General features: G+C 47.3%; 43 protein-coding genes (2 of these 43 running past the window's edge). 14 read left to right on the top strand and 29 right to left on the bottom strand.

From position 1 onward, the window contains the following. Positions 1-198, bottom strand: partial view of a LysM peptidoglycan-binding domain-containing protein gene (locus DFQ00_RS13705; RefSeq protein ID WP_110897041.1) — the 5' portion only. It extends 177 nt beyond the left edge of the window; only the first 198 of its 375 coding nucleotides appear in the window; it begins with the start codon at positions 196-198; the stop codon falls past the left edge of the window. 312 nt (positions 199-510) lie between these two features. Between DFQ00_RS13705 and DFQ00_RS13700 the strand changes: the two genes are divergently transcribed. The 3 genes from DFQ00_RS13700 (at position 511) to DFQ00_RS13690 (ending at position 3,061) form a co-directional block, all read left to right on the top strand. Then, positions 511-1,560, top strand: a complete 1,050-nt coding sequence (locus tag DFQ00_RS13700) for a bifunctional transcriptional activator/DNA repair enzyme AdaA (protein WP_110897040.1) — start codon at positions 511-513, stop codon at positions 1,558-1,560. Between the two features lie 63 nt (positions 1,561-1,623). Next, positions 1,624-2,409 (top strand): isocitrate lyase/PEP mutase family protein, encoded by a 786-nt coding sequence (locus DFQ00_RS13695; protein ID WP_110897039.1) that lies wholly within the window; start codon positions 1,624-1,626, stop codon positions 2,407-2,409. Between the two features lie 109 nt (positions 2,410-2,518). Then, positions 2,519-3,061 (top strand): hypothetical protein, encoded by a 543-nt coding sequence (locus DFQ00_RS13690; RefSeq protein WP_110897038.1) that lies wholly within the window; start codon positions 2,519-2,521, stop codon positions 3,059-3,061. A gap of 174 nt (positions 3,062-3,235) precedes the next feature. On the opposite strand, the gene DFQ00_RS13685 is transcribed toward DFQ00_RS13690, so the two are convergent. The 6 genes from DFQ00_RS13685 to DFQ00_RS13660 all read right to left on the bottom strand — a co-directional run bounded on the left by DFQ00_RS13685 (position 3,236) and on the right by DFQ00_RS13660 (position 8,359). Next, complete coding sequence (locus tag DFQ00_RS13685; protein ID WP_110897037.1) at positions 3,236-3,934, bottom strand: hypothetical protein; 699 nt, start codon at positions 3,932-3,934, stop codon at positions 3,236-3,238. Continuing rightward, on the bottom strand, positions 3,931-4,812 hold the full coding sequence (locus DFQ00_RS13680) for an ATP-binding cassette domain-containing protein (RefSeq protein WP_110897036.1): 882 nt from the start codon (positions 4,810-4,812) through the stop codon (positions 3,931-3,933). The genes DFQ00_RS13685 and DFQ00_RS13680 overlap by 4 nt, the downstream gene beginning before the upstream one ends. Next, entirely contained in the window at positions 4,809-5,189 is a 381-nt protein-coding gene (locus tag DFQ00_RS13675) for a GntR family transcriptional regulator (protein ID WP_110897094.1), read from the bottom strand. The genes DFQ00_RS13680 and DFQ00_RS13675 overlap by 4 nt, the downstream gene beginning before the upstream one ends. Before the next feature lie 157 nt (positions 5,190-5,346). Continuing rightward, entirely contained in the window at positions 5,347-5,517 is a 171-nt protein-coding gene (locus DFQ00_RS13670) for an aspartyl-phosphate phosphatase Spo0E family protein (RefSeq protein WP_110897035.1), read from the bottom strand. Between the two features lie 301 nt (positions 5,518-5,818). Further along, positions 5,819-7,201, bottom strand: coding sequence for a transcriptional regulator (locus DFQ00_RS13665; protein WP_110897034.1), 1,383 nt, complete (start codon positions 7,199-7,201; stop codon positions 5,819-5,821). 240 nt (positions 7,202-7,441) lie between these two features. Beyond that, on the bottom strand, positions 7,442-8,359 hold the full coding sequence (locus tag DFQ00_RS13660; RefSeq protein WP_110897033.1) for an aldo/keto reductase: 918 nt from the start codon (positions 8,357-8,359) through the stop codon (positions 7,442-7,444). Positions 8,360-8,922: 563 nt separating this feature from the next. Between DFQ00_RS13660 and DFQ00_RS13655 the strand changes: the two genes are divergently transcribed. Further along, positions 8,923-10,452: a leucine-rich repeat domain-containing protein gene (locus DFQ00_RS13655; protein ID WP_110897032.1), complete on the top strand. Its 1,530-nt coding sequence runs from the start codon at positions 8,923-8,925 to the stop codon at positions 10,450-10,452. A 280-nt stretch (positions 10,453-10,732) separates the two neighbouring features. Here the strand turns inward: DFQ00_RS13655 and DFQ00_RS13650 are convergent, their stop codons facing one another. Beyond that, positions 10,733-11,695 (bottom strand): endo-1,4-beta-xylanase, encoded by a 963-nt coding sequence (locus DFQ00_RS13650; RefSeq protein ID WP_110897031.1) that lies wholly within the window; start codon positions 11,693-11,695, stop codon positions 10,733-10,735. Between the two features lie 251 nt (positions 11,696-11,946). Here DFQ00_RS13650 and DFQ00_RS13645 point away from each other — a divergent pair, with 251 nt between their 5' ends. The 3 genes from DFQ00_RS13645 (at position 11,947) to DFQ00_RS13635 (ending at position 18,368) form a co-directional block, all read left to right on the top strand. Continuing rightward, complete coding sequence (locus DFQ00_RS13645) at positions 11,947-14,289, top strand: 5'-nucleotidase C-terminal domain-containing protein (RefSeq protein WP_110897030.1); 2,343 nt, start codon at positions 11,947-11,949, stop codon at positions 14,287-14,289. Positions 14,290-14,749: 460 nt separating this feature from the next. After that, positions 14,750-16,195 carry a DEAD/DEAH box helicase gene (locus DFQ00_RS13640; protein ID WP_110897029.1) on the top strand — a complete coding sequence of 482 codons (1,446 nt, stop codon included), beginning with the start codon at positions 14,750-14,752 and terminating at the stop codon, positions 16,193-16,195. A gap of 190 nt (positions 16,196-16,385) precedes the next feature. After that, positions 16,386-18,368 carry an AraC family transcriptional regulator gene (locus tag DFQ00_RS13635; protein ID WP_167433709.1) on the top strand — a complete coding sequence of 661 codons (1,983 nt, stop codon included), beginning with the start codon at positions 16,386-16,388 and terminating at the stop codon, positions 18,366-18,368. Positions 18,369-18,550: 182 nt separating this feature from the next. Here DFQ00_RS13635 and DFQ00_RS13630 read toward each other — a convergent pair whose 3' ends face one another. Beyond that, the gene (locus tag DFQ00_RS13630; protein WP_110897027.1) at positions 18,551-19,327 is read right to left on the bottom strand and encodes an SDR family NAD(P)-dependent oxidoreductase; all 777 of its coding nucleotides are present in this window, start codon (positions 19,325-19,327) and stop codon (positions 18,551-18,553) included. Between the two features lie 354 nt (positions 19,328-19,681). Between DFQ00_RS13630 and DFQ00_RS13625 the strand changes: the two genes are divergently transcribed. Then, positions 19,682-21,550: an AbfB domain-containing protein gene (locus DFQ00_RS13625; RefSeq protein WP_110897026.1), complete on the top strand. Its 1,869-nt coding sequence runs from the start codon at positions 19,682-19,684 to the stop codon at positions 21,548-21,550. A 143-nt stretch (positions 21,551-21,693) separates the two neighbouring features. Then, the gene (locus DFQ00_RS13620; protein ID WP_110897025.1) at positions 21,694-23,808 is read left to right on the top strand and encodes a CAP domain-containing protein; all 2,115 of its coding nucleotides are present in this window, start codon (positions 21,694-21,696) and stop codon (positions 23,806-23,808) included. A 123-nt stretch (positions 23,809-23,931) separates the two neighbouring features. On the opposite strand, the gene DFQ00_RS13615 is transcribed toward DFQ00_RS13620, so the two are convergent. The 7 genes from DFQ00_RS13615 to DFQ00_RS13585 form a co-directional block, all read right to left on the bottom strand. Beyond that, positions 23,932-24,495: a hypothetical protein gene (locus DFQ00_RS13615; protein ID WP_110897093.1), complete on the bottom strand. Its 564-nt coding sequence runs from the start codon at positions 24,493-24,495 to the stop codon at positions 23,932-23,934. 268 nt (positions 24,496-24,763) lie between these two features. Next, positions 24,764-31,690, bottom strand: a complete 6,927-nt coding sequence (locus DFQ00_RS13610) for an InlB B-repeat-containing protein (protein WP_208643783.1) — start codon at positions 31,688-31,690, stop codon at positions 24,764-24,766. Positions 31,691-32,145: 455 nt separating this feature from the next. Then, on the bottom strand, positions 32,146-32,934 hold the full coding sequence (gene minD / locus DFQ00_RS13605; protein ID WP_110897023.1) for a septum site-determining protein MinD: 789 nt from the start codon (positions 32,932-32,934) through the stop codon (positions 32,146-32,148). 405 nt (positions 32,935-33,339) lie between these two features. Further along, positions 33,340-34,041, bottom strand: a complete 702-nt coding sequence (locus DFQ00_RS13600; protein WP_110897092.1) for a response regulator transcription factor — start codon at positions 34,039-34,041, stop codon at positions 33,340-33,342. A 4-nt stretch (positions 34,042-34,045) separates the two neighbouring features. After that, entirely contained in the window at positions 34,046-36,196 is a 2,151-nt protein-coding gene (locus tag DFQ00_RS13595) for a sensor histidine kinase (RefSeq protein WP_110897022.1), read from the bottom strand. 166 nt (positions 36,197-36,362) lie between these two features. Next, complete coding sequence (locus tag DFQ00_RS13590; RefSeq protein WP_110897021.1) at positions 36,363-36,644, bottom strand: CD3324 family protein; 282 nt, start codon at positions 36,642-36,644, stop codon at positions 36,363-36,365. A 234-nt stretch (positions 36,645-36,878) separates the two neighbouring features. Then, a complete protein-coding gene (locus DFQ00_RS13585) occupies positions 36,879-37,787 on the bottom strand; it encodes a helix-turn-helix transcriptional regulator (RefSeq protein ID WP_110897020.1) in 909 nt (302 codons plus the stop codon). Between the two features lie 475 nt (positions 37,788-38,262). Between DFQ00_RS13585 and DFQ00_RS29515 the strand changes: the two genes are divergently transcribed. From DFQ00_RS29515 to DFQ00_RS13570, 3 genes are all read left to right on the top strand, one after another. Next, on the top strand, positions 38,263-38,508 hold the full coding sequence (locus tag DFQ00_RS29515; RefSeq protein ID WP_174812192.1) for a hypothetical protein: 246 nt from the start codon (positions 38,263-38,265) through the stop codon (positions 38,506-38,508). After that, positions 38,505-39,527 carry a phosphotransferase gene (locus tag DFQ00_RS13575; protein ID WP_110897019.1) on the top strand — a complete coding sequence of 341 codons (1,023 nt, stop codon included), beginning with the start codon at positions 38,505-38,507 and terminating at the stop codon, positions 39,525-39,527. The genes DFQ00_RS29515 and DFQ00_RS13575 overlap by 4 nt, the downstream gene beginning before the upstream one ends. 189 nt (positions 39,528-39,716) lie before the next feature. Beyond that, on the top strand, positions 39,717-40,286 hold the full coding sequence (locus DFQ00_RS13570; protein ID WP_110897018.1) for a dihydrofolate reductase family protein: 570 nt from the start codon (positions 39,717-39,719) through the stop codon (positions 40,284-40,286). 210 nt (positions 40,287-40,496) lie between these two features. Here the strand turns inward: DFQ00_RS13570 and DFQ00_RS13565 are convergent, their stop codons facing one another. The 9 genes from DFQ00_RS13565 to DFQ00_RS13525 all read right to left on the bottom strand — a co-directional run bounded on the left by DFQ00_RS13565 (position 40,497) and on the right by DFQ00_RS13525 (position 51,388). Continuing rightward, positions 40,497-41,627, bottom strand: a complete 1,131-nt coding sequence (locus DFQ00_RS13565; protein ID WP_110897017.1) for an SGNH/GDSL hydrolase family protein — start codon at positions 41,625-41,627, stop codon at positions 40,497-40,499. Further along, entirely contained in the window at positions 41,624-41,794 is a 171-nt protein-coding gene (locus tag DFQ00_RS13560; RefSeq protein ID WP_174812194.1) for a hypothetical protein, read from the bottom strand. The genes DFQ00_RS13565 and DFQ00_RS13560 overlap by 4 nt, the downstream gene beginning before the upstream one ends. Before the next feature lie 347 nt (positions 41,795-42,141). Further along, positions 42,142-42,864: an amino acid ABC transporter ATP-binding protein gene (locus DFQ00_RS13555; protein WP_110897015.1), complete on the bottom strand. Its 723-nt coding sequence runs from the start codon at positions 42,862-42,864 to the stop codon at positions 42,142-42,144. Beyond that, positions 42,861-43,517 (bottom strand): amino acid ABC transporter permease, encoded by a 657-nt coding sequence (locus tag DFQ00_RS13550; protein ID WP_110897091.1) that lies wholly within the window; start codon positions 43,515-43,517, stop codon positions 42,861-42,863. The genes DFQ00_RS13555 and DFQ00_RS13550 overlap by 4 nt, the downstream gene beginning before the upstream one ends. A gap of 17 nt (positions 43,518-43,534) precedes the next feature. Then, entirely contained in the window at positions 43,535-44,332 is a 798-nt protein-coding gene (locus tag DFQ00_RS13545) for a transporter substrate-binding domain-containing protein (protein WP_110897014.1), read from the bottom strand. Between the two features lie 312 nt (positions 44,333-44,644). Next, positions 44,645-45,538 carry a response regulator gene (locus DFQ00_RS13540; protein ID WP_110897013.1) on the bottom strand — a complete coding sequence of 298 codons (894 nt, stop codon included), beginning with the start codon at positions 45,536-45,538 and terminating at the stop codon, positions 44,645-44,647. Further along, positions 45,510-46,826, bottom strand: coding sequence for an ATP-binding protein (locus DFQ00_RS13535; RefSeq protein ID WP_110897012.1), 1,317 nt, complete (start codon positions 46,824-46,826; stop codon positions 45,510-45,512). Before DFQ00_RS13535 ends, DFQ00_RS13540 begins: the two co-directional genes overlap by 29 nt. Before the next feature lie 237 nt (positions 46,827-47,063). Further along, positions 47,064-50,177, bottom strand: coding sequence for a hybrid sensor histidine kinase/response regulator (locus DFQ00_RS13530; RefSeq protein ID WP_244213833.1), 3,114 nt, complete (start codon positions 50,175-50,177; stop codon positions 47,064-47,066). Positions 50,178-50,224: 47 nt separating this feature from the next. Then, positions 50,225-51,388: a response regulator gene (locus DFQ00_RS13525; RefSeq protein ID WP_110897010.1), complete on the bottom strand. Its 1,164-nt coding sequence runs from the start codon at positions 51,386-51,388 to the stop codon at positions 50,225-50,227. 167 nt (positions 51,389-51,555) lie between these two features. Between DFQ00_RS13525 and DFQ00_RS13520 the strand changes: the two genes are divergently transcribed. Then, the gene (locus tag DFQ00_RS13520) at positions 51,556-52,053 is read left to right on the top strand and encodes a DinB family protein (RefSeq protein WP_110897009.1); all 498 of its coding nucleotides are present in this window, start codon (positions 51,556-51,558) and stop codon (positions 52,051-52,053) included. A 179-nt stretch (positions 52,054-52,232) separates the two neighbouring features. Here DFQ00_RS13520 and DFQ00_RS13515 read toward each other — a convergent pair whose 3' ends face one another. From DFQ00_RS13515 to DFQ00_RS13500, 4 genes are all read right to left on the bottom strand, one after another. Then, entirely contained in the window at positions 52,233-53,201 is a 969-nt protein-coding gene (locus tag DFQ00_RS13515) for an SMI1/KNR4 family protein (RefSeq protein ID WP_110897008.1), read from the bottom strand. A 218-nt stretch (positions 53,202-53,419) separates the two neighbouring features. Beyond that, positions 53,420-53,977 (bottom strand): hypothetical protein, encoded by a 558-nt coding sequence (locus DFQ00_RS13510; protein WP_208643782.1) that lies wholly within the window; start codon positions 53,975-53,977, stop codon positions 53,420-53,422. A 52-nt stretch (positions 53,978-54,029) separates the two neighbouring features. Then, positions 54,030-54,572 carry a hypothetical protein gene (locus DFQ00_RS13505; RefSeq protein WP_110897006.1) on the bottom strand — a complete coding sequence of 181 codons (543 nt, stop codon included), beginning with the start codon at positions 54,570-54,572 and terminating at the stop codon, positions 54,030-54,032. A 251-nt stretch (positions 54,573-54,823) separates the two neighbouring features. Next, positions 54,824-57,214 (bottom strand): S-layer homology domain-containing protein, encoded by a 2,391-nt coding sequence (locus DFQ00_RS13500; protein WP_425271024.1) that lies wholly within the window; start codon positions 57,212-57,214, stop codon positions 54,824-54,826. A 285-nt stretch (positions 57,215-57,499) separates the two neighbouring features. Here DFQ00_RS13500 and DFQ00_RS13495 point away from each other — a divergent pair, with 285 nt between their 5' ends. Next, on the top strand, positions 57,500-57,671 hold the 5' portion of the coding sequence (locus tag DFQ00_RS13495; RefSeq protein WP_110897004.1) for an AraC family transcriptional regulator. 2,165 nt of this gene lie beyond the right edge of the window; the window shows 172 of its 2,337 coding nt (coding positions 1-172); its start codon is at positions 57,500-57,502; its stop codon lies beyond the right edge, outside the window.

Genomic DNA, 57,671 nt, shown 5'->3' with positions numbered 1-57,671 from the left:
CAGAACGGGCTCATCCCCAGCCGACACAGTAAACACAACACCGCAACCCGCGATAAACACACTAATGGTAATCAGCATCTTGATTAAGGCTCCATGCGTCATCTGGTGCAAAGAATGGGACTTCACATAAGAAATACTTGATTTGGCAGGTAAGGACTGCCCGTGTTCGTGAATGCTTTTGTACGTGGAATATCTCATCTTTCATCGACCCCCGATCTTCATCTTCCTTGATTCGCTAATCCTAAGCTTGATTACCTATATCCATTTCGTTTAACAACGCGAATTTTTTCTCTATTTCTACATGAACTAGGCAATTAATACTATCTTTTAATTCGTTTTATAGGTCTATATTATCACTTGATTCTAAACAAATTCTGAACAATCTCTTAATTCCAAAATATTCAGTGATATATATCAGAATAAATGCCTGATTTTCGGCGATGGTATCGGTTAACCTGGCCTATAATAAGGGAAAGATTGCGATTCTATTGAAGTAAGGACGTGCAGTATATGATCTCTGCTGAGCTGAAGGAACGATATTATCTGGCACTATTAACCAAGGATTCAGAATATGAAGGTTTATTTTATGTCGGGGTCACCACAACAGGGGTATTCTGTCGTCCTACCTGTCCCGCCCGGAAGCCGAAGTTTGAGAACTGTGAATTCTACGAGACTGCGGAGCAGGCCCTGCTTGCATCCTTTCGCCCCTGCCAGCGTTGCCGCCCCTTGTCTCACCCCAACCACGTATCGGATGTAGTGCGTATGCTGGTCGAGGCTGTGGAGAAGGAGCCCGAGAAACGCTGGAAGGCTCAGGATTTCAGAGCGTTGTCCATTGATGAATCAACAGCCCGCCGACAGTTCAAAAAAAGATTTGGCATGACCTTTGTCGCATATGCGCGTGCCCGGCGAATGGGGCTGGCTCTCAAGCATATTCGCTCAGGACGCACGGTCATTGATAGTCAGCTCTCCACCGGATATGAATCCAGCAGCGGATTCAGGGATGCCTTCTCACGAATTATGGGCGCCGCCCCGACCCAAGTTGATGAAGAACGAGTGCTGAAGGCAGCCTGGATTGATACAAGACTTGGTCCGATGATGGCTGTCGCGGACGAGCAGGCACTGTATCTGCTTGAGTTCGTTGACCGCAGAGGCCTGGAGCGTGAGGTAGAACGTCTGCGCAAGCGGACCCACTCTGCCATCGTGCCTGGCACAACGGAGCCCATTCAATCCATTGCACGAGAATTAACGGAGTATTTCGACGGCAAAAGAACAGCATTCGACACAGCGTTGTTCTGTTTAGGAACACCATTTCAGAAAGAGGTCTGGGATGCGTTATTATCAATTCCAGCCGGGGAAACGAGATCCTATCAGGAGATTGCCAATGCAGTGGGAAAACCCGGAGCATACCGGGCTGTAGCACAGGCCAATGGAGCCAATCAGCTGGCTATCGTTATTCCCTGCCATCGTGTCATTAATTCGAGCGGTGAGCTGGGCGGTTACGGTGGAGGACTGACACGCAAGGACTGGCTACTCAAGCATGAGAAACAAAACAGAAAATAGTCCGTCATCAAGGATAGCCCACAACATCACGAGACGTTAAAAAGGATTAGGGAGTGTACACAGATGAGCGTTGTAAAGAAAACTTTGAGAGAGAAGACAGAGCAATTTCATAGGTATCATGTAAAAGGAACCCCTCTCATTCTGGTTAATGTATGGGATGCGGGAAGTGCACAGACCATTCAATCCACCGGAGCCACGGCTATCGCTACGGGAAGCTGGTCGGTTGCTGCAGCACACGGGGAACAGGACGGAGAGGCTTTGCCCTTCTCATCGGTGCTGGCTAACCTGGCACGTATTACAAGCAGCGTTGATCTGCCTGTAACGGTCGATATAGAGGGAGGGTATGGCAGGTCTGTGTCAGAAATACGTCGAAATGTGTTGCTCGTTATCGAACACGGAGCCGTCGGCATCAATATTGAAGATCAGCTGCCTTCTGGTGATGGGATATACAATATAGAAGAGCAAGTTATGAGATTAGGGGCTGCCCGGGAAGCTGCTGAGCAGGCCGGCATTCCGCTTTTCATTAATGCACGTACAGATTTGTTTCTGCAGCATGCTGCAGAGCAGCATAATGATACGTTGATCAATAATGCACTCACACGGTGCAAAGCTTATGCAGAAGCCGGTGCAAGCGGCATCTTCGTTCCAGGACTACAGGATCAGCGCTTGATTCAAGAGCTGTGCGAGCATTCGCCGCTTCCGGTCAACGTGATGGTGACCGCTCAGAAACCTTCCCCGCAACAGCTCGCCGCTCTGGGCGTAGCACGAATAAGCTATGGACCTTATCCTTATCTACAAGTGATGGAACACTTGAGAATGCTTGGACGTAGTATTTTAACAGCTCTATAGGAGGATAAGTCAATCAACCTTCATCTCGCACACTCGCCCATGAGCAGAAGATGTTTCCCGTCTCCACCTGTGGTATAATCCCACTACCTAACAGTAACAGGAGGCAACTATGCTTAACGTTGAACAAAAGCTCGAAATTTTGGGATCTTATCCCCAATTGCAGCGCAAAGAGGTTTCCCTGGGACGTGTGAACTTCCATTACGAAGACAGCGCCTATGAGAAAAAGATTGTAGCACTCCATATTCACCCGAACGGTAACGGTTATATTTATGCAGGGCTGCTGCCAGAATACGAGACCGACGCCAAAGGCTTCGTGAATATTCGTGATTACTCCGAAGAGGACATGCGCACTTTACTGGATGCAACCCTCCAGGCGATGTCTTACAATCCAGATGCACCTGCACCTGCACCAGCATCAGGTACCTCAGAATTACCAGAAGAAACAAACGACAGACAAGCATCAGCAGCCCCCAAACTCTCGACTGGCGGCGGAATTTGGGTCGATGAGGAAGGGCACATCCTTACGCTGAAATACGATAATGACATGTGGTGTGTGTATGCCGGTCACGATCTGGAGATGGCCTTCGAGTCCCGCAGTGAAGCTGGCGAATATCTTCAGGAGGAGGGCTTCAAACCTCAAGCTCAGGCTTAGCTAAAATAAAGCAAACACGAGGTGAGCAGGAGCTCCCTCGTGTTTTTCTTGTTATATGTGTCTGGTGGCGATAAGCACACGAATGACGTATGTCTATTTTTTGCCTACATCAGACAAATGATGTTTATCATCACATTATGCAGCCGCGCCTTAGCACCCAGGTTCATGCCTAATTTAATCCTTGCTGCCTTTGCGTAGCAACGGAGCATGCTTCATCATGGGATAGGTGGACAGAAGCAAGGCTGCTCCGATCAAACCCAACACCGTAAATACGAGCATTCGATTCTGATAGGCAACCCAGAGTGTGAACTGTCTCATATCCCCAAAGGCAACCACAAGCGACATCACCAGGCCGAAGCCAAACAACAGAAACAGGAAGTTACGCAGCCCCAGCCTGATCCAGCACACCGTCAGGAAAACGGATAGGCCAAGTACCAGAAATCCAACCATCAGGTCTATCCATAAATATGGAAGCAACAGATAACGTGATGAGTACAGCATTCCCGGCTGAAGTAATGTGACTTGCAGCCAGCCTGTCGTATTCAGAAGATGAACAGTCCAATAAATGACATGCTGAATGACCATCGTGCATGCAACCATACACGCCCCCATCATATAAAAGGATTTCATAAATTGAATCCTTGTACTTCCCATGCCAATGGCAACCGGATAAAGCGTGAGCAGACCTGCGATTGCAAAGGTACAGATTCCTCCGTACATCGGCCCGAACAACTGTGAGGAATAGCTTATTTCAAACAGCAAACCAATAGCTACATAGATGGCTGTCAGCCCAAGCGCAATAGAACTAAAGATGGTCAGATACAAGCGCATATCATCCCAGATCATTCGGCTGGTTCCCTTGATTGCATTCATACCTTCATCCCCTCCTGTTGCCGGGTCACATTAACCAGATATTGCTGAAGTGATGCTTTTTCAATAGAAAGTCCGTACTGCTGAGCCTTCGCCTTCCAATCCTTCGAATACAAGTCATCAATCATCACTTTGCTCGTCGTACCTAATCGGGCAGATTCAATAACCGCAGCACCTTGAGTCGCCTCCTCAACATCCCGAATCAACCCTGTTAGAAGAACACCTCGTTCGCGTACTTGCTCCATAGGCTGATGAATTGATATGCTTCCTTGATTTACCACGATCAGACTCTCGCATAATGGCTGCACCTCTTCGATATGATGAGTCGATATCAGGATGAGCCTTGGATTCTCTTCATAAGTTTCCAGCAACGCCTCATAGAACCATTTCCGTTTCTCGGCATCCAGCCCGTTGGTTGGCTCATCCATAATCGTCACACTCGCATGACTGCACAGTCCGAGCATGATCTGGGCGGCAGTCTTCATTCCCTTTGAAAACTTGCTGATCTTCTGTTTGGAAGGCAGCTCGAATGCCTCAATTAACCGCAGGGCAAGCTGTTGATCCCATGCTGCATGAAAATGCGATCCCATGGTGAGCAGATCATGTATCGTCCAGTTTTTTCCGAGTGGGTGGTTCTCCTGGATATAACAGAGATGACTTTGTGCGGACAAATTATTGTATGGATTCTGACCCATCACCTGGATGGTTCCACGATCAGGGCGATTGTGTCCGGCGAGCAGACTCATCAATGTTGTTTTACCGGCCCCGTTTCTTCCCCAGATCGCCCCAATCACGGGTTCATGCTCATGCAGGGTGACGTTGTTCAGAATAGGCGGATTATTCTTTTGATAGCTGTAACATACCTGCTCCATATCAATCATAGTTCACGCTCCTTATCCTTCTTGCCGCGAATCAGATCAATGATCATATCCTCATCTATCCGTATGCGTCTTGCTTCCTCAAGTAACGGTTTAATATATTCTTCGTAAAAATGCTGTTTCCGTTCAACCAGGAGCGCTTCTCTGGCTCCCTTGGCAACAAACATGCCTACACCTCGCTGCTTATATATGATGCCTTTATCCACCAACTCCTGCAGCCCCTTTCGCGCCGTAGCCGGATTAATATTGTAAAAGCGAGATAACTCATTCGTCGAGGGTACCTGCTCTTCCACCTTCAATCTGCCTTCCACAATATCATCCATGATCATCATGGCAATTTGATGGAAAATAGGCAGGGATTCATCCAAAGTCGATTTCATCTGTTTCCAACTTTCATTCATTTTAATGATGGGCCCGCCCTCGATCTGTCATCAAAGGTATCACCCGTATTAGTTTTACTATGCCTCTTAGTTAGTTGGTTAGTTACTCATGTAACTAACTATAGTATACAAAAACGATATTGTAAATAGGCCCATATTAATTCATCCATTTCTCCACACACATTCGGTTATATTGATTCAGCAGGGCATCAAGCACTACGGATTGTCTAATCACTTCAGGATGAAGCAAACTCCCGTATTGCAAATGTACCTGATGCAGCAGTTGTCTCGCTTCTTCAATCTGTGATTTTAATTCCATACGCTCCATAGTCCCCCTCCTTTTGTCATATTTTAGATTATTATGCCAATCAATAGATTAGTGGGGGTACGACAGATACGCTCGCATGGTTACTTAGCAGCTTGTAACATTTATTGCACACAAAAAAGAGCGCATCTGAACGATGTCAGATACACTCTGGTGGCTTAGACTTATGTCCCTAAACCGTGATTATCATATGTTAAGATTTCAAGTGCCGAACCCATGGTCAGTAGGTCTCATAACCTCAGGATTGGGGTTCTTCGTGTCTGGGACAGGTTGCGCAGGTGGAATTGAGATGAATACAACGATGCTACATGTAGCTATCAGCAAAGCCAACTTTCTCTTCATTGAGTTTCTGCACCTCACTAATAATCAATTTGTATTCCTGTTTCGCCGTCTCAGATGCGAATTCCCTGTATTGCTCAAACAGTCCGACTCCTCTAAGCATACCTCGTCCACTGCTAATTTCAATAGCAAATTTCAAACTATTTAGAACAAATTGTATTCCTGTATAATAATTGTCTTTCCTTAAATAGTATGCACCCAAGTCTGATAAAAGTCGTAAATATCGATCATCCGTTACCTGGCTGCTGACTTTACCGATTCGGTTGTGCTGCTCTTGATATATGAAGTAGGATTCGTAGTCCCGCAAGACATGATCAATATCCTGATTGTATTGTAAAGCCGCTTTCACAATATCACAGAGTGCTGGAAAAATTTCATTCTCTTTGGTTGAAATGTATGCCAGATAATCCGGCAGAACTTCGAATCTTCCAGCCATTAACTTATAAATATATCGGTTAGCCTCAGCCCATTCCTGAAACTGATTGATCACGAGTTGCTCTTCTTCATTCGGAATTTTAATCCAACTGGTATCGGCGTATGAATCAACATACTCCAGTGCTGTACAATAATCCTTCTGGTGATAATAAGCACTTCCTGAGGCAAGAGAGGAATAAAGTATATAAAAAACAATCGGCCTTTTGGTCTCCTCCTGCCTCCTTCTGCCGTTCAGCTCATAATGAACCGTTGCCTTCACCTTTAATTTATCGGACAGCTCTTGAACTTTATTCCATCTATGCAAGGCTCCAAAAGCATTAATTAATTCATTCAATGCATCCAACTGATAGCGTTCATCCAGCCGATCCACGTAATACTCAAACTGGGCGGCAATAATGACATTCCGCTGCTGGTCATTGGTCAGCCCCAGCTTGAACAGGCGGTACTGACAAAGCGCAAGCCGCTCGGAATGCTGCATCTTCTCACTTTCGGCAATCGTTTCATATAAAAGAGTTGCTGGCTTCCATTTTCCATCATGATAGAATTCCTCTGCCAATTCGAATAACAACGGGATGTATGACAAATTATCCATCATCAGTCGCACAACCTCTTCAATACACTCCAGCTTATCCAGCTCGGCACAACGATGCAGGAAAGGCCCTAGTCTTCGCCAATCGGGTGTAGCATGCACAAAGCATTCATCAATGTACAGCTCATAGAAATGGCCTGCCTCAAGCTTCATAGCCATCGTCATACGATCCAGCTGCTGCATGGAGATCGGTCGGTTTTTATTCAAAATATTGCTAAGTGTGCCGGAATTAATCCCGGACAGCTCTGAAAAAAGACTGATCGACATCTGTTCACGCTTCAGATAACGTTCTAAATGATCGCGTATCGTGGTTGTCGGCTCCAATGGAACACCACCCTCCAAAATAAAAACACCAAAAACGAGATTGTCGGTATGCAACAGTAATTATATGTAATATGTGTGTGCTTTTCAACAAAATAATTTCAACTAATTTGTATTAATTACAATTTAATCCTTTTAAAACGAAAAAGTATGTATATATATTTTATATCAAAAAGGGGGAATCTTCCAAGTCCTAAAGCGGCATAAAAAACACGAGCCACCAGGGCTCGTGTCTGTCGTAGCCTAAGGCAGCACATTTCCTGCTGCACGATAGATTTCATACCATTCTGGACGAGTAAGATGAATTTCACTTGCTTTCACACAATCCTGCAGTCGTCCAATGTTCATGGTGCCTGTCACCGGCTGCATCTTTGCCGGATGACGAAGCAGCCAGGCAATCGCAATCGTTGTGTTGCTGACATCGTACTTCGCAGCAATCTCATCAATCTTGGCATTCAGCTCCGGGAATTTCTCATTGCCGAGGAATACCCCCTCAAAGAAACCATACTGGAATGGCGACCACGGCTGGATCGTGATGTCGTGCAGACGGCAGTAATCAAGAATGCTGCCATCGCGATTCACTGCTGCATCATTCTCCATATTTACGTTGATGCCACTGTCGATCATCGTTGTATTGGTAATGCTCAACTGCAGCTGATTGGCTACCAGCGGCTGCTTCACGTATTTTTTCAACAGTGCAATCTGGTTCGGGTTCTGGTTGGATACGCCGAAGTGACGCACTTTCCCTTCCCGCTCCAACTGGTCAAAGGCTTCAGCTACTTCCTCTGGCTCAACGAGTGCATCCGGGCGGTGCAATAATAGCACATCCAGATATTCCGTTCTAAGACGCTGTAGAATACCATCAACGGAATTCAGGATATGCTCTTTGGAGAAATCAAACATGCCTTTGCGAATGCCGCATTTGGATTGAAGAATCAAATTTTCACGAACTTGGGGACTCATCTGCACAGCATCGGCAAAAATCTCCTCACATGTTCCCGTGCCGTAAATATCGGCGTGATCAAAGAAATTCGCACCTGCCTCCATCGCAGAACGTACGAAATGCTCCGCGTCCTTGCTATCCAATGAATTGATTCGCATACAACCTACAGCAACTACAGGCACATCGAGCGGGCTGCTGCCCAGCTTCATGGTTCTCAAGATGTTTCCCCTCCATATTCATAAATAGTTGGTTTGCATGTGACACGAATACAAGTATGCATGTCCATTCTCCATATCAGTCTTCCGTCTATGATTGTGACACATATATGCAATCGGTTTCAATAGATTTTCCCCACATTTATATGGAGAAATGCTATGTATTGCATCTGATCTACGATTCTTCCGGCACATCTCCCTCTGCATATGGTATCTGTACATGTATACCCGCTTCCCTGGGAGGTTGAATAGGCCGCTGATGAACAATGGGTTGGATTTCTACAAATTTATGCTGAAAAAGTGCAGGGCTAGAGCCTGCTCATATCGAATAAAGGTATACAGAGATACACGTTGGTAAATGAATTGTTCCTTTTTCCTCAAGGTAGGTTAATAACTAGATAAGTTGAACGATCCATGAAGATTTACACTGAACACTCCGATGCAGAATAACCTGTCTGTTTTCAATGAGCTGCTAAGGCAGTTTTAGATATCTTTCGAATATTACGCATTTAAAAATAGGACATGGTCTCCACTACTATATACATGATCTGGAGGGAAGGCATGTAATGAGAAGATTCACGCTGTTATTGCTCATCTGTATTCTAAGCATCAGCTCTGCAGGACAAGCGCTGGCCTATACCGTCTCTGATACGGAGCAGCATCTCGTCAAAGACCCGGCACTGGAGGACGGACTGAAGCTGATATTAAATATTCCTGTAGGAGAGCCGCTGACTTCTGCTGATCTGAGACAGCTACGTGTAGTCGATCTGAGTAACTCAGGCATTCGGAGCCTGTCCGGGCTGGAACACGCTGTGAACTTGACTCATCTGCGCCTGTATGGCAATGAAATTACAAGCCTTGCACCACTGGAGCACCTGACCCAGCTAAGGGAGATCGACATCCGTAACAATTACATTACATCCATCCAGCCGCTGGAGGCCTTACAGCAGCTCGGGCGGTTGTATATCAGCAACAACTCGATCAGCTCAATTGACGTTGTGCGTTCATTCCCAAGATTACATACACTGCATGCCAGCGGCAACAAGATTGCAAGTCTCGATGCTTTGACAGGGCTGCGTTCGCTGCAATGGCTGGAAATCTCCAACAATGTCATTACAGACCTTACGCCACTAGCGGCTCAAACCAGGCTGAAACAGTTAAATCTAGCCAACAACCACATCTCTTCACTTGATGTTTTCACAGATATGCCCGATTCGTTGCGAGAGCTGAATGTGTCCAATAATCATATATCCAGCCTTAAACCGCTAAGCCATATGCTTCATCTGCGGACATTGGATATTTCGGGCAATCAGATCCAGCACTTGAACGATATTGCAGCATTGACGGGCCTAACGGAGCTGAATGCAGAATCCAATCAGATTTACGATCTGGAACCTCTGCGTTCATTCACGAGCCTGAGTGTACTGAAGCTGTCCAACAACCGGATCTGGGACCTGACGCCAATCTCAGACTTATCATTCACGCAAGAGAGTGCAGAACCACAGAGCATAGACAATATCTCTGCTTCCACATCAATGTCCTCCTTGGCGCAGCAAGCGACCGTATGGCCCGAATCCGCCGGACTCACCGTTCAGCATAATTATCTGGATGTGAGCAGCGGAAGCTATACGATGAGTTTGCTTAATCAGATGAATGTACGGGAGCAGAAGCGGACACCGCAGGGGCATTTTCAGCGCCTGATCGAAGGCTCCACCACGGCATATGTGGGTGATCGTGCTTATTCACTAGACACGGCGCCTTTTATTAGCGAGGGACGAACCTACGTGCCTCTCCGCTTTGTATCGGAGCAGCTGAATGCGCGTGTGAATTGGAACAACAGCACACGTGAGGCTACAATCACCCATGAAGATGAGATCATCCGCTGGAGTGTAGGCAGTAAGCAGGTTACCGTCGGCGATGAGCTTGTCATGAATGATGCACCGCTGCTGATGAAGGATGGCCATACCTATGTTCCGGTTCGATTTATTTCAGAGCAGCTTCATACCACGGTTGGATATATAGCCCGCAGCAAAACGATTCTGATCTTTGAAAATAAACCGCAGCCTGAGGATATGATTCCTCAGACGACACCGTAGCAAAGCAGCAGAAGCAGAAAGCAGCTGCTGATACATAGGAATGTAATACCGCTGCGGCCTCCCCTCTCTCCCTGCCCCGCCTGAACCATTGGCGGGGTTTTCGAATCTTTTATGAATCTATGTCATTTTGTTCTTGTTGATTCACATGCGAAACAATAACGAAGCCTGTCCCATAGTGCAGTGGGACAGGCTTCGTTTGGGGATAAGGCAGGGTATCTCGACTCAGATCGAGATCAAGCGGTAGAGTTTCTTGAAGTCATGGCTGACGTTACACTCCTGTTTAAGGATTATTCGCCATGTAGGTTTTCAGCCATTGCATCGCAGGACGCTCTGTGCCGTTGCTGTTCACCAGGTGGGAGCCGTTAACCCATGTTTGGTTCTGGTTGTAGCCCCACAGAGTGATGCCTTTAACAGACGGGTGCTTCCACAGAATAGGGAACTTCTGCTGATAACGCTGCAATTGAGTGTTGTCATCGCCAGTGATATCCAGCTCAGACACATAGATTGGCAGACCTGTTGCAGCCAGTTTGTTCAGTACCGTATTCATCGTGCTGACAGATACGTTGTCCATATTGAAATAGTGCGCTTGAATACCGATGCCATCGACCAGGCCTCTATTTTTGAGAAGGTTGATGATCTGGATATATTGATCTGCTTTCGGAGGATCACCGATAATGCCATATTCATTGATCAGCAATTTGGAATTCGGGAAGGCTTGTCTTGCTTGCTCGAATGACCAGATTACCCAATCCCAGCCTGTCTGCCCGTCTCCACCAATTGCATTGCGGAAGGAAGGCTTCGCATGTAATGGCTCATTGACCACATCGACAAACTCTGATTGAGAGTAGCGCTGTCCGGCTGCTCTGATCCATTGGAGGACTTCTGCCCTCTGATCGGCGGCAGAAAGATTATTAATCCAGTTAGGCGCCTGACTACCCCATACAAGCGTATGGAATTTGAAAGGGAAACCGTTCTGTTTGGCATAGTTATAAGCCATATCCGCCTGGCCCCAGTTCATCACGTTACGTGTGCCTTCTACAGCCCCCCACTTGGTGGAGTTCTCTGGCGTCACCTGATTCCAGTATGGACTGAAATTGGATGGAACCTGACCAGCGATAATATTCCCCAGGAACTTGCTGCCCTTAGCCAGTCCGGCACTGACACTGCCCACCGCAACTGACGCAGCCAGTACACCCACCAGTGCGAGCGTACCTACCGTCTTAAACCATCTGGACTTCAACATAATATTCCTCCTTGGCTTTGTTTATTTTTAAAGCGCTTACAAAGACATCATAATGGATAATTTTGGTTTTATACACATATAAATCATACCATTTACTTTGAAAAGTATACTTATTTTTCCATAGTTGTGCTGCGCACCATTTTTTTCGCTCCAAACATAAACGTTACATGAGCGTTTACATTCCTCTAATGTTTATCTAGTATGGAAGGATACATACAACTACACACACTCAAACACAAGGGAGATTACACATGAGTACACATGCCTTGAAACGTTTCGCAAGCTGGTCTTTATCTGTTCTTTTAGGCACATCCCTGCTGTTCACACCGCTCGCTTCGGAAAGCGCTCAAGCGGCTGAGAGCGATCAGGAAACCACCGTCACCTTGCTTGGTACATCTGACATTCACGGTCGATTCATGCCTTGGGACTATGCATTGGATGGGCCAAACCCTTCCGGCAGCATGACTCAGCTCTATACGATGGTGAAAAAAGTCCGCTCCGAGAATCCGAACACGATTCTGCTGGATGCCGGTGATATGATTCAGGATAACTCTGCGGAGCTGTTCAATGATCAGCCCAAGTCTCCAATGATGGTTGCAATGAATGAAATGAATTATGATGCCTGGGTGATGGGCAATCATGAGTTTAACTTTGGTCTGGACGTGCTGGAGAAAATCTCTTCCCAGTTCAAGGGCCAGGCGCTTGTCGGTAACATTTTTAAAGAAAACGGCGACCGCTACATGCCTGCATATACGATTATTGAGCGGGACGGCATCAAAGTAGGTGTCATTGGCATGAACACGCCGATGATTACCGAGTTTGAGAAAGGAACCGATCATCTGCATGGTGTCATTGTCAAAGACCCGGTCGAAGAGACTCGCAAAGCGATTGCCGAGCTGAAAGGCAAAGTAGACGTGATGGTTGGTCTTATGCATATGGGGCTCGATAACGAGAACGGTAAACCGGGAACCGGGGTGACGGATATCGCAAATGCCAACCCGGAGCTGGCTGCTATTTTTGCCGGACACATGCATCAGCTAATTGAATCACAGACGGTGAACGGGGTGCTGATCTCCGAGCCGAACAAATATGGTACGCATATGTCACGTATTGATCTAACGTTTGCCAAAAAGGACGGCAAGGTTGTGCTCAAGAGCAAGGAAGCCAAGGCACTCGCCGTCAAAAAAGCCGATGGCACATATGAAGTATCCGATCCTTCCTTGGAAAAAACATTACATCCATTCCACGAGTTCGCTCGTGCGGATGCCAACATTGTGGTAGCTCAGTTGAAGGGAATGAACCTGGTTCCCGCAGACGAGGTTAAGGGGATTCCAGCGGTACAGATTCAGGAGACACCCCTTTCCGACTTTTTCACCGAGGTCATGCTGCATTACAGTAACGCCGATGTGGTCGCACATCAGATTGATAACGACAAGGCCAAGCTCGATGTTGGCCCGATCAAGAAAAAGGATATTGCGTTCAACTATCAGTACACGTTTGGTGAAGTGACGGTATATGAAGTAACCGGGCGTGATCTGAAGGATTATATGGAGTGGTCGGCGGGGTACTTTAATGCTTCACGCCCTGGGGATGTCACCATCAGCTTTGATGCGAAGCGCCGTGCTTCCAAATACAGTACCGATGATTTCTTCGGTGGCGTAACCTATGAGATTGATCTGACCAAGCCTTATGGCAGCCGAATTACGAACTTGAAATACAGCAATGGCAAAGCTGTTCAGGCAGCGGACAACCTGAAGCTCGGTATGAATGCGTACCGTATGGAAGCCCTGATTGCCAAAGGAGGAGCACTCGAAGGACGTAAGTTCAAGCAGCTATGGTCCTCCAAGGATGCTTCAGCGTTCGGCGAAATTCAAGGTACGATTCGTAACCTGTCGATTGCCTATCTAAAGGAGGTTATGAAGGGCGTCTACGAGCCGAAGATTCAGCACAATTGGAAAATTACCGGCGTAGACCTGACTGCACCAGAACGTGCAGATGTTGTTGAGCTGATTAACGATGGTGTGATGTCCGTGCCGACAACGGAAGACGGCAAATATACGAACATCGCCTCCATTAATATTCTGGACGCTGTAACTGCCGATGAGATCCAAGCCCTGTCTTCCAAAGCTGGAGTCGATGCAGCGCTGTTCAAAGGTGTGAAAACGAAAGGTGCATTCTATCAGCAGCTAAACAAAGCTCGCAAGGCCGAAGCTGGCAAGCCCGGTGAAGGCAGCGATGGCGGCAAAAACGAAGCAGCAGCTCCTTCACCGGAGAAACCGGTGACTCCAGCGGAGCCGAAGCCAGTGCCAACACCAGGAGCATCGAAGCCGGATGGAGGCAAACCTAGCAAACCATCAACGTCCACGGGGCAAAATCAGCCTGCTCCAACGACTTTAGCCAAACAAGCACGGGTTACAGCAGCTTATCTGAACGTACGCGCTGACGCATCCTCCAAAGCCACAGTCATTACTTCCGTACCGCAGGGTACAATGCTTGAAGTGATCAGCACAGACGCTGGATACGGCTGGGTTAAAGTAAAGCTGGGCGGACGGGTAGCATATGTATATGGCAAGTATGTAACTATTTTAAAATAATCACTACTGAAATACTCCGGGCGGTGCCTCCATGTCATTATGGTGTCATCGCCCCTTTTTGATATGAAATGCATATTGCTGCACACCTCCTACTATAAAGCAGCTATACTTGCACCTGAATGCTACAAATCGTTTCACGTGGAACGTTAAGCATTATTCACTCATGTGCTTCTGAATCCTCTGGAGGTCTCTACAGCATACTGGCTCAGCCCATTGGTAGACGTTAAATCGAACCGATATAGAGGGGCAGCGATACACAGATAAAGAGGTAGGATATGGCCCTATGATGTTAAGCCTCTTTATTTACCACCCTGCATCACTTGCACATAGGGTATAATAAGACGAGTATACGGTACATGTACGGTGCAATGCTTGTAATAAGATCATGGGTATGTGGCATAGGCCCACGTCACGTGAGTACACTGTCCGCATCCCAAACTAAACGCAAAAGAGGTAAATGATGATTAAAACGCAGTTTAAAGATTATGGCTTGAGTGATGAAATTGTGAGAGCACTGGACAATCTGGGCTATGAGCAGCCTACCGAGGTTCAAACACAAGTTATTCCTGTCGCACTGGAGAAGCAGGATCTGGTCGTTAAATCCCAGACAGGCAGCGGCAAAACAGCCGCATACGGCATCCCGCTCTGTGAATTGGTGGACTGGAATGAAAATAAACCTCAGGCCTTGATTCTGACGCCTACACGAGAGCTGGCCTTGCAAGTCAATGAAGATATCACGAACATTGGACGCTTTAAACGTATTAAAGCAACCGCTCTGTATGGACAATCCCCTTTTCACATTCAAAAAGCCGAGTTGAAACAACGAACCCATGTTGCCGTAGGTACACCGGGCCGGGTTCTGGATCATATTGAACGAGGCACGCTGCCGCTGGACCGTATCGCCTATCTGGTTATTGATGAAGCAGACGAAATGCTGAACATGGGCTTTATCGAGACGGTACAGGCTATTATTCAGGCGTTGCCGCAGGAACGCACAACGATGCTGTTCTCCGCAACGTTCCCGGAAGATGTGGCCAAGCTGTCCCGGCAGTACATGGACACCCCTGTAGAGATCGAGATCAAAGCCAGTGGACTCACCACAGCCACGATCGAGCATGCTGTAATTCGCACATCGGAAGTAAATAAAACCGCTCTGCTGCAGGACTTGTTTATTATGGAAAACCCCGATAGCTGCATCGTATTCTGCCGTACACAGGAAAATGTTGATAAGCTGTTTCGCGTCATGGCTGACCTGGACTATCCGGCTGACCGCATTCATGGTGGCATGGAGCAGGATGAACGGATTGAAGTCATGAATGCCTTTCGGCGCGGACAATTCCGCTATCTGGTGGCAACCGATGTAGCCGCGCGGGGGATTGATATTACCAACATCACTCACGTGATCAACTTCGACATCCCGCTGGAAAAAGAAAGCTATGTGCACCGCACAGGCCGTACGGGACGTGCAGGGCAAACCGGCAGAGCCTTCACGCTAGTCACACCGAAGGATGGCAGACGTCTCGCCGAGATTGAAGCGTACATCGGATTTCAGATTCCTGTTGTCGAGGCTGCTTCTGAAGAAGAGGTGGATCGCCACAGGGAAGCCTTTGAGCAGCGGCTCCGCATCGTACCTGAACGCAAGAAGGACAAGCGTGAGCAGCTGAACCAGCAGATTATGAAGCTGAACTTCAACGGTGGCAAGAAGAAGAAGCTTCGGGCTGTTGATTTTGTAGGCACGATTGCCAAGATTGAAGGCGTCAGCGCAGATGATATCGGGATTATTACAATTCTCGATAATGTAACCGATGTTGAGATTCTAAATGGCAAAGGTCCGCTCGTGCTGGAAGTTATGCAACATACGACGATCAAACGCATGCAGCTCAAGGTTCGCAAAGGCCGAAAATAAACAGATTCATTCGCAAGTCCAATACAACGATCGACCGATCATACCAAGCAAAGGATGTATCTTATCATCCAGTTACAAAACAAGGGGTAGCTGACCTGAAAAGGTCCGTTATCCCTTATTCTCTCTTTACGTTGAGAATCATTATCAATATAATATAAGAAATGCCCTGCACGGTAGGAGGATGGTACAGATGACCCTTACACTAGACGATCATATCCATTGGTGGAATTATTCTTCGATCCAGGTCATGGATATTCGGCTTGCCGTGCTGGAGCCCGGAGAGAACACACAACGTTATCAGCTCCCTTCGCATGCATTCGTATATGTGCTGGATGGACATGCTTCATTGCAGCTAGATCACAAGGTGTATAACCTGAGACGATTCCATGTCCTTCAAGGTGGCCGGGGAGCCTTTCTGAATATTATCGCAGAGGAACGGTTTGAATATTATTTAATCCTGTACAAGGCCAGCCTGATGCTGCCCGCTTCCCATCCCCTGATGAAGCGACCGCTGACCGATAGTCCCTTCCAGCATCAGTGTGTATTCCTCCCCGAATATCCTATTTCACTGCTTCGCAAGCTGGAGGATATGTACGAGCATTGGGCAAACCCGGATAAGCTCCATCAGCTTCAGGCAAGAACACTGTTCTATCAGTTCGTTCACGCCCTTCTCTCACAAATGAAGCAACAAGGCATTGCCCCCGTCCCTCCTGACCTGTCCGCTCAAGTGATACATTATATGGAGCAGCATTACATGGAACCCATCACACTGCAATCTCTGGCGGACCTATTCGATTGCAGTGTCAGTTATCTGACCAAACAGTTCAAATCGCGTGTACAACAAAGTCCAATTCGACTGTTAGTGACGATTCGCGCACAGCAGGCTGCCCGTATGCTCAAGCACGCAGATACCCCTCTTCAGGAAATCGCTGAACTGGTTGGATATCCAGATGCCCATACGTTAAGCCGCAGTTTCAAAAAAATATATGGTGTAACGCCAACTCAGTACCGGGCGGCTAATTCACCCAAAGGAAGCTTCATACCGGATATGCCCAAGGCACGTACCCGATCTGCCCTTGTTGCTACTGGAAGCGAATGCTATAGTTTCATTGATTACGATTCTCATTTACATTCAAGCGGAGGTTTAACCATGGTTAAAACAAAACGATCATCATCCATTGCCACAGCGGCATTGCTCTTGTGTTTCACCTTGATTCTCTCGGCATGTGGCGGCGGAGCAACAGCCACGAACAACACAGGCACAGGTAAAACAGTCGAATCGGGTGTATCTCAACAAAAACCAGCTACAGCATCCGAAACGTCTACTGCGGCAACCCAGACTTATACTGATAGTAGAGGAACCATCACGATTCCCGCTCACCCGCAACGAATTGTCGATCTGACAGGTAGTGCCATCGGTAATTTGCTGGTGCTTGGAGTCAAGCCGGTAGCAGCGACATATGATGCGATGCGCAACCCATACCATAAAGGCATGCTGGAAGGCATCGTTGATCTGGGCGAAGGGAGCAACGCTGAAGCAATACTGAATCTGGAACCGGATCTGATCATCACGTACGACTATCTGGTGGAAAATCAATATGAAGCCTTGTCTCAGATTGCCCCTGTGGTGAGTCTGAAATATGGTGCAGCCAATCCCCAGGAGCTATTGCTGGAATTCGGCAAGCTAACAGGCAAGGAGCAAGAAGCTCAGGCATGGATTGATAAGTGGAATGCCAAAATTGCCGAGGTTAAACCACAGATTCAGGCGGTCGTAGGGGATCACACGGTATCCATCCTTCAACCTTATTCCAAAGGAATATATGCGTGGGGGAACAAAGCTGCACGAGGCGGGGAGATTCTGTACGGAGAATTCGGTCTGAAAGCCCCTCCTCTGATCGAAAAGGAACTGATTGACGGAAAAGGCACGGGTGCAAGCCTATCGTTGGAGCAACTGCATGAGTATGCAGGCGATTATGTCTTCACAAGCAACTGGGGCTGGGATGACGGTAATCCGGATGTCGTATACAAAAGCAACGTATGGAAGGCATTACCCGCTGTTAAAAACAAACACGTTTATTTCATTGATGCAGATGGTTCATTTTTTAATGACCCCATTTCTCTTGAGGCACAACTTCAATTTATTGTAGACAGCCTCTTGAACAAATCAAAATAGCTGCTCGCTACCAGCACACTCATAATCAAGCACATTCATTGTGCTGACAATGCTGGAACAATCCCCTCCTCCGTCACTATGGAGTCGAGGGGATTGCTCTATATCCTGCATACCCTTCGGATGCAGGATATATCTTTTATTTTCACACACTGCTCCACCAATCCGTGTGTACATTTCACAGGTTACAGATGTGATCCACCGCTGGCATCGAGACATTGCCCAGTAATCCAGCGGCTGTCTGCTGACGCAAGAAATGCCGCTACATCTGCCACATCCTCCGGCTCTCCCCAGCGGTTCAGGACAGACAGGCCTGCTGCATACGCCTGCCCTTGCGGATTCGTGAGTGTTCCTGCATTCATCTCGGTATTAATGATGCCTGGCTGGATTGCATTGACTGTAATCTGGCGGCTTCCCAGCTCTTTCGCCAGCAGCTTGGTGAAGGTATCCACTGCGCCCTTCGTCATGCTATAGGCAAACACCCCAGGGGAAGCTACTCGTGTAACAAAAGAAGAAATATTAATGATTCGCCCTCCATCCCGCAGGCGCGGGACTGCCTGCTGTGTTACAAACAAAGGCGCTTTTACATTGATGTTCATCACTTCGTCGAAGGAAGCCTCTGTCGTCTGCTCCAGACCAAGAATTTGCCCGATCCCCGCGTTATTTACCAGAATGTCCAGCTTGGCATCTCGTCCATGCTTCTGAACAACCTCATCGACCTTTGCAAATAATGTATGAATGCCACCCAGCGTGCGTAAATCTGCTCCAATGGCTTGGGCCTGTCCACCATGATCTGCAATATGCCGTACAACCTGCTCCGCATCGTCTTGCCGTGTACCGAAGTGCACAAGCACATACGCGCCCTCCTGTGCCAGACGGATTGCAATACTGCTTCCAATGCCTCTGCTCGCTCCTGTTACCAAAGCAAATTGTCCTTCCAGTCTTCTGCATGTCTCGTTCATAATGTTATCCCCCTACTGAATGAAGTAGCACCCGTCACGGGCACAGGACAGTTATATCATGAGACGACATACACAATGTTGCTCTCCTATTCGGCACAGACAATCCATTCAGCATATGTAGATCATATCCGTACATCCCTTGAGCGGAGTTGAAGGCTTTTTTTCAAGATTCAAAGAGAGGTTGTCAGCTCCAGCAGGTTCGTTGGCTCCCCCTCGCTCTTGCCGCTCTTGCCCTGTGACCTTTTTGCTTTGTTCATCTCTCATCGAAATGTTCACTTGCCAAAGATTGTAAATCAATTACAATGTAAATGAAAGCGCTATTATTTATTCCTAATTTCTGTGGAGGTGTACGTAATGGGGAAACGAAAGACGATCTGGCTTCTGGTATTCGCGCTCGCATTCACCTTGTACGGCCTGCATTCTGAACGAGCCAGTGCGGCAAGTGTGACCATCACCAATGGCACCGATTGGCTTGATACGGCAGGCAATCCCATTCACGCAAACAGCGGTAACATCCTGCAGGTCGGCTCCACGTATTATCTGTATGGCGAACATGCAGTAGGCGGAAAATTCGACAGCGTTAATGTCTACACCTCTACCGATTTGAAAAACTGGACCTTCAGCAACGCTATTCTGACCAAAGACTCCGCCACCGAGCTGGCCTCCAGCAAGATTGAACGACCCAAAGTGATCTATAACGCCTCAACCAAACAATATGTGCTCTGGGCACATTATGAGAATGGCACAGATTATAATCTTGGCCGCGTAGCGGTCGCAACAAGCAATACACCTAACGGCAAATTCACATATGAGGGCAGCTTCCGCCCGCTCGATTATGAGTCACGGGACATGACTGTTTTTGTGGATACAGACGGCACAGGTTACCTGGTTACAGCTTCCCGCAAAAATGGCGGTGCAAATGATACGATGGCTATTTTTAAAATGAATGCAAGCTATACGGGGATACAGTCGTTTGAAGGATGGCTATTCGAGAATGTCTACCGTGAAGCCCCCGCCGTTGTGAAAAAAGGAAACCGCTACTACCTCTTCACCTCCCAGGCTGCCGGCTGGTATCCGAATCAGGGTGCTTACGCTACGGCAACATCCATGACTGGGCCATGGACCGCACTCACACCTTACGGCAATCCGTCGGCCTTCGGCTCCCAGATTCATGATATTGCCACGATTCAGGGCAGCAGCACAACCTCCTATATTTATATGGCTGATCGCTGGAATCCGATGAATCTTGGCGAGCATAAGCACATCTGGCTGCCGCTCACGCTGAATGAGTCGAGCGGCACAGCCTCGCTGGAATGGTATACAACATGGAATATTGACGCGGCAACGGGACAGATCACCACACCCGCACTTATCAACCATGCTCAGGGCAAAGCGGCTTCGGCCAGCTCCACAGCCTCCGGCTCATCTGCATCCAACGTCAATGATGGCAACTACCAGACTTCATGGGTGGCCTCCTCCAATAGCTGGCCTGCCTGGTGGCAGGTGGATTTTGGAGCACCTAAGACGATTACGGAGATCGACATTTCGTGGTTTATGTATAAGGGTTCTGAAGGGTACTACAAATACAAAATTGAGATTAGCAACGATGGTGTTAATTACTCCACCTTGGATCGCACCAACAATCTGACCTATGGTTTCACCACGGATGCTGTGCATTTTACTGCCCGCTATGTACGGATCAATATGGTCAATGCTGTCTTGTGGAACAATCCCGGCAACTGGTACACCCCAACGCTGCATGAAGTCAAAATGCTGGGGCCGTCTAACCCTGAAGCCACTGGCTACAGTCAGTTTGTTTCACACAACGTACCGGATCGCATGATCCGTCACGCCAATTATGTCGCTCGCATTGATGCCAATGTCTCCCCTGTTCTAGATTCACAGTTCCGCGTTGTACCAGGCCTTGCCAGCTCCAGCGGCATTTCATTAGAGTCCATCAACTATCCGGGTTATTTCCTGAAACGGAACACCAGTAACAAAGTTGTACTCGAAGCATTCTCCAACACCACGGATTATAAAGGAGATGCCACGTTCCTCATCAGCCCTGGCTGGGCCGACAGCAGCAAAGTCTCCCTGCAATCCTTCAGCCAGCCCGGATATTACATCCGGCATTATGATTACGTGTTACAGTTGGATACAGTGAATGCCTCCAGCAGCACTACAGTGAAGGGCGATGCTACATTTGCACGTATGAATTTCTAGTGTGAATCACCAGGAAGAGGCTTTCTCTGCGGACTCATAACGGAGAGAAGCCTCTTTGTGCTGTCCAAAAAACACATTCAGATCATGAATGTAAACACATCACACATGGCATACAACTTTGATGGAAGGATTAACAAAGGTAAATGTCGAATTTTATCATATTACACAAAAGGAGGTTATATCCATTGCTTAAGCAAGAACCCTCTTCAAAGCCGGGAATTCACTTCATGACCAGAATTGCTTATCTGTTCGCTTTCCTGTCTCTTCTTACCTTGGTGACATCCAATTCCAGTTTCAACGGTACATCACAAGCCAGTGCAGATAACAGCACAGGCTCCGGGTATACTCAGGATCAACTGGATGCGCTTGATTTTCTCAACTCGGTTCGTGCAAAAGTTGGCGTACCCCCAGTGAAATTGAATGTAGCAATCACACGAGCTGCTGAGAATCACGCTTCGCATTACAACGATAATAAAAGCCAGCTTACCGGATTGAAAGCACACTCCGAAATTGAAGGCGGGCCAGGATTCACAGGAACAAAAGCAAAAGATCGTCTGATTGCCGCAGGTTATACAGCTTCTTCAAAGTATGGTTTATCCACTGGAGAGGTCATGCATTTCAATCAGAAAAGCAGCTCTGAAGCAATGCAAGGATGGCTGGATACGGCCTATCATCGGGACATTATTTTAGACCCCTACTTTAGTGAAATAGGTATCGGTCTCGTTGATGGTACAGCTGTGGTGGATATGGCCGGACCTACGATCATTTCATCAAAAAATGATATATTGGCGGTATATCCCTATAATCAACAGACGAATGTACCCGTAGGGTTCTATGGACAAGAAATTCCTAACCCTTTGGATCGGTTTAAAGTGAAATTTTCCGGTTATATCATATCGGCTACTGCAGAAGATACAATAACCAATCCTCAGGTGGAGATTAAAGATAATCTGGGGAATGCAGTTCCCTACTATGAGGAGCTACAAGGCAACACCTTGTTTGTTTATCCCAAGTCTGTTTTAAAAGGGCATCATACGTATACCGTATCACTTACCTATTCCACCAGCAAAAATGCAGAATCAAAATCAAAAACATGGTCGTTTACTACAGGAGAGGGACAAGCCCTTAATTATTTTGAACCTTTCACAACGGAAATTACGTTAAATCAGGATGAGCAGCAGCAAACGATATGGATCAGTCACTACGACGATACCACTGCTGATGAGAAAACCGAGGGAATGCGCTACATAAGCAGCAATGATAAAGGACTTCGAATATCCGCATCGGGAATGATTACTGCGATCAAGCCTGGTGACTACACGATTAAAGCCACATTAGAAGGACAAACATCACTGGTCAAGGTTAAGGTTTATCCCAAATGGAAAACGAAAAACTACAGTAGCGCTCTCAAGGCATTGCCTTTGGATTCTACCGGCCACTCGTTACGGGAAACACTCGAATGGGGGCTGAAAGAGGGGATTATTACCCCGGCAAGCAACGGAAAACTGAAACCCGATGCAACGGTAAGTGAAGCTGAGTTCTGGATGATGCTACTGAAAACATATAGGGTTAATATCACATCTTACCAGAGTGGCAAACAGACCTTGGTTGATGCAGCCTATCAGATTTCCAAAGATCGCAACTATCCGCTAGCTGGCATAGCAAAGAAAGAGAAACGTAACCAGCCTATAGATCGGTTAGAGATAGCAGAGATTGTCGCTGCCGCAGACGGAATGTACTTTAATGGATATAACGCTGTCCAATATGTACTCGCCAAAGGTTACGTCCGGGGTGTAACCGAATTGTCCTATGCCGGTTATGAAGGCGATCGCAACGTTACGAAGGCAGAAGCACTTGTTATTTTAAAGCACTTGCAAGGTTCACTATATAGCTTGAAGGGTCGCCCTTTGCAACCTACTGACAAGTCTGCTCTTCCTGAAATGCCACAAAAGGAAGTTTATATCAAACCTGCAACCTATAAAGACCAATCCTTCTTTGCTCAGTATGAGCTTGATGGACGTTTAATTTTGGAGGGTAAATTTCTGAGCCTTAAAGGACAGAGTGTTGTTATTAAAGTACAGGAAGGTCCTGTATCCGTCCATATTGAAGATATCACTGTACAGTTTGACGAAACTGGCAACTTCCATGCAGAAGTTGGGCCGTACACACCGCAACGCCTGAACTTGTATTTATCTGACACATCAAAATCATCCTTACGTTTTTTGAGTGTTGAAAAAGGAACAATCAATCAGTTCTGATCGTATCTACACATCCATGATTCAGCATCTCTACAGGCTCACCCTGCTATCCGATAAGATGCAGGGTGACCCTGATTTTGAGGGTTCTTATCATAGGAATCCCGAACTACGAACGTCATTCTCCTAGCTCTCGACGGCAGGATTAGAGAATTGAAACACAAGCTTCGGCCCATCCTCACAGCCTGTATCCGCAACGTTCTCTTCATACACGCCTTGAGTATAATTAGATACCGTCTTGCGCCAGAAATGCTGACCTACTTTGTTTTTCTCCGCTGCATTGGTGAATAGCGCCCAACTGCCCCGAAACCTCTCAAAGATTGTTGCCGCCGCCTGCTCTGCAAGCCCCAACCCACGGAACGGCTGTAACAAGAAAAATTCATGCATGAAATAATCAACGTCCTGCCGGCAATAAGGCGGCGTGGCGACAAAGGCAAAGCCCGCGGGCATACCCGATACCGTCATCAGAAAAGGATAGAGATGATCCGGGTCTCCCCACCATATGTTTTGCACATCGTATTGATCCTGCAGTGTCCTGTACTCTGAGCCGACTTCAAATATGCCATGCTCGTTTGGCCTGTGTTCTTCTTGTAATCCGTAATGACCGGACAGGTCGTGCAGGTATAACGGGTACATGTTTTTGATGATATAAGCCTGCTTCTGATCCGTTAGTTCAATTTGAATGTTCACTGGATTCACCCTTTCTCTCTTGGCTTCATTGTAAGGTGTGCTTCTGTAGACGAATATGGAACGTTCTTTTGTTAATCAATGTCTACATATAGCTGATTTAAATAAATACACTTTTCAGCATAAAAAAAGAGTGCACTTCAAAGCACAAGAACGGGAATCGACGTTTTACTTTTTTCCCTGTTAACACAAAAAGGAGCTGCCCCAGCCAAGACTATCGCTCTTGGGACAACTCCTTTCCTGCTCTTCTGTTACAATCAGTCAGCCTACACTATTGTAGCTTATGCTTCATTACAATTGTTTTACCAGAAATTGAATCTTGGAAAATCATATAAAGGTTACCGTCTTTTCCCTTAGTGATTCTTAGCGTATAATTTTTAGTTGAGTATAAACCTTCACCCACCGGATTCCATTTTCCCTCATACTTCACTACGGTTGTACGATTTCCATTTGATTTATCTTCATAAGAAACATAAGGAGTACCATAGTTGTCAATAGCGAGCCCCAGCCTCCTGTAGTCGGTGCCATGCTCACCAACCCTTTCCCAATCTGTACCGTTATATTTCTTTAGAACCCATGAAGAAAGTGATGAGTAAAGAACATAAGGCACTCCATCCGGGTCGAGTTCCATCTCTGCTATTTCCATAATAGGCCGTACTTCCACTAAACCCAAATCACCGACCCTCTCCCATGCTCCATTCATATATTTCATGACCGCTAGACGCAGGCCGCTTCCATTTAAAGCGGGATTACCTCTGTTGATCATTTCGAACACAGCGTTTAATACGTACGGGGTATTATTTTTATCAAACTTGATGACTGCGTTAGTCGTTTTTCCTACGAAGCTCTCACCACCAGTTACAGGCACCCATTGATTCTCTTCATACTTGACCACCTGCAATTTTCCGTTTGAACCATTGTAAACCAAGTAAAGAACGTTATTTTGGTCAAAAGCAATGTTAGATTTTTCTCCCGAAAGAGAACCATTGCGTCCTATATCTTCCCAGGTATCACCATTATATTTTTGCACATATACACCTTCACCGCCGGAAGAAGTATGGTAAAGAATGTCCTGATTATCCAGGGCAAACTTCGTATTGTATATAGTGCTCCCCGTACCCTCGTAGATGTTTTTCCAAACTCCTGCCTCATATTTGTCCAAATACAGACGATCAGAACGTTTATAAGAGGCATAAGTCGTACCCTGACTGTCGGTTAAAACTTGATAAGCCTCGCTACCCTCCAACGAATTACCTACGTTGAACCACGGTGTTACGATCCATTTTGCGTATAGGGTAATATTGGTCGTCACTGCAGTTTGAAAATCGTAGGCTTGCGTCCCTTCAAGGTCGCTGTACCAGCCGTCGAACCTATAACCCTCCCACGTTGGCATTGACGGTTCTGTCGCTTTTTCTCCAGGACTTACCAATTGTCTCTCTACATCCGATCCACCGTTGCTATCAAAGCTCACTGTGTGTTTGTTGGATGTCCACTTCGCATACAACGTTAGATTAGACGTCACCGATGTCGTGAAGCTGTAAGCCTCGGTTAGATCAATGTCACTGTACCAACCGCTGAATATATACCCGTCCTTTGTTGGTACGGTAGGCTCCGTAGCATGGTTGCCATTTTCTATCGTCTGGTTATCCACGGACGATCCATCGTTACTGTTGAAGCTGACCGTGTATATCGCTGTCCATTTCGCGTACAACGAGAGGCTCGCTTTCATCGGTGTTGTGAAGATATAAGCTTGAGTCCGATCGATGTCAGTGTACCAGCCGCTGAACTTATAGCCTTCACGTGTTGGCGCATCAGGTTCCATAGCTGCTTCCCCGTCCTCCACAGACTGGCTGCTCACCGTTGATCCTCCGTCACTGTTGAAGCTCAGCTTATAGCTATTCTTCGTCCACTTCGCGTAGAGTGTCAAAGCTTCCATAATCACTTCCGTAAAGCCGTAGGCAGTCGTCAGCTCCATATCGCTGTACCAGCCACTGAAAGTATAACCATCAAGTGTTGGAGCTGGTGGGGCAGTAGCAACGGCACCTTCGTTTATTGTCAGATCTTCTACTGTTGATCCACCGTTACTCTTGAAATTCACAGTATAGGTTTTCGGCACGTAAAGCGTCCACTTGGCATACAACGTAATATCTGTCGTCACCACTGTCGTAGTGAAGTCATAGGGACTTGTCAGATCCATATCGCTGTACCAGCCACTGAACACATAACCTTCCCGCTCTGGGGTAACCGCGAAAGCCTTGGATCCTTCAGTAACCACTTGGGGATCTACTGCCGACCCTTCATTACTCTCGAAGCTCACGGTATAACGAAGCATCCAATTTGCGTGCAATGTAAGGTCACCCGTAACAGGTGCTGCGAAGTCATAGAGGTTCGTCAGATCGCTGTCACTGTACCAACCGCCGAATACATAGCCTTCTTTAGTCGGTTCATCAGGTGTGTTAACCAAACCACCGTACTCTACCGTCAGACTACTCACGTCTTCCGTCCCGCCATTGCTGTTAAAGTTTACCGTGTAGGTGTTAATCGTCCACTGTGCAGTGAACTTGATACTCTCCTCAGGCATAGTAGTCGGAGGAGTAGGTGTCCAGCCTGCGAATACATGTCCTTGCCACGTCGGTGTACCTAGATAGAGCTGTGTCGTAGCTCCAAATGGAACTTCAATCACTTTGGTCTCTTGCCCGGAGCCATTGTAATCAACAGTCAACGTATGGGCATCACGCTTGTAGTACAACTTCAACACTGTCTTGCCATTGCCGGTTATTGGACTCTTCAGTACCGTTTCCGGAATATTTTTATCTAATTTAAATCCTGCATAAGATCTTGGGGTTACATTCTCCAGAGTTGCCTCTGTATCGGTAGCTCCGCGATACGTTTCTGTATCCGCTACAGTATAAGTGTCGCTCCCCATATTTTGCTTAAAGTATACGACTTGATAAGGCGTATCTTCCTTGGCAGTCCATGTTGCGGTATACTCCGTATTCGAAGTCGGCATCGTGCTTGGCACCTCCGGGGACCAGCCGGCAAAAGTGTAACCCATTCTTGTCGGCGTTGGGATGCGACCCGCAATATTCCTGCCAGCCGGTTCGGTTATCGTGCTGCGCGCAGCACCTGGATAGCCCAAATTGAAAGTGATGGTCTTACTTGCTCGATAATAATCAATCCTCACAACTGTCGATCCGTCACCTTTAATTATGCGTCCGCTAATCTCTCCGTTCATATACCCTTGATCCTTGTATCGGTCAGAGTCGATGCGAATTTCCGTATCCGTCGTTCCGGTTAACCGTTCCGTATAATCAGGCGAAGTCGAAATTGCCTTGCTTGTATTCGGATCTATCAAATAATGCTGGACTGTATATGACGTGTTCGTGTTAGCCGTCCATTGTGCATACAATTCGTAATCTTCCTTAGGCATGTGGCTTGGAATCGTTACCTTCGTGCCTCCAGTAGGAGCCGTATACCAGCCTTTAAAGGTATAGCCTGGATAAACAGGCGTCCTTACATTAACCGCTGAATTATAAACAATAGGGAGAACCTGAGTCACCCCACCGTTCTGCGGATTCAACTGGAAGATATATTCACCTGCCGTGACGCGCCATGTCAACGGAATCTTACGCTTGATCGGATAAGACATGAATGACAATGGTGCACCCTTCCAAGTGATGACCAGATTACCCTTACTTACTGGAACGCTGGTATTCACCACCTCAACCTTCTGCGTACTGGAATTATACTTGAAGTTCGCATTATCTACTTGAATATCAAACCTCGCTGCTTCATACGCTTGGGTATCTACATCACCTGTCTTAAGATTAAATGTAGTCATCGTAAGCAATGACTCTGGCACATTAAGAGATGCTGCAGCACCCGCCATATCTATTCCAAGCTTCATATCCTGTGGATAGGCGAAGTCGTAGACGTTCTGTTCTTCTCCAATCGTATACAGTGGCCACTCTTTACTGACCAGCTCCACGCCGTCCGAGAGCGCTCCATCGCCTAATTGAGCGCCGAGTTCGACCTCCAGATAGATACCGATCTCAACGAACAGGGCACCTAGAGACTTCGTGGTCTTCACCCCGCTCAGATTTTTCAACTGATAATAGAAATAGCCCCACAGATTCACATACACGCCGGGCTCTACAGCAAGTCCAACGCTATTTAACTTGACACTCCCAATTCCCGCTTTGACCTCCATATGAATACCGGCTCGCAATCCGATCGTTCCCATTACATAGAAGGTAAACTGGTAATCACCGTCTCCTGGCAAGCTGACTGTATTGCTCGTACCACTAAAACTCAATATACGTAAGGTCACCGAGTAGCGCTTGGCCATCTTATAGTAGAAATCTGCCCCGATCGTCAAGTTCACCTGGGCACTAACCACAAACTCTGCTTCAAATTTGACTTCCACAATTCCATAAGCTACACGTTGACTGTTTTCAAAAAGCTCTTTCTTGATTAAAGGAACCCATTCCGTGTCTTTCTCCAGCATCTCTTGATACTGTTTCTTCAAAGTCTCCCCATCTACGGCGGTATCTTGTACCCCCGCCATGATCGCTTCAAGCTCTGTCGCAATGTTCCGTACCTGACTCAATTTTCCAGAGGTTTGCGCATCCAGCCAGTCATTCAGCGCAGCTTCCAACTTGTCAGGTTCGACAAGCCCGATCTCTGCCTTGATGTTCATCCCGGTATAGCTATAAGCATCCAGATTCGCGGTGATTACATAATCATCGATGACTGGGAAGATAGGAATATCGCCAAAAAAGGTCGATATTGTATACCAGTGCCATTGCGTATCTGAATTAACGCCGAGATCCAGGCTTATCTCCTGAACGAATGTACCGATCATATGGATAACCAGACTGCTATCTTCATTGATTTTAACAACAATATCTGCGCCCACTTGTAGCGTAGCGCTCACTCCAGAGGTTCGACCGTCAATGTTTTTTAGCTTCGTACCCAGCGATGCAACAACGGTCAAATTCTCCACACTTACTCGCCCTTCGTCGCGGAAGGATGCACGAGAGGACTGGGCCTTGATCTCCTGAATCTCCTTCGTCTCCATAGCTAGATCAGACAGATAATCTGCGGCCTGATCGACAAATCCGCTGTCTCTCGCTTGCTGCTCAATTTGCCCCTCGAGCTGTGTGATCTGCTCTTCCGTCAGCAACTCTTCCCCTTCTATCGCTTGCTTCTGATAGATGTTGAACGCATTTGTGACGTCCTCTACCGTAGCATCGGTATACGTAATGATATCCATCTCTGCCGCTTGCGTAATCGACGTGATTCGTCCATAACCGACGGACTTAAAATCTTCTTTGGCGAATCCACCTTCATAGAATCCGATAAAGTCGCCTACATCCACCGTAGTCAGCTCATCCAAGCCGAGTGGCTCATATAGGCTGTCGCTATAGTTCATCACGGTATGCTTAACCGTGATGGATTTGTTATTGGGTTCTCCATCCGTATCTGCTTCAACGCTCACCGGTAGCACATCAGGCTTGAAAAGCACTTGCTTGGCATCTGCGTGATCGTAAGTATAAGTGCTTCCGTCTATCGAGGTGATCTGGACATAGGCCACATCGCCATCATCTTCACCCGTGGTTTTTAACGTACGCAGATCCGGGCGAACCCCTTGATAGATGGCTACGGTATCGCCAACGTGTATCACGGTGCTGCCGGAATACATGAACGTTCCACTGCTCGCATTGGCCTCGGCAAGGGCATTTCCGCTACCACCCACCGTTGTGCTGACAACCGGAATGGATGGTGAGCCTACAGCAACGCCATGCAACATCATATCCCTGATGTCTGTGAACGGAAGATAAATCATATCCGGATTAAGTGGAATATCCAGAGCCTCTTGCTTGGCTATACTAAATACGTAGATGTCTGTCGTTGCGTCTTGTTCTTGGAAAGACAGCTTGTCGTCAGTTAACGTTAGTTGATACGTATTGCCTTCGACGAATTTGCTATCTTCCGCTGCGGACGCTACCGTGAAGACTCCGTTCCCGCCAGTGACCTTAACCCCCTCGAAGTCTGGGTTTGACGTATCCTCGAACGTCATCCCCGCTTTGACCTCGGATACCGTCAGGCCACCTGATGCATCGATTACCGTGATAGTGAAGTCTGGTGCCACATCCATCACCGAGTAGCTAGGCGTGTTTTGTACGGCACGATCCACACTATCCGTATACTTTGCATACAATTTTGTATCCGCGCTCAGCGTAGTGCCACTTGCGAAGATGAGTGAAAGATCACTATCTATAAACCACCCTTGAAAAATATATCCTTCTCTTGTCGGGGCGGGTAAGTTATTTAGCACTTGACCTTTCCGTACTTTCTGCGCGTCGACCGCTGTGCCTCCATTGCTCTCAAAAGTAAGTATGTACGTCTCACTATCAGTGTTACCGCTACCTCCGTTGTTACCTCCAGATGTTCCTCCACCGTTATTACCACCAGAGGCTGGCGTTGGCGTTGGTGTTGGTGTTGGTGTCACCGTCGGGGTCGCTGGATTCTGATTTTTCCACGCCTCGACAACCCCATTGTTGCGCATGAAAAGAACTGCCGCCTCCGCGCGAGAAGCTTGTTCACGCGGGTTGAAGTTACCCTTTTCGTCTCCGGTAAACACCCCGGCTTGCCACAGCTTGACAACCGCGTCAGCAGCCCAAGACGAGACGTCCGCGAGATCGCCCGGTTTCGTCGTGACTGGATTCTCGGTCTGATAAGGAATCTGCTCGCTTTCAAAATAACGCAACGTCATCGTTGCCATCTGCTCCCGGGATACGGTGGCATTTGGCGAGTATTTACCTCCACCTGTACCGTCGGTGATTCCTTCCTTAACTGCCCATTCAACATACGGCGCATACCAACTGCCCACTTGTACATCGGCAAAGCTCGAAGTAGAATAGGCCCCTGTATCTACCCTGGCCATCCGTCCGAGTGCCGTCACGTACATGGCACGTGTCATTGTCCCTTTAGGTGAGAAGGTGCTTTGGTCTGTCCCGCTGAATATGCCCTGCTCATGCACATGGACGACCGCATCGTGGAACCAGTCCGTTGGACTCACATCCTGAAACCCACTAGATTTGGTTACTGCTGTATGCTGGATCGGCAGTTCAGCCGCTGCTGCCGACTGCACCGGAAATACAGGCACGGCAGAAACAATTAAGCTGATAACCAACATCCACAATAGAATCTGTGAGCTCAACTTCCTCAACCGTTTTGTTGCTTTCATCACATTCATCCCTTCTATGTATAAAACTAAAGAACCGACTTCTAGAATCTGACAAACAGCAGATTCATCTGCTTTTAGACACTTTCGTCAGTTAAAAATCAACCCTCTTCTCGCTAACCACCGCAATCGGATGGATCCGAATCGGGAAATTCTATTGATTTTTCTCCCCGAATTCTATCATGCTACATGAGTGGCTTGTGAATTATAAAGAAAACTTTAAGTAAGCAACAACTCGCAAGCGAAAGCATCATAGACATAAAAAAAATAGCGGCTTAGGAAATATACCTCCTATACCACCATTGATCAGAAACTCTATAGCTAGCCTATCATCCATTCCAGATGATTCGCGCCCAAACGAACGATCCATATACCAAAATCGACTACATCAAACTGCTCTCCCCCTAGAACATTCTTTGAGGAAGAGAGAAAAATCTTCTATGCGTTCTCGATTGTAATGAGATAAAAGGCTCTTGCTGATTCTTCGCCACATTGTGGGCAATGTGCCGAAAGCGCTGCCCGCTTTCGAACTCGGGATCAAGCGCAATCGGGATACCTTTATGTACGGAACGTATAACTTCTACATCGCTATGGATTACGCCGATCACACCGATATTGAGAATATCAATGATGGCCTCCATCTTTACCGTTGCCGAACGAGCTCCCTGTGCGTCAGCCATATTAATGATGAGCTGTGGAGGAGCCGGGATCATATTTTCTAATAATCCGATTACGCGATCGGCATCCTGAAGCGACGTACGATGTGGGGTAGTGACGACAATGGCCTCATCTGCAGCTAAAGCTGTATTCCAGAAGCCATTTTCAATGCCTGCCGGCGAATCAATCAGCACATAATCATAATCTAGGCCTATTAGCTGCACAACCTCGCGAAAAGCTTGCGGATCATCTTGATGCATCACGTCGTTACTACAGGAGATAAAGAACAAGGTGCTGATTCGCTTGTCTCTGACAATCACTTGCTGTAAAGCACAACGACCGGTCAGGAGATCGGAAATATGATAGTTTACCCTATTGCTCAAGCCAAGTGGAATATCCAGATTTCTCAATCCAAAATCAGCGTCGATCAGGCAAACCCTGCTACCCGATAAGGCAAGGGCAGTCCCCAGATTAGCCGTCACTGTCGTCTTCCCAACTCCACCTTTCCCTGATGTGATACAAATAACTCGTGCCATTGGAGCCACTTCCTTCTTCAAGTACTAATGCGGACAGCATGACAACCATTTCTTCTCGTGTTGTCGTTATATCGACCACTGTAATTTTATCATTGTGGATTGGCCTACTTGAGAAACCTAAAGAAAACTTTAAATCCGAGCGTATAGGATCATTTAATTCTTCTAAGAGATGGCACATCCTATGGACGGGAAAGGAAAAAGGCAAACTTGTGTTAAGGATTTCAATACCTTGTGCCGATTACGAAGCTTGTGGAAAGAACAAAAAATAGGAAAATCACGTCAAGTACCATCCAACGTCATTTTCCTATTTAGAACGAAATATCCCCAAACCCGGTCCGGGCAAATTAACCCCTCAATATTTTACGAATATTCCGCACCAATTATATTAGACTACCTACCATAATGTTAGGTTCTCGCTAACGCACTGTTAGCAACCAACATATAGCCGCTCCCTCGAACCGTAATGATTCGTTCAGGCTCGGCAGGGTCATCCTCAATTTTTTTGCGCAAATTACTGATATGTACAGCGACCGTTCTTGTATCCTCCAGACTTTCCATTCCCCAGATGATTTGAAACAATGTATCGACACTGATAACACGATTCACATTTTGTGCCATATAGGACAGCAGACCAAACTCCTTTTTGGATAAAAAGATAGGCGTCCCCCCCGTGTTAACAGACTGTGTATAAAAATCCAGTGTCAAACCCGGCAACTCAAGCAGCTGTTCCTTTCTTCCCGACGACACTCTGCGAAGATGCGCCTTGATTTTGGCTATGAGAACTCCAGGACTGAAAGGCTTGGTTACATAATCATCGCCACCATAGGTTAATGCGTTAATTTTCACTTCGTCTTCCTCCTGGCTGCTCAGAAAAACAATCGGCGCACTGGTAAACTTACGTGCATTCCTGCACCAGTCAATTCCGTTTTCATTAGCCAGCAATATATCAAGTACAATCAAATCCGGCTCGAACGATGTGAGCAGTCTCATCGCTTCTGTCCCGCTATGACTGTAGGTGGAGATAAACCCCTCCCGTTCGCAATACACCTGAACAATCTCGCATATATGAGGATCATCATCAACGATCATTATTTTGTGAGTGTCCATCCCATCATCCCCTTCCTTCATTCCCGATACAAGGAAGCGTTACATAGAAAGCCGCCCCCATCTTACCGTCGCTTTCCGCTCGAACCGTCCCTCCTTGCGCAAGTAGAATTTCCCTGCAAATCGCTAGCCCTAGCCCACTGCCTTCTATCCCGTTCCCCAAGCCCGGCCGATCGTATCTGTAATTACGTTCGAAGATTTGCTCAAGCTGATCCGAAGGTATACCCATGCCAGAATCCTGTATGCTAATGATCGCATGGCGAGCATGATTCACCTCTTCCACAGATAGCGCAATACGCACCAGCCCTCCACTGGAGGTGAACTTCATAGCGTTCGACACCAGGTTAAATAAAGCCTGCTCTACTCTTTTGGCATCCATCTCGACAACAGGCAGGTTCGATCGTTGTTCCTCCACATCACCGATATCCAGTATGAAATCTAATCCTGCGTCACGCACAACCAACTCATATTGTTCAAAAAAATCATGCAAGAAGGGAATGATCTGAACCGGCTCCATTCGGTACGAAACTTGTCCGGTCTCCAAATGCGACAAGAAGGATAATTCCTCGATCATGCGGTTAATCCTTATCGTGTTCTCACGGATATACTTCAGATATTGTTCATTGCGTTCCGGCTTAACCCGGTCCTGTATAGCTTCTACATACCCAAGCATGCTGGACAGCGGCATACGCAAATCATGCGTAATATAGGCAAGAAGCTTCTTCCTCCCTTGCTCGGAGTGAAGCAACCGGTCATACGAAGTGCGGAGATCATCGTGGGCTGTAGATAAGGCCCGCGTGCGCTCATCCACGGTACGTTCCAAGCCCGTATTCATTTCAATCAGCTTGTCGTTAGCATCCTGCAACTCACGTGAGATTCTCTCCTCATTGGATGCCGTCCTCGTAAATCTCGAAGAGAGCAGGATCATCTGTGCGATCGTAAATATCAATAAACCAAGCGGGGATGTATTTCCGATCAGCGACCATCCGTTATAATATAAAAAATCGTTGATAACCGTAATCAAAGTAACCACCGAAACCAGCAGGAAGATCAATGCTCCCTCCATACGTTGCAAAGCTACTTGAACCAGCCCAACCATCAGATAAAGCATATGTAGAACAACCATCACACCAATGATCAGCAAAAATTGAGTATATATAAGCGCAGGGGTTACCATAACCAAGATACAAAATGCCCCCGTTGCGATCCAGGAAGCAAATCGAAACCATCGCGACACATAATTCGGAAAAATACAATCAAAATACATGGTGATGATATATCCGCTGACGCAAAGAATCAGATACTCGATCTTGAACTGCAATTCCCAAGGGAAATGAGGTAGCCATTGTGTAAGGACAAGCTCGCCGTTGAGTAAGGATCGGATACCTAGTAGTACAGTGAACAGACCAAAATAAAACGGCGCTCTGTCCTTGCGTCGCAGCATGAACACCAGCAAATTATACAAGCCAATCACCAATAAACTTGACGTGATGAACATATCCGTGGCAAGGCTCAAATTGGTCTTGGTCGTCAGTACATCACTGCCACCCAGTTCGATGTATTTGGTAATACCACCCCGATTATGTTGGAAGTTGCTAACTTGCAACACCAGCTCTAACGTATCATTTTCAGGCTGAACAAATAACAGCTTCGTTGCCAGATGCGGGGTCATGCTGTTCTTGTCCTGACCAACCGTACCAACTTGTGCCAGGAGCTCGCCATTCACCCATAATTTATACGCATGAAAAATGCTGGGCAGTCGTAAAGCAAGACGCTCTTTTCGATCCTGCTCGCTTAATTGAATAACCAGTCGATAAGTCGCATAACCTGTCCCACCCAGTTGCTCTCCCTTTAACCGATAACCTGACCAAGAGCTCGGGACATTGATCCATTGGTCCTGATTTCCTTCCCTTGCCGAACGAACCCGTATGTCCTCAGGCGATAGTAGCTCTTGCCAGTAGAATGCCCACTCCCCTGTTAGCTTTTGCGGATTCGCACTGAGCTGAACATGCGTTAAGTCCAGAATACCTTCTTTACTTTGAAACTTAGGAGAGTCCGTCTCAGAGAGGACGACATAGCCTGTAACCAAGCCAACAACAACAGCAGCAACGATATAAAACCAGACCTTACGAGAACCGACTCGAAGAATCCCCCTCATGATGAATCCAACCCCATTCTACAAAAGCGCAATAAGTAAGCTGATTACCCAAATCATATCATCATTACAGAGAATGTACCCTGAAAATTTGTAGAATGATTTAAGATATCCATGCCAAAAAGCCACATCCGATCGCTCGAATATGACTTGAATATGAACCTGTTGTTCATCTGTTCTCATGATTTTTCCTGCAATACACAATCTTTTTGACGCTCTCGCTGGATAGGCAAAACCGTGCTGCGAGCTGATCAATCGTCTCCCCCTGCGTGTAACGGCTACACATCTCACGGTTTCGTTCCTGTAGCCATTGGCGGCTGCCAGAACGCTCTCCCCATTTGATACGAGCTTCCTTGGGCTTCGGGATATAGATTAATCCACCGGGGAACCGGCGCTGAATTTCTTTGATCAGAGCTTCAGGCAAGACGGCATCGGCATTCGTATATTTCACATTGCTCCACTCCTTAAAAGGTTTCTTTAAGGCAGCAGAGTCTTACGAGAAACTTCTGGCGTTATCGGTTCTTGTCAATGAAGGCGGTAAAATATATTCCAGCTCTATGCAAACAACCGCCGTTGTTTCTCGCATGGACTCTGCATAGAGCGAGTGGTTAAGCCTGTTATGAATCGAATCATGGTAGCCCCCCTTTCCAAAAATGATATGTTCCATATGAATTGCCAATATCCTCTATTCCGGTCTGTACTGCATTACACTTTGCTCCAGCATGCTGCGGACCTGCTCCTGCAATGCTGGCGGAGATATCACCTTCACCTCGGGCCCATATGAGAGCAGTCTGCGTGCTGTAAAAGAAAACTCCGAATGCGGCACAAGCCCGCGCCATTCCTGATCGACCACCGTTTTGAACAACACATCCGATGCAGCCATTCTGGCCCCGAATGCTGTGAAGCGCAGCACGACCTCCTCACCTGCTCTTTCCTCCGTCTGCTTCAACCACGCCTTCAATGCAGGCACAGATTCATCCGTCTGATCCAGCACCGTCAGCTTACGCATCCGGTCAACACGGTATAACTGTACACGATCCTTTTTCCGTGCAGGCATGTACCAGTACCCTTGCTCATAATAGATGCCGAAGGGATATACGTTCACCTTTTTCCATCCACTGCGAGCGTGATACATAAATGTAATGGCCCTTTTCTCGGATGCGGCTGTTAATAGTTTCGATGTTAAGGCATGCATATGCTCTCCTGGGTGCTGAATGAATGCAATATGATCCCTCATGCCTGTGATCCGTTCCTGCACATCAGGAGGAAGAGTGGAGAAATACTGCTCGGCCAGATGCTCACGAATTGCACCATAAGGGAAATCCGGGACCTGCTCCAAATATTCTAGCATCATAAACAGCCCCAGCGCTTCCTGCTGATTCAGCTGTAAAGGCGGGAGAATCCGATTGGGCAGCACCCGATATCCACCGTTAGCGCCAACCTCGGTGTACAGCGGGAAGCCAAGCGTCTGCAATGCATCCAGATCACGCTGAATGGTACGCACCGACACCTCGAACCGCTCTGCCAGTTCGCGTGCTGTGAACTTCTGTCTGGAATCCATAAGGCGCATGATCGCCAGCCTGCGTTGATTCATCGTATCGCCACCCCAACCACGTGAAACTTTGTCATAGATGAAGTGTAGCATAGGGGAAACTTTTCATTCCATAATTATGAAAATTCATATCGGTAATCCCCAATTTTATGCCATGATTCATCAGATCATCAACAAACAGGGGCCATGAATGTAACGGTAGGCAAGTAACTTCAATGAATAGATCATTATTTTAATTGAATTATTTTCCATATTGAGTTATGGTTTAATTAGCTTAGCGATAAGCAAGTTCCTTACACGAAGGGAGAGGTTTTTAATGGCAGCTACTACTATGGTTATGGTGGTTTGTTCTTAAAACTGAATAGTCGGCATTTCTGAAAAAAGCGGGGAGAGTCCCGTCTTCTTTGTTATGCCATCCAGAGTAACCTTTCGTGAATATTGCTGTTTGAAGATACGATCAAGGTCGTATCTTTTTTGCGTCCCGATGCCGCAAAACAGCAGCTTCTTCAGAGGCTGCTTGTTTGCGGCATTTTTGCGTCCCGAAAACAACGTTAAAGGAGCTAAAACAATACAAATGATGAATTTGAGAGCCTATGGCTATATGTCCGGTGTGGGAAAATCCTCGCTGCTTAATGCATTAATGGAGCAGGAGAGCAGGTTCGTACAGCATAGAACAAGCTACCTCATCGACAAAGGAGCAACAGACAAAACAAACGCCATGTGGAATAAACAAAAGAAGAAAAACGGAGGCTGGAAAAAATGAATATAACTCTGAACACAAACATATTACATCAAGCGCTATCCAACTACTTCAAGAAGGAGATTGTCGGAGCCGACACTTCTACCATCAAGCTGCATGGCGGAACGGTAGGCAATGTTACTCTGATAACGGGAACAGCCGAAACGGTCGATAGTCAGAAGCTTCCGTACCAGATTGTGCTGAAAATTTCTTCGAAATGGGAGCGCTACAATGATCCGAATTCCTGGCGCCGCGAATATGATCTCTATCAATCCGAGCTCGAGGCCACGTTCACGGACGCCTTGCGTTGGCCTGCCTGTTACTACGCAGAGATGAATGCCGAAGAAACGGAATTTCAGCTCTGGCTGGAATATATTGATGGCGTATCCGGCCTAGCGCTGTCCGGGGATATGTATGAGCAGGCCGCACTGGAGCTGGGACGTTATCAAGGCAAGCTGTATGTGGAGCAACCGGAAGTGCTACTGCGTCTGAGCAATCTCAGCCATGCGGACCTGATGAAAAATACGTATCTGCATTATCGTTCGTGGCCTCTTGTCTATGATTACATCCGTTCTGAAGAGTGCGATTTCCCGCTTCATATTCGGCAGATGCTTATGGACATTGATGAGAATTCGGATGCCATCTTCGCCCGGATTGAACGACTGCCTCTTGTACTGAACCATCGGGATTTCTGGGTGACGAATATTTTCTATACAGACGGAAAAATAAATCTCATCGACTGGGACACCTCAGGGTGGGGTTATTTGGGAGAAGATCTGGCCAGCCTGATTGCAGATGAAGCCGATATGGATCATATGGTGGAATATTACCAACGCTGTGTGCCTGCATACTATAAAGGCTTTGCAGCCTATGCAGATGCACCTCCATTGGAAGAGCACTGTGTGTATGAGATGATTCTGATCGTATTCGGATACAGAATGGTAGAGAATTATCTTCACGCCGATTCCGATGATATGAAGGATCAACAGGTTCGGATACTCCAGAAAATCTATGAAATAAAAGGCAGTCCGCTGCACGGATAAGTCCATGCTACAGGCAGCTCGGCTTGCCTAACCCTGGCTGATCCAGATATCTCGAAGAGTCACCCACTGGAGCCATCATGATCATCAGCTTCTATTTTTATCCTGTGGATACACCTGAATTAACTACGACATGTTTTGTCATAGTTCAGATGTATGCTGTAGCTATCCTAAAGAAGGGAGCGATGAATCATGACGGCTTCAAAAACAATTCTATACATTGCCATTAGCCTGGACGGTTATATTGCACGCCTAGACGGCTCCGTAGATTGGCTGTTCGATGTCGAAGGAGATGGAGGAGATAACGGCTATGCCTCTTTCTATCAAACGATTGGAAGTGTGGTCATGGGGCGTTCCACGTATGAGGAGGTGCTGACCTTATCCGAGGATTTCCCGTATGCAGATCGTCCGACATACGTACTCTCTCGTTCGGAACAGCCCCCTGCACCATATGTGCAGTTCACTGCCGAGAGTCTGAACACACTGATTCCACGTCTGAAACAGACCTCGGAGGGAGATGTATGGATTGTCGGCGGCGGCTTGCTTGTGCAGTCGGTAATGGACGCACAGTTACTGGATGAGATAGAGATAGCCGTGATCCCGAAGGTGCTTGGTGAAGGCATTCCCTTATTTCCCAAAGGTACCGTACCTGCACTACTGAAAATGCTCCGTACCCAAACCCTTGGACAGATCGTATCCATTCGTTATAAGGTACTCCCCGACCCAGCAACAGGTACATCAGCAGACGACTCTGGTCGTTGAAAAAAATCCAAAGACCGCGCGGCAATCTGCTGCGCGGTCTTTGGCTGAATTGCATCGTCATGAAGCATGGCTTCACGGGCTGGAAGCTGTATGGTTGTTGGCTATGCTCCTTGCATATTCTTGTTGTAGCTACACCATGCTTTGCCATCTATGGAGCCTCTCTATAACATCGTTGGGACAGCGTTCAGGCATATAAACAGCAATCTCGATTTATTTCAAAATCTTACGAATATACGCCGTTAATACTTCTGCTGCTCTGCGATGTGACAGCTCACCCGGATGTGTCCTCGCGCCCATCATCTCTTCCGTTGTATCCGGCAACTGGATGATCGAAACAAGGCGATCCCCGGTTTGCTTGATATATCCGTGCACTGCACGGTAAATGGCTGGGAGCATTGTGGCCCCAAGCATGCCATAAGCCCAGACAATTTGTGCGCACGGGTTATTTGTTCGCAGCGTGGCCAGGAACCGCTCCACGGCTTGCTCGAACTTGGCCAGGTCCGCTTCATGATAGGTTCCGTCCTCGTTCAAGCGCTGCTTATACACCTGCCCGGTGACCGGATCAGTCCAGGCTGGAGAATGGAATGCACCGTCATCGTTGCTACCCAGATTAACCACGATTACATCCGGCTGCCATGAGCTGAAATCATGCGGCTCAAACGCACCAAGCTTCTCGTTCCGTTCACCCTTCAGCAGGCCGCAGACCTGTTCATAATACGCAGGAATATTGCCTTGTGGATTGTTATCCCAGCTGCTGAGCACCCCCCAGCCGCTTTGAGAGATGACACGATACTCTGCATCCAAAGCCTCGGCGGTCATATACGTGTAATTGTGCAGCGCACTGAACCACATCGGCACCCAGTCTTCCTCTGTCTTCGCGCCGATCGCTCCCTCGCCTGAGGTGATGCTATCACCAATAAACTCAATTCGGTATGGCTTCTCCTCAACAGGCAGCATCACACCCTCCGTCCGCACCGCGTGCAATTGTAAAAGACAGCCCGGGTCCCCGCTCATCGCTTGCACATCCTTGATGATCCGTACATTTTTCACCGCTTCAGGGTTCAACCCTCGAAAGATGCAGAGCCAGCCTCTGCCTGAGGTCAACATCTGCCGGCTGACCGGAACACCGTTAATCACAATGCGGATCCATGGCTCCAGGTGATCATATGCCGACTCAACCTCCACCCATAATTCAGCCCCCTGAACGTTAAGCTCTACAGCACTTCCTGTCCAAAACAGGGTTACTGGTGTGCGATTAGCCGTTGTCCGGCCATGAATTTTAAGATGAGCAAGGTCTGACATCGCAATGGTCTGCAACTCTTCATTGGAATGCTTAGTCATACGTACCCTCCTGTTCTGATGACACTCTCTCTCCACAACACAAGCACTTTACCACCCAGATACTGCGACTCGTTCCTAACACCCGCTATGTCACCCGGAACGGAGCATGTCCCGTCTCCGCATGCAAAAGCTACAGCCTCTTCCACAGTGAATTGCCGAAGCTCCACGTTCTTCGGAGCAAGCACCACCAGCCGCATCCTCTCATCTGCACCGTTCAGGGATTTGATTCGCTCGAAAAATCACATTATCCATCTGAGTTATTCGCTCCATAGAGGATGTCCCCTTTGGTTATAGATGCGTACTGCACGGTAATACTCCTGATGAATCCATTCTAATATGTATTAAGCACAACAGCAAAAAATCCCCTGCAAGCAAACCTGTTCAAGTCCATCCGTTCAGATGTCCTCATCCATGGTTCAACCCGGAGGGGCCAGATTATATGGGCTGTGTATGAAGCATCAAGCAGGCCCATGTCATAATTGGTTCGTCATTTGTCAGTTCTGTTACCGTATTGTTATAACACCTTGCCAAGAAAAGCTTTCGTCCGTTCATGCTGTGTATGTTGAAAAATAGCCTCCGGCGTGCCTTCCTCGACAATATAACCACCGTCCATGAAGATCACCCGATCTGCCACCTCGCGGGCAAAGCCCATCTCATGTGTCACCACAATCATCGTGATGCCCTCATGAGCGAGATCTTTCATCACCTGCAGCACCTCACCAACCATCTCGGGGTCAAGCGCCGAGGTTGGTTCATCGAATAACATGACACTCGGGTTCATGGCGAGTGCACGGGCAATCGCTACACGCTGCTGCTGTCCGCCGGACAGCTGCTCGGGATAGGCATCTTTTTTCTGAGACAGACCGACTTTGCCGAGCAGCTCCAGCGCTTTGCTCTCGTTTTCGGCCTTGCTCAGCTTGCGGATATGCTTGGGCGCCAGCATGATATTTTGCAGTACCGTCAGATGCGGAAACAGGTTGAACTGCTGGAACACCATACCCACATTGGTGCGCAGCTCATCAATGTTCGTCTTGGGTGAAGTGACCTCCACTTCGCCAATGATGACCTTGCCTGACGTGACTTCCTCCAGCAGATTGAGGCAGCGCAAGAAGGTGCTTTTGCCAGACCCCGAAGGGCCGATGACACATACTACCTCCTGCTCCCGAATCGTTGTGGAGATATCCTTCAGAACTTCATTCGCACCAAATTGCTTTCTTAGATTCTCTACAGTAATCATCGGATCGCATATCTCCTTTCGATGAAACGGGAAGCTCGGGACAGCAGGACAATGATAATCAGATAAAAGATGCCGACAACGCCCCAGATTTCAAATGCCCGGAAGTTGGAGGAGATAATAATTTCCCCTGTCTGTGTTAACTCCGCAATCCCTATCGCTGATAACAATGATGTATCCTTAATCGTAATGATAGCCTGGTTCACAAAAGTAGGAATCATACGCCGGGTTGCCTGCGGAAGTATCACCAGCCACATCGTCTTGAAACGGCTAAGGCCCAGTGATCTTGCGGCTTCATGCTGGCCTTTGCCGATGGACTCAATGCCTGCCCGGAAAATCTCCGAGACATAAGCTCCAGCGTTCAAACTAACCGCGATGATTCCTGCGGTCATGGCCGGGATTCGCATATCCAGAAACACCGGCAGACCGAAATAGATGAAATAAACCTGCACCAGAAGAGGCGTGCCGCGGATGATATCCACATAAAGCGAAGCTACGAGCCGCAGCAGCCGATTCAGGGAGGTGCTCATTAGACCGGAGATCAAACCAATCACCATGGCAAAGATGAGCGAGATTACAACAATTTTCAACGTAACAACCGTTCCCTCTAACAGAAGAGGCAGTGCGTCCAGTATGACTTGCAAGGAGGAATCCATCCGCATCACATTCCCTTCTACTTCGCTGCTGAGCCTAAATATTTCTCAACAATCTTGTCGTATTCGCCATTTTCCTGCAATTTCTTTAAGCCGTCGTTTATCTTCTTCTGCAATTCTGTATCGCCTTTGGCAACCGCAATACCATAGAAGTCCCCGTTCAAGCGGTCACCAACTATTTTGAGCTTGGCATTCGGGTCGATCGCAATTTTGTAAGAAATGACCGGGAAGTCTTCAAGTGTCGCATCCGCGTTTTTGTTCGCTACTTCCTGATACATGGATGGACTGTCGTCAAAATATTTAATGGTTGCGCCATAGGTTTTGGCATATTGATCCGCCAGGTTGGCTCCCGATGTCCCTTTTTTAATAGCAATCGTTTTGCCATTCAAATCCTCCGGGCTCTTAATGTCGTTGTTATCCTCATTCACAATCAAGGACAGTCCGGCTTGATAATACGGGTCCGAGAAATCGACCACTTTTTTACGCTCATCCGTGATGCTGATGCCAGCAATGGCTCCGTCCAATTGATTGGCTGTAATCGCTGGAATGATGCCTTTGAAATCCATCGGTTTGATCTCGACGTCGAAACCTTCTTCCTTTGCGATTGCGTTCATCAGGTCAATGTCGATCCCTACATATTTTCCATCCTTCTGAAACTCAAACGGAGGATATGTCGCATCGGTACCAAACGTATATTTCTCTGTTGCGTTTCCACTTGCAGACTGGGCTTTGCCATCCTCACCCGATTTTGCTGCGCCGCAGGCACTTAGTGCCAAAGCAAGAAATGCTGCCATTACGATAGATGCTGCCTTTTTCATGGAAAAACCCCTTTTCCGAATGTGATTGGGATCGACCGAATCGATCATTTGTATTTATGTACGTATTGTATTTCTACACCTACGGAAACTTACGTAATCCTACACCAAAATTCCACAAACGATGTTAAATAAATTAACACAATAGAGATTTTAGATAAAAATATGTACTATATTGAGCATAAAATCAGAATTATCTTATTTCAATGTTATTTTATATAACACAAAAAAAGATCCTCGATGACATTGTTCGAGAATCCCCTTTTCGCTTTAATATCCCGTTGGCTCTTGTTGTCATGTTCAGTGTGCCACATTTCAATCATTCATTTTCTCTACGATCTCCATGTAAAATACCTGCAAAAACTTCTTAATGTTCACCTTGCTCTTGTCCGTTGCCTGTTCTTCCTCCATAGCCCTCATCTTCATACGTACATCCTGAAAATCAAAATAAAGCGGTGCATAATGCTCAAATTTAGGATTGCTGTAATCGGTTAGTCCAATAGAAGCCATATTCGTCAGCGCTGTCAGAACGGTTCTGCGAATGCGCTGCTCCATCGCCTTGCCTTCCTTCTCTACATCCTTGTCGGTCAGCTTATACGCTCTCGCCACCGCTTCATAGGATTCCTTCAGTGGCGGTAACTCCGCGGCCTGCTTTTGCTCAATCGCATATTCCATCAAGGACACCATATCTTTGCTTCCACTCTCACCGATAATTCCGAGGTCCATCAGTATGCCGCGCGCTACGTCTCGCACGGTTCGGGTCTTTGCAGGAGCAGGCGCCTCAACCAGATTCAGCCGGGCCATGGATTGCTTGATTTCCTGTACGTATCGCTCATACCTCCACTGCTCGTTCACTTTGTTCAGCACATGCTCTACTTCCACCCGATTGATGGGTTTATGGATGAAAAATTCGATCCCTTTCTGGTACGCTGCTCCGACCATCTCTTTGTTCTCTACCTGGGAAATCATAATGAATTTGCCGCCATACCCGCTCTGCTTCAGCTTCGATACGGTTTCAATCCCGTCCTGATCAGGCATCAGCAGGTCAATCAGCACAACATCCGGCTTACGATCCAGAACGATACGCTGTCCCTCCAGCCCTCCCTCGGCCATGCCTGCAAGCTCCCCGAATCCGCAAGTATCAATGATATCCTGAAGCATGCTGCGACTCACTACATCATCATCCACGATCACGATCGAAAGTGTCATCGACATCGGCCTCCTTCATTAGATTGACTGCGGGAATCATAACGCTGAATGTAGTCCCCTGCCCAACTGGAGCGGACTCTACCTGAATGCGCCCTTCCAGAGCTTGAACGATATCACGTACATGCGACAGACCAATACCTGTGGCAGCAATGCCAACTTCATCAAACTTGGTCGTATAACCGGGCTCAAAGATCACCCCGCGCTTCGCCTCAGGTATGCCTTTTCCCGAATCAGTCACCACAAAATGCACTTCCTCACCCTGCTCAAACACCTGCACCCGAATCAGACCCTCCTGCTCGATGGACTCAACTGCATTGGCCAGCAGGTTATTTAGCACCGTTAACAGTGGAATGTAATACGGCGATTCTCCTTCATACCGCTGCTCCACCTCAATCTTTACCTGCTTGTGCAGCATCTCACTGTATTTCCGATTCGCCTTGCCTGCAAAATGCAGCACTTCCGACAGGCTCATATTCACGGTATTCTCATTGTCATACAGCTTGAGCAGTCCCGCGAGAATACGCTGCGAATCCTTCTTCACCTCATGAATCTGCTGTGCGATCCCTAGGGTACGCTGACTGTACTCGTGCATGTCCTGCTCCCGCAGATCACGATACAGCTCATAGCTGTTGGCCGTAATGCCTTCAATCGTGTCCATCGCTTTTTTCAGGTAGAACACCTCACCGTACAAGCCCGAATTCACACTTAACATCTGCTCCATTCGCTTCTCCTGCTCGGCATGCAAAAGCCTGATCTGCCTTACGGCAAAGCTGTTATACAGCCCAATCACAAAGTAACTTCGCAGCCCGCCCACAACAAACAGATACAGCCATTCACGCATATAAAATATATTGGTCCCACTAAGCACACCACGTACAAACAACTCCACCAGATTCGAGGAAAAGTCTATACCCGTAATGAGGCTTCCCAGCAGTAGCGGGGGCATTTCGTGGAATCGGTGCTTGAGCCTGCTCAGCCCATAAGCAAACACCACATAGTACAAGCCCGCCCCCAGATTATCCCGCAAGCTCTCCAGCATGGACAGCGTATGCACATGATGAATCAGATCAGCGGATTGAAACGACAAGCTTGCAAGACCCGTCAGAATCCCTGTTTTTAAATACGACAAGTGGGGCATAATCATCAGCAAAAACAAAAAAATGCTGACTCCGAGTCCGATTCGGAAATAATCCTCCCGAAAGGGATTAATCTTGAACTGTGCTCCTACAGCTGTAGCCAGAGCAACCGCTACCATCTGCACATTTTCGTTTTTGACCCAATTACGCATCGCTTTCTCCACCTACTATTACAACGTTTCATAACGCACACTGCCGAAGCCGCGCTTCTGATGTTAAATATACTAACATATGAAAGAGTCATTAGAAATAATTAAAATCCAGGAAACGGTTATCTCCTACTCAGACAGCACAAAAAGGCTGGAAGTTTGACTTCAACAGCCCTTTTTGTTTAGCCTTCCATACCTCATGTCCTCAGGTTATCCGTACAATCACTTGAACATACACCGCTAATCTACTTCACCGTCTGGAACATCAAAAGAAACCATCGTGCCTTCACCCAGTTCGCTCACAATAGTTAATCCGCGACCATAGCGCTGCAGCAATCTGCGGTTTGTGTTGGCAATGCCGATCCCGCCCTTGCTGTTCCACGAAGCTTCCTGCAAGGCAGCAACCTGCTCCGGCGACATGCCTTTGCCGTTATCCTTAACCTCAATTCGGGTGTATCCCTGACCTCTGCTAATCGTCAAACAGATCGTTCCGCCTGCATGCCGGCTTAACAAACCATGTTTGACAGCATTCTCAACCAGTGGCTGAATAGACAGAGGGGGCAAGCGTAACTGGAGACCGGGCTCAATATCCAACATGACAGACAGCCGGTCTTCGAAGCGAGTTTTCTCAATAAACAGGTATGCCTCAACGAGCTCCAGCTCGTGGGACAGCTTCACTAACTCCCCGGTGTTAAGGTAGTTAAAGCTGATGCGAAGGTAAGAGGAGAAGGCTTCACCCAGCTTACGCATATGCTCCGTATCTATATCACTTAGCACCATCAGTGAATTCAGCGTATTAAACAGAAAATGAGGCTGAATCTGTGCCTGCAAATAGGCCGCTTCCATTCGTAGTCGCTCCTGAATGGACTTGTTCAGCATCGTCAAGGCACGTATGCGATACTTCAGCTCTACGGCATCCACCGGTTTCGTAATATAATCATTGGCCCCGGACGCAAATCCGGTATAAATGTCTGGCGGCTGACTTCGAGCCGTGAGCAGCAGCACAGGAAGCTCTGACATGGAATATTGCTCCCGCACTTTCCGGGTTAACTCGTATCCTGACATATACGGCATCATTACATCGGTAATCATTAGATCCCACTGACGTGTATTTAATAGTTCCAGCGCTTCCTGCCCTGAGCGAGCGGTGGTGATCAGGCATGGCTCATTCGAAAGAATGCTGACCAGCACCTCCAGGTTAACCGGATCATCATCCACAGCGAGAATGAATGACTTGCCTGCTGGCAAAAGAGATGGCACATCCTCCGCAACCGCGAATTCTGTACGATCTGAAGCAGCATGCTGTAATAAAAATGCGTTTAACGTCTCCTCGGTTATGTCGGCAGTGCCTTGATCCCACGCAGCAGCAAGCTGTGACCCCAATGGAGATGCAGCTTCCTGGTCAATTGACTGAGCCAGCGGCAGATCAAAGCTAAACACAGAGCCTTCGCCCGGCACTGAACGAACGGACAGTGATCCACCATGCAGCTCAACAAGCTGTTTACAGATATTCAAACCCAGCCCGATGCCTTGACTATCCCGTTCATCATAAGAGCCCTGCTCATAGGGAAGAAAAATTCGCTCTTGCGTTGCTACGTCCATACCTGTGCCTGTGTCAGCAACATGAATAAGTGCATGGCCATCACGAAGCTCGGCACTTACCGTAATGGCACCCTCGGCGGTATGCTTGAGCGCGTTATGCAGCAAATTATACATAATCTGCACCAGCCGCTTCTCATCCGCCAGCACCTGAGGAAAGCCATCCTCAATATGCATCTGAAGCTGAACCGGTTTGCGTTCAATCATGTATGACAGCATCGCCATGATGCCAGGTACGGCAGATTGCACGGATACAGCAGCGGGCTGCAGTGTAATGCGATGCTCCTTCAACCTGACAACATCCAGCAAATCGCTAAGCAGATGAGACATGCGCCGCCCAATGGTAATCAGGAGCTCCATGTCCTCCACACTACGGGCATCCAGCTTGTTCTTCTCTCGGTTAACGACATTATGCGCAATGTTGATGATGCCGTGAAGTGGTGTTCGCAGTTCATGAGACGTATTCGCCAGAAACTGATCCTTGATCTTGTCTCCCTTCTGCAGCGCCTGGTTCAACTCCATATTCTCGCGGGCATTTCTGAAATATTTTTTGAACCAATAGGCCGAAAATCCGGTAATCGCGAACACGATATCAATGGGGTAATACACGGTTGTACCGTTCGCTGAAGTTTCGAAAGAACTCCAGAACAGATTGGACAGAATACCGCCTGCCGTTAGAAGTAAGAAAATGATATCCCGATCCCCCTGATTGCGAAAGATCATTGAACCGATAATATAAAGCAGCCACAACCCGGTTACTACGAAGAAAACACTAAGCAGCTTGTAATGAAGCATCGAATACAGTATGTGGATCGGCATCGCAACAATAACGGCGATATAAGCGACCAGAACCGCCCCATACCACTGAAGCCATCGAGGATGCGCCTTGATTCCGGCCAGCCTTTGAAACAGCAGTACGATGCAGGCATTTTGCAAAAATAGACAGATCAGACGAATTTTAATTCCCCAGGTATAGTTGATTGGGAACCAAAGCATGAACACGTTGTCATGACCGGCCATCACACCGATGCCAACGGATAAGGTTAATATGCCCGCAACCAATAAGGATCGCTCTTGCGGATTGAAGGTATACAGAATGAAAGCATACATGCCATGTAACAGTAATACCAGAAAGATAGCCAACTGAAAACCGATGGAGTACCAGTGAACATAATCAATGGCATTTTGGGAACCAAACCGAACCGACTTGGTGATGCCACCGCTGTACGGACTATCATAATTAGCCACACGAACGAGCACCTCTATAACTGTCGTGCCTTCCTGATCAAAAACTGGCGTAAACGGGATATTACGCGGCACATAGTTGTATGCATCAGCCGATACCGAACCTCTAACAGAAACCGTCTCTCCGTTGAGCTCGATCTCGGATGAGCTGGCGATGCTCTTGAACCAGAAGGCCACCGGTTCCTGAAGCGGATCAATCAGAATACGCAATCGATATGTCGCATAACCAAGCGAGTCTCCCCCGTCTGGCTTGAGTATATTCCTCCAATCCCCAGGAACCTGCACAACGCTACCCTTCGCTCCCTCACCTTGATCTGCAAGCTGCTGGCTCGTCAGCAGTTCATTCGGATACAACTCCCATTCCCCGTTCAAATACATAACCGGCATCTGCTGCAGATCCACGCCTCGCAGATCCATAACCCCATTCACAGCACGATGCTCGTTCAGGGTTGGAAAGAACTGCATCCACATCCATCGCATGCCTAACAGCACAGCAAAGATAATCAGCATTATCCATATGTAGTAGAAGCGCCTGAGCACTCCTTTATTCTTTATGTTCATCTCGTATGTTGTCCCGCCTTCGCGATTCCTCGTTTCCAATCACGATACCAGTGTTGGACCTCTTCACTAATCGGGATACCCAGCTCCTGCTCCATTCTGCTCGTTACAAGCCGATATTGTTCCTCTACACCAAGCTTGTGCTGCATCTCGTCGTAGAGCTTCATCAGCATGAAGTAGCTTTCCTCGTCGTCAGGCAGCATCTGTTGAATCTGCTGGATGTTCTCTATTGCCCGGTCATTCTGACCATGCTTGAGATAATACAGATTAAGCTGCCTCATATAGTACAACCACAGATAACGTAGTCTTTCACGCTCCGGTTCAGCCCACATGTAATCGTACCGCCCCAAATATGTGCCTGTGTAACGATACAACGACTGCTCATACGCCTGAACCGTCTCGGGCTGCACTTCCTTCCAGGCTTTCATCTCCTGCTCCCATTGCTCGCTATCGAGACGCGCATCTCCCAGCTCCAGCTTGTAACCTGCTTCCAGATGGGCACTTTGAATGCTGATCGTCTCCATGCCGCAAGTCTTCAAGGTCTGACGGACATGATACATCGTCGTATAAAGCTGATGTGCGACCTTCTCTTCTTCTGTCCCTGGCCACAGCAGATCCAGCAATGCACTGCGATGAATAATCTGATTCCGATGATGCAGCAGATAAGCAAACAATTCCTGCGCTTTGCTGGTACGCCACTTGGCAACTTGCGCCTCCTTGCCAGGTAGTTTGAAGCTTATCTGATTAAAGCAGCAGATCAAGGGAGCTTCCGTATTCATCATCCGCTGTTCACGCCGAAGAGCGAGCTTCTCCCGCACACGTTGCAGCGTCTGCTTGAGACGTTCCTTCTGCACAGGCTTCATGACATAATCTAATGCCTGAAGTTCAAAGGCATGAACTGCATATTGATCGTAGCTTGTGACAAAAATAATTTCAGTACCTGGCACAGCCTTCTGAATCTGCCGCCCCAGGTCCATTCCATCTATTTCTGGCATGTGGATATCCAGGAAGACGACATCCGGCTGATGCAGCATCACACCGGCAATCACCTCTGTCGGATTCATATAGCTGGCAACAATCTGAATATCGCTAACTTCCTTTTCTAGCATCTTTTCCAGTCCGATCAATGCAAGACGTTCATCATCCACCAATATGACGTTCACAGGAGCTTCCTCCCCGACCCGGAGGTCTTGATTTTATTTTCACTATTATATCATAGGCCCTTACGAAATATGGTTTGTGTTTCCACTTTTCAATTTATCGCAATTTAATTGTATAATAGATATGACGACAGGCCAAAGACCTGTTCTTACAGAGAGGAAGATCAATGATGTCAGATGTGAATCAAAGTTTTGGAAAAGCCCTTGTAAATGCCTTGGTCGGTGAGAGGGGACATATTCGTATTGCCAAGGCTCTGCCTGATATTGATGTAGAGCTTGCGGGACGTACACATGAGGCGATGCCATATACCATATATCAACTGGTGAAGCATATGCACTACTGGCAGCAATTCATGCTGGCACATGTGGAGGGACGCAAACCGCAAATGCCCGCAAGTGCGAGCGAGAGCTGGCCTGTTGAGACAGGACCGCAGGATGAAGCCGCTTGGCAGGAGGATATCCGGGCCTTCCTGAGCGGCATTGATCTGGCAGTCTCGATCGCAGAGACGGCGCAGCTGAATGATCCATTGCTGCATTTCCCAGGGGAAACAAAGGGGGGGTTACTGCGTAACATCGCTTCCCACAACTCATATCATCTGGGAGAGATTGTACTGCTTCGTCGTTTCTATGGCGCATGGCCGCCTCCAGGCGGCGGATACCCTGCATAAACCGGCATAAAAGCCCAGCATGCAGGGCTTCTCAGGACGGGCAGAATCCACGAATACAGGTTTACAATCATGGAGTGCAGCTCGCTAACGAATGCATCCCATATATGTTATTATGCAACCAAGAAGCCGCAAAGGATTTACTCCTTGCGGCTTCTTGGTTGTACGAATTATTTTGCCGACTACTCTGGACGCATTAAGCCCTGAATAAAGGTTTCAAAATTAGGAGCGAGCAGCGTCACGTGACGCTCTGCCTTGTCTACATAGACCACTTCTGGTTCACCATCATTGCCAGAGGAACGGTAGTCCAGCATGACAACCCCGGCTTCTGCTGGCGCTTTGGCGATGATCACCCCAATCTCGGGATAACGATCTCGTTCAATCACAATCCAGCTACCCTCTTCACCACACAGGGAATGGCGCTTCTCGCGGCCAATGCCCAGTATACCTTCGATTTCAATATACCCAGCTTCTCCAGATGCCTCGTTCGTCACAGGGAAAAAGCGGTTGTACGGAATACCGCCGTTATGTTCCTTCATCATCTCAATGTAAGAGGCTGGCAGACGGAATACAAGCTGCTCCTCTACAGATTCAATCAAGCCGTCACTTGGTGGCTCAGACACATACTGCTCCAATGCCAGCTCACTGTCATTCCAGAACTCACCGAATACAGGTGCTGGATCGGAAGAAACGGCGGGTACCGATGCGATCATCGCACGCGGCTCATCAGCGTTCTCTTTCGGCAACTCGTCATCCTGCGCCCCTTCTTCAACGATGCCCTCGTGCTCTGCTTCGTCCTGCTCGTCCTGATTACGAATCCACTCCAGAAACTCTAGCGTGTCTTCATCTCCTGGCTCCAGCTCATCGGAGCGCTCGAACGCCTGCTCTGCCTTGTCATACTGCTCCAAATAATAGTAGGCCAGGCCAATTCGGTACTGCCACAGCGGATCATCCTCACCCTCGTCCGCAACGGTCAGAAACTGCTCTATGGCTTCCTCATATCGTTCCAGATTGTTCAGTGCCCGGCCCAAATGATTCACCAGCTCATAGTCTCTCTCTTCCGCCGGAATCTCCTGCACCGCATGTACAATCTTCTCGTATTCATCCTCTTCATGCCAAGCTTCCAGTTGCTCCAACAGCTCTTCGTTCATCATTGTGCCTCCGTTCTTTCATCTCATCATTATGTATTGAAAATTATACCACTATACTGAACCGCTTCTCCAGCGAAGAAGGAATTTGAAGCTTTGAGCAGTGAATATCAAAAAGCAGCCCGACCATGTGTTATACACTCGTCAGACTGCCCGAAATTCATATTATTTTTTCGACGGCATTTTATGTACTCGCCTCATATGTAACGTTGATCTTCAGGTTAAGCAAACAGATCAATCACGTTACAAACAATCTCCTCCTTTTTATGCACAAAGTCATTGATACTTGAGAAGTATAGTTTATTTGAACTTTTAGGAATTATCATAACAGGTTGTTTAAACAATAACATGACATACAGTGAACTATCGTCATCAACTTCAATGTGCCTGTCGTAGAGCCCTTCCCATATTTGCTCAGCAAGGTCTGGAATAAATAGATCAGAGTATCTCTCCATGTAGGTCTTAACACCGAATTCAGACCACCACCACAAGGAAAAAGCATTCCATACTGTTTCGAATGTATGAGGATCTGAGTCCCTTCGCAACAAGCTGTTATACTCATCTCTAAAATGGATGTTTCCCAAGGGGTTGTCCTTGAATTGGTGTTGTTCATACTCCTTAACAATTGCATCCCAACATAGGTTTAAATTTTCCTTAAAGCTGTCATACTCCAATAATTCTCGGTGATTTGAAATCAAAGATTTACCTGGGAATATTTCTTTCTCTTGATTATAGCATTCATAAATATTTTCCATATATAAAAGGAAGTTCAAGTCCATAGGGCAAAAGTTACTTACGTTTAACTTCTTATGGTTACGTGAGAATGCCATATCAAATACTCAATCCTATACTGCATGGTGGTACTACCCATCCAAAGAGGCCCGAAGCATCTCTTGCCGAACCAAGCATAGATACACTATAAGTGCCATTTGGCAAACCTAAATTTACAGTACCACCACACGATGATCCTAATGCGCCTGTACAAGATATCGTCTCAGTATCATATGGTGTGGGGAGACCATTTATATATCTTGATATTACCAATGTACCTGTAAAAAAGTGTACTGTGGAAAATCGAGGATTTACTTCCCATCTAACTGCACCGCCAGGGCCGAATGCCGGATCTAAACGAGCATATCCTCCATCTCCAGAACAAGTAGCTAGTGGCGTTACCTCGCCATTAACTGCTTTGAACATTGTATTATCATCAACACATACATAATCACCTTCAACCATAATACTTTTAGGAAGCGATGTGAAATCTTCTGTAACTTCAACCTCTGGTTTAACTTCACTAACATCACTATCCAGCGCAAGGGCATTAAGCGGAAGGATAAATAGAAAAACAAGTAGTAACAAAACAATCTTTTTCATTATTATTACCTCCTCATATTTTTCATCTACATTTTCATAATACTATTTTTTCCCATCAATTCAATACTATGTTTATATTATTTTTGTTAAAAATTCTAAATCTATATATTCTCTTATTCCAACACTCTTAAATGGTAATATAACCAATTTTAATCAAGCTGTAATCTTCAACGCCAAACAGAATGAATACTTTTCCAACAAAAAAACCGAGACAGCTCGTATATACGAACTTCCCCGGTATTCTTGTTCACTTACAGTCCTGCAATCAAGGACTTGATCGTGCTGTCACTTTCCAATGCACGGATAATGATCGTTACCGCTTCAGCACGAGTAGATTTGCCGTTAGGTACAAACTCGGAATCCGTCAATCCATTCACCAGCTTCGCGGAGGAAGCCAGTTCAATCGCTTGAGCAGCCCAGTTGTCCGATTTTACGTCTCTGAAATCAATCTTGCTGCCTGTTGCAAGTGTATTCAGATCAAGTACACGAGAGATGATGGTAACCATCTCGGCACGTGTGATCGTTGCATTCGGCTTGAAGGAGCCATCTGCATATCCGCCAATCACACCTTTATCTGCCAATGTACCGATGTATCCAGCAGCCCAGCTTGTATTGGTATCCTTGAAGCGATTTGCTGCTTTGTTCTCCTCCAGACCAAGTGCACGGGCAATCATCGCTGTGAATTCAGCGCGTGTTACGGATGCATTCGGTTTAAACGTACCGTTCTCATATCCGTTAATAACACGCAGCTTCAATGCAGCGTTGATGTTTTGGTTAGCCCAGTGTGTGGAAATATCACTCATTGTCAGCTGCTCATTTTGGGTTGCTTCAATCGCCGCATTTACGTTTTTTAATACATGATCCTGGCTGGCAACATCTGATTTGAACGGATTGGTCGTTACTGGACCTGGATTTGTAGTATCCTTAACAGAAAGGGCAACACGGTCATTCTGATATACAACCTCCGTTGTATATTGGCTTGGCAAACCTTTCACATCCACCGATGCAAATTTACCGTTCAGTTTGTTCGCACCGAAGCTGATCAGTGTCATTGTGCCTTGTGCAGGAACATAGTTGTTGTCAAAATTCACTTGCAGCTTACCGTCTGCATTCACAGCACCTTTGACATCCAGCACGTCACTTGCAGTGCTAACATTCAGCTCCAACGTACCACTGGAGGCCTGAGTGAAGTCACCTTTAATGTTCCATTGACCCTCTACATTTTCTGCAACCGTACCGCCATTATTCATAACCGAACCAGCACCGAATGCATTTGCTGAATCACCTTCCAGCGTACCTGCCTTAACTTCAGTACCTCCGGAATACGTATTGTTACCTTGCAGATGCAGTGCGCCGCTGCCTTCTTTAGTCAGCTTGCCTGTACCAGCGATATCATTACGCCAAGCATCCTTAGCGTTAAATCCACCTTTAGCCGCATCCATAACTACAGTGACATCTGTGTTAAATGCGCCGTATCCATCTGCCGCAGCAAACAGGTTCAGACGTCCCCAGCCTTCAGGATCATCCAGCACCGGATAACCTGATGCAATACCCGTTGTTGCCAGTACCGCGCGACGTTGCTGATCGTTCAGGTAAGGCTGTCTTGTCTCCAGCAGCACTTCCGCACCTTTAGGCACTTGCACGGCCTCAGTTGTGGAGCCGATCTGCGGGAAGCCATACGTCAAGCGCTGTGTGTATTCCGATTTGTTGCGAGCATAATCTGTGAAGCGATCCTTACTCGTACCCGTCTCTTTCAAAAGAATATCATGCGCCTGAGCATATGCTTGCTCTTTCAGCTCTTTGTTGTCTGGATCATTCAGTGCGGATGCTGCAAATGCTGTAGCCAGCACACGGCCACCCATCACATCCAGAGGGGAGTGCATACCTGCTACGATTCGGTCATCACCCATTTCTGAAGCGCGAGTCATAAGCTCCTGATAGCGTTCAGGTACAGCGTAAGCCAGAGCAATGGCTGCAAGATAGGATGCATTCGTGTGACCGCTCGGGAATCCACCATCCGTTTCCGGCTTGCTGCTCTTCACAGCAACCAGCGACGGCACGATCAGAGCTTCACCCTGCCAGCGGAACGGTCGCTTATATTGGTAGAACATTTTTGCCTGTTGAGTTGAGGCATAATCACCACGAACTTTGCCGATCAGATCGACCATTTTACCCAGCTCAGAGTTGGAATCCCCTGCTTTATTCGAATCATTTTTATCCGAATACTTGGTTGTTGCTGCATCCGCCGGAATACTTGTAATAGAAGTAAACGTGCCTGACTTCTCGCGATATACGCCAGCCAGTTTCCCCAGACCCTCTACTGCGCCATAGGATTGATTCGTACGGTCTGTATAATAGGCGGCATCCTCGTCCGCTTTGGAGCGTGTTTTGGCACGCTGTGCAACATAATCAATGTTGTAGTCCAGCACGGCACTGTTCAGTTTCGTACCATTATCCCACGCACTTCCGGGTGTCCACAGATCGAGGAACTTGGATAGCGTGCCAATCGCCGGATTGCTGTTTACAGTCATATTGTTCGGTTTGTTATTTTTGTACGTGTCTACGAAGTACCCCCATGCCGGTTGTTTCGGTAAAACCACGGTATCGTTATTCTGTGCCGCAAGCGCAGCCCCTGGTGCCATGGAACTTGTCAGAACGACCAAACCTAGAGCAGCAGTGAACAATCTTTTTGCGTTTGTGTTTTTAGCTTTTGTTTTCAAATCATGTCGACTCCCATCGTTTAATAGTTGGTCTCGGTTCGGTCTCAATGTAGCATTCAGCCCGTAAAACCAGCAATAAAACAATTTCGTCATTGTATCAATTTCGACGCAATATCATAAATCCTCAACATTTTACACTAAGTTAATATAAATCGTGAACCTTACTGAAATCGAGTAGTGTATAATTTGGGCCGGGAGGAATGCATGATGAAAAAATGGAGCTCCGCATGGGCTGGACTAGCCCTTTCCTATGGTTCAATCGTAATCGTCATTGTGCTGCTGATCTGCTCATTTTTCTATATCTATTTCTCACGCAGCTACAATGAAGAATTAAGAAATAAGAATCAGCTGATTCTTGAAAATACAGCACGTACTATTG

It is taken from the genome of Paenibacillus barcinonensis, from assembly GCF_003217495.1.
In the GTDB taxonomy this organism is placed as follows: Bacteria; Bacillota; Bacilli; order Paenibacillales; family Paenibacillaceae; genus Paenibacillus; species Paenibacillus barcinonensis.
The sequence above is the reverse complement of the archived record's forward strand: the minus strand, read 5'-3'. Positions and strand labels throughout refer to the sequence as shown.

Excerpts from the sequence above, each read along its gene's own strand:
- DFQ00_RS13700 (WP_110897040.1), top strand. The coding sequence starts at position 511 with ATGATCTCTGCTGAGCTGAAGGAACGATATTATCTGGCACTATTAACC.
- DFQ00_RS13695 (WP_110897039.1), top strand. The coding sequence starts at position 1,624 with ATGAGCGTTGTAAAGAAAACTTTGAGAGAGAAGACAGAGCAATTTCAT.
- DFQ00_RS13690 (WP_110897038.1), top strand. The coding sequence starts at position 2,519 with ATGCTTAACGTTGAACAAAAGCTCGAAATTTTGGGATCTTATCCCCAA.
- DFQ00_RS13685 (WP_110897037.1), bottom strand. The coding sequence starts at position 3,934 with ATGAATGCAATCAAGGGAACCAGCCGAATGATCTGGGATGATATGCGC.
- DFQ00_RS13680 (WP_110897036.1), bottom strand. The coding sequence starts at position 4,812 with ATGATTGATATGGAGCAGGTATGTTACAGCTATCAAAAGAATAATCCG.
- DFQ00_RS13675 (WP_110897094.1), bottom strand. The coding sequence starts at position 5,189 with ATGAAATCGACTTTGGATGAATCCCTGCCTATTTTCCATCAAATTGCC.
- DFQ00_RS13670 (WP_110897035.1), bottom strand. The coding sequence starts at position 5,517 with ATGGAGCGTATGGAATTAAAATCACAGATTGAAGAAGCGAGACAACTG.
- DFQ00_RS13655 (WP_110897032.1), top strand. The coding sequence starts at position 8,923 with ATGAGAAGATTCACGCTGTTATTGCTCATCTGTATTCTAAGCATCAGC.
- DFQ00_RS13650 (WP_110897031.1), bottom strand. The coding sequence starts at position 11,695 with ATGTTGAAGTCCAGATGGTTTAAGACGGTAGGTACGCTCGCACTGGTG.
- DFQ00_RS13645 (WP_110897030.1), top strand. The coding sequence starts at position 11,947 with ATGAGTACACATGCCTTGAAACGTTTCGCAAGCTGGTCTTTATCTGTT.
- DFQ00_RS13640 (WP_110897029.1), top strand. The coding sequence starts at position 14,750 with ATGATTAAAACGCAGTTTAAAGATTATGGCTTGAGTGATGAAATTGTG.
- DFQ00_RS13635 (WP_167433709.1), top strand. The coding sequence starts at position 16,386 with ATGACCCTTACACTAGACGATCATATCCATTGGTGGAATTATTCTTCG.
- DFQ00_RS13630 (WP_110897027.1), bottom strand. The coding sequence starts at position 19,327 with ATGAACGAGACATGCAGAAGACTGGAAGGACAATTTGCTTTGGTAACA.
- DFQ00_RS13625 (WP_110897026.1), top strand. The coding sequence starts at position 19,682 with ATGGGGAAACGAAAGACGATCTGGCTTCTGGTATTCGCGCTCGCATTC.
- DFQ00_RS13620 (WP_110897025.1), top strand. The coding sequence starts at position 21,694 with ATGTCGAATTTTATCATATTACACAAAAGGAGGTTATATCCATTGCTT.
- minD (WP_110897023.1), bottom strand. The coding sequence starts at position 32,934 with ATGGCACGAGTTATTTGTATCACATCAGGGAAAGGTGGAGTTGGGAAG.
- DFQ00_RS13600 (WP_110897092.1), bottom strand. The coding sequence starts at position 34,041 with ATGGACACTCACAAAATAATGATCGTTGATGATGATCCTCATATATGC.
- DFQ00_RS13595 (WP_110897022.1), bottom strand. The coding sequence starts at position 36,196 with ATGAGGGGGATTCTTCGAGTCGGTTCTCGTAAGGTCTGGTTTTATATC.
- DFQ00_RS13585 (WP_110897020.1), bottom strand. The coding sequence starts at position 37,787 with ATGAATCAACGCAGGCTGGCGATCATGCGCCTTATGGATTCCAGACAG.
- DFQ00_RS13575 (WP_110897019.1), top strand. The coding sequence starts at position 38,505 with ATGAATATAACTCTGAACACAAACATATTACATCAAGCGCTATCCAAC.
- DFQ00_RS13570 (WP_110897018.1), top strand. The coding sequence starts at position 39,717 with ATGACGGCTTCAAAAACAATTCTATACATTGCCATTAGCCTGGACGGT.
- DFQ00_RS13565 (WP_110897017.1), bottom strand. The coding sequence starts at position 41,627 with ATGACTAAGCATTCCAATGAAGAGTTGCAGACCATTGCGATGTCAGAC.
- DFQ00_RS13555 (WP_110897015.1), bottom strand. The coding sequence starts at position 42,864 with ATGATTACTGTAGAGAATCTAAGAAAGCAATTTGGTGCGAATGAAGTT.
- DFQ00_RS13550 (WP_110897091.1), bottom strand. The coding sequence starts at position 43,517 with ATGGATTCCTCCTTGCAAGTCATACTGGACGCACTGCCTCTTCTGTTA.
- DFQ00_RS13545 (WP_110897014.1), bottom strand. The coding sequence starts at position 44,332 with ATGAAAAAGGCAGCATCTATCGTAATGGCAGCATTTCTTGCTTTGGCA.
- DFQ00_RS13540 (WP_110897013.1), bottom strand. The coding sequence starts at position 45,538 with ATGACACTTTCGATCGTGATCGTGGATGATGATGTAGTGAGTCGCAGC.
- DFQ00_RS13535 (WP_110897012.1), bottom strand. The coding sequence starts at position 46,826 with ATGCGTAATTGGGTCAAAAACGAAAATGTGCAGATGGTAGCGGTTGCT.
- DFQ00_RS13530 (WP_244213833.1), bottom strand. The coding sequence starts at position 50,177 with ATGCTGATTATCTTTGCTGTGCTGTTAGGCATGCGATGGATGTGGATG.
- DFQ00_RS13520 (WP_110897009.1), top strand. The coding sequence starts at position 51,556 with ATGTCAGATGTGAATCAAAGTTTTGGAAAAGCCCTTGTAAATGCCTTG.
- DFQ00_RS13515 (WP_110897008.1), bottom strand. The coding sequence starts at position 53,201 with ATGAACGAAGAGCTGTTGGAGCAACTGGAAGCTTGGCATGAAGAGGAT.
- DFQ00_RS13510 (WP_208643782.1), bottom strand. The coding sequence starts at position 53,977 with ATGGACTTGAACTTCCTTTTATATATGGAAAATATTTATGAATGCTAT.
- DFQ00_RS13505 (WP_110897006.1), bottom strand. The coding sequence starts at position 54,572 with ATGAAAAAGATTGTTTTGTTACTACTTGTTTTTCTATTTATCCTTCCG.
- DFQ00_RS13500 (WP_425271024.1), bottom strand. The coding sequence starts at position 57,214 with ATGGCACCAGGGGCTGCGCTTGCGGCACAGAATAACGATACCGTGGTT.